This window comes from Kribbella sp. VKM Ac-2568, assembly GCF_004345365.1.
GTDB classification, from domain to species: Bacteria; Actinomycetota; Actinomycetes; order Propionibacteriales; family Kribbellaceae; genus Kribbella; species Kribbella orskensis.
Window position 1 is genome coordinate 1 of sequence record NZ_SLVF01000021.1, and the last position, 55371, is coordinate 55371.

Annotated in this window: 64 protein-coding genes, 1 tRNA gene and 1 pseudogene (1 of these 66 only partly in view); 34 read left to right on the top strand and 32 right to left on the bottom strand. The window is 65.5% G+C overall.

Annotated elements, in window-relative coordinates; translation table 11 throughout:
- Window positions 1–443: 443 nt before the first annotated feature.
- The gene (locus EV648_RS44555) at window positions 444–749 is read left to right on the top strand and encodes a hypothetical protein (protein WP_241996069.1); all 306 of its coding nucleotides are present in this window, start codon (window positions 444–446) and stop codon (window positions 747–749) included.
- On the opposite strand, the gene EV648_RS39760 is transcribed toward EV648_RS44555, so the two are convergent.
- Entirely contained in the window at window positions 714–2459 is a 1746-nt protein-coding gene (locus tag EV648_RS39760) for an aminotransferase class V-fold PLP-dependent enzyme (RefSeq protein ID WP_132301221.1), read from the bottom strand. The two genes, EV648_RS44555 and EV648_RS39760, sit on opposite strands and share 36 nt — an antisense overlap.
- Window positions 2460–2551: 92 nt before the next feature.
- Here EV648_RS39760 and tenA point away from each other — a divergent pair, with 92 nt between their 5' ends.
- The 5 genes from tenA to EV648_RS39785 all read left to right on the top strand — a co-directional run bounded on the left by tenA (window position 2552) and on the right by EV648_RS39785 (window position 7617).
- Window positions 2552–3217: a thiaminase II gene (gene tenA, locus EV648_RS39765; protein WP_132301223.1), complete on the top strand. Its 666-nt coding sequence runs from the start codon at window positions 2552–2554 to the stop codon at window positions 3215–3217.
- 1 nt (window position 3218) lies between these two features.
- Window positions 3219–4784 (top strand): NAD(P)/FAD-dependent oxidoreductase, encoded by a 1566-nt coding sequence (locus tag EV648_RS39770; protein WP_132301224.1) that lies wholly within the window; start codon window positions 3219–3221, stop codon window positions 4782–4784.
- 110 nt (window positions 4785–4894) lie between these two features.
- Window positions 4895–4970 (top strand) — tRNA-Lys (locus EV648_RS39775).
- Window positions 4971–5262: 292 nt separating this feature from the next.
- Entirely contained in the window at window positions 5263–6462 is a 1200-nt protein-coding gene (locus EV648_RS39780; RefSeq protein WP_158294202.1) for a site-specific integrase, read from the top strand.
- A 930-nt stretch (window positions 6463–7392) separates the two neighbouring features.
- Window positions 7393–7617, top strand: a complete 225-nt coding sequence (locus tag EV648_RS39785; protein ID WP_132301228.1) for a hypothetical protein — start codon at window positions 7393–7395, stop codon at window positions 7615–7617.
- Window positions 7618–7816: 199 nt separating this feature from the next.
- Here the strand turns inward: EV648_RS39785 and EV648_RS44875 are convergent, their stop codons facing one another.
- Entirely contained in the window at window positions 7817–7951 is a 135-nt protein-coding gene (locus EV648_RS44875; protein ID WP_255512896.1) for a hypothetical protein, read from the bottom strand.
- A 38-nt stretch (window positions 7952–7989) separates the two neighbouring features.
- On the opposite strand from EV648_RS44875, the gene EV648_RS39790 reads away from it, so the two are divergent.
- On the top strand, window positions 7990–8670 hold the full coding sequence (locus EV648_RS39790) for a hypothetical protein (RefSeq protein WP_132301229.1): 681 nt from the start codon (window positions 7990–7992) through the stop codon (window positions 8668–8670).
- A 210-nt stretch (window positions 8671–8880) separates the two neighbouring features.
- Here EV648_RS39790 and EV648_RS39795 read toward each other — a convergent pair whose 3' ends face one another.
- The 3 genes from EV648_RS39795 to EV648_RS39805 all read right to left on the bottom strand — a co-directional run bounded on the left by EV648_RS39795 (window position 8881) and on the right by EV648_RS39805 (window position 12745).
- A complete protein-coding gene (locus EV648_RS39795; RefSeq protein ID WP_199235091.1) occupies window positions 8881–9420 on the bottom strand; it encodes an RNA polymerase sigma factor in 540 nt (179 codons plus the stop codon).
- Between the two features lie 148 nt (window positions 9421–9568).
- Entirely contained in the window at window positions 9569–10408 is an 840-nt protein-coding gene (locus EV648_RS43555) for a hypothetical protein (protein ID WP_199235092.1), read from the bottom strand.
- A 564-nt stretch (window positions 10409–10972) separates the two neighbouring features.
- The gene (locus EV648_RS39805) at window positions 10973–12745 is read right to left on the bottom strand and encodes a sigma-54-dependent Fis family transcriptional regulator (RefSeq protein ID WP_132301231.1); all 1773 of its coding nucleotides are present in this window, start codon (window positions 12743–12745) and stop codon (window positions 10973–10975) included.
- A gap of 110 nt (window positions 12746–12855) precedes the next feature.
- On the opposite strand from EV648_RS39805, the gene EV648_RS39810 reads away from it, so the two are divergent.
- Window positions 12856–13341 carry a hypothetical protein gene (locus tag EV648_RS39810; RefSeq protein WP_132301233.1) on the top strand — a complete coding sequence of 162 codons (486 nt, stop codon included), beginning with the start codon at window positions 12856–12858 and terminating at the stop codon, window positions 13339–13341.
- Window positions 13342–13602: 261 nt separating this feature from the next.
- Here EV648_RS39810 and EV648_RS39815 read toward each other — a convergent pair whose 3' ends face one another.
- Entirely contained in the window at window positions 13603–14514 is a 912-nt protein-coding gene (locus EV648_RS39815) for a ferritin-like domain-containing protein (RefSeq protein ID WP_241996071.1), read from the bottom strand.
- 666 nt (window positions 14515–15180) lie between these two features.
- Between EV648_RS39815 and EV648_RS39820 the strand changes: the two genes are divergently transcribed.
- From EV648_RS39820 to tal, 3 genes are all read left to right on the top strand, one after another.
- The gene (locus EV648_RS39820) at window positions 15181–15432 is read left to right on the top strand and encodes a GNAT family N-acetyltransferase (protein ID WP_132301237.1); all 252 of its coding nucleotides are present in this window, start codon (window positions 15181–15183) and stop codon (window positions 15430–15432) included.
- 262 nt (window positions 15433–15694) lie between these two features.
- A complete protein-coding gene (locus EV648_RS39825; RefSeq protein WP_199235093.1) occupies window positions 15695–16321 on the top strand; it encodes a TetR/AcrR family transcriptional regulator in 627 nt (208 codons plus the stop codon).
- Between the two features lie 257 nt (window positions 16322–16578).
- Window positions 16579–17706 (top strand): transaldolase, encoded by a 1128-nt coding sequence (tal, locus tag EV648_RS39830; protein ID WP_132301239.1) that lies wholly within the window; start codon window positions 16579–16581, stop codon window positions 17704–17706.
- On the opposite strand, the gene EV648_RS44560 is transcribed toward tal, so the two are convergent.
- The 3 genes from EV648_RS44560 to EV648_RS39840 all read right to left on the bottom strand — a co-directional run bounded on the left by EV648_RS44560 (window position 17707) and on the right by EV648_RS39840 (window position 19088).
- Complete coding sequence (locus tag EV648_RS44560; RefSeq protein ID WP_241996087.1) at window positions 17707–17901, bottom strand: DUF5709 domain-containing protein; 195 nt, start codon at window positions 17899–17901, stop codon at window positions 17707–17709.
- A gap of 130 nt (window positions 17902–18031) precedes the next feature.
- Window positions 18032–18331, bottom strand: coding sequence for a hypothetical protein (locus tag EV648_RS39835; RefSeq protein ID WP_132301241.1), 300 nt, complete (start codon window positions 18329–18331; stop codon window positions 18032–18034).
- A gap of 121 nt (window positions 18332–18452) precedes the next feature.
- A complete protein-coding gene (locus EV648_RS39840; RefSeq protein WP_132301243.1) occupies window positions 18453–19088 on the bottom strand; it encodes a TetR/AcrR family transcriptional regulator in 636 nt (211 codons plus the stop codon).
- A gap of 222 nt (window positions 19089–19310) precedes the next feature.
- Here EV648_RS39840 and EV648_RS43560 point away from each other — a divergent pair, with 222 nt between their 5' ends.
- From EV648_RS43560 to EV648_RS39860, 4 genes are all read left to right on the top strand, one after another.
- Entirely contained in the window at window positions 19311–19562 is a 252-nt protein-coding gene (locus tag EV648_RS43560) for a hypothetical protein (RefSeq protein WP_199235094.1), read from the top strand.
- 201 nt (window positions 19563–19763) lie between these two features.
- Window positions 19764–20048, top strand: coding sequence for an IclR family transcriptional regulator C-terminal domain-containing protein (locus EV648_RS43565; protein WP_199235095.1), 285 nt, complete (start codon window positions 19764–19766; stop codon window positions 20046–20048).
- 291 nt (window positions 20049–20339) lie between these two features.
- Window positions 20340–21602 carry an MFS transporter gene (locus EV648_RS39855; protein ID WP_132301247.1) on the top strand — a complete coding sequence of 421 codons (1263 nt, stop codon included), beginning with the start codon at window positions 20340–20342 and terminating at the stop codon, window positions 21600–21602.
- 826 nt (window positions 21603–22428) lie between these two features.
- On the top strand, window positions 22429–23223 hold the full coding sequence (locus tag EV648_RS39860; protein ID WP_132301249.1) for a GNAT family N-acetyltransferase: 795 nt from the start codon (window positions 22429–22431) through the stop codon (window positions 23221–23223).
- A gap of 67 nt (window positions 23224–23290) precedes the next feature.
- On the opposite strand, the gene EV648_RS39865 is transcribed toward EV648_RS39860, so the two are convergent.
- On the bottom strand, window positions 23291–23659 hold the full coding sequence (locus EV648_RS39865) for a TetR family transcriptional regulator C-terminal domain-containing protein (protein ID WP_199235096.1): 369 nt from the start codon (window positions 23657–23659) through the stop codon (window positions 23291–23293).
- 28 nt (window positions 23660–23687) lie between these two features.
- A complete protein-coding gene (locus EV648_RS45435; RefSeq protein ID WP_370452777.1) occupies window positions 23688–23864 on the bottom strand; it encodes a helix-turn-helix domain-containing protein in 177 nt (58 codons plus the stop codon).
- A 344-nt stretch (window positions 23865–24208) separates the two neighbouring features.
- Between EV648_RS45435 and EV648_RS39870 the strand changes: the two genes are divergently transcribed.
- The 5 genes from EV648_RS39870 (at window position 24209) to EV648_RS39890 (ending at window position 28178) form a co-directional block, all read left to right on the top strand.
- Complete coding sequence (locus EV648_RS39870; protein WP_132301251.1) at window positions 24209–24649, top strand: DUF5709 domain-containing protein; 441 nt, start codon at window positions 24209–24211, stop codon at window positions 24647–24649.
- Between the two features lie 170 nt (window positions 24650–24819).
- The gene (locus tag EV648_RS45440) at window positions 24820–25269 is read left to right on the top strand and encodes a GNAT family N-acetyltransferase (protein ID WP_370452778.1); all 450 of its coding nucleotides are present in this window, start codon (window positions 24820–24822) and stop codon (window positions 25267–25269) included.
- Between the two features lie 599 nt (window positions 25270–25868).
- Window positions 25869–26642, top strand: a complete 774-nt coding sequence (locus tag EV648_RS39880) for an SDR family NAD(P)-dependent oxidoreductase (protein WP_132301253.1) — start codon at window positions 25869–25871, stop codon at window positions 26640–26642.
- Window positions 26643–26898: 256 nt separating this feature from the next.
- The gene (locus tag EV648_RS39885; protein WP_132301255.1) at window positions 26899–27762 is read left to right on the top strand and encodes an alpha/beta fold hydrolase; all 864 of its coding nucleotides are present in this window, start codon (window positions 26899–26901) and stop codon (window positions 27760–27762) included.
- A gap of 113 nt (window positions 27763–27875) precedes the next feature.
- Complete coding sequence (locus EV648_RS39890; RefSeq protein WP_132301257.1) at window positions 27876–28178, top strand: DUF427 domain-containing protein; 303 nt, start codon at window positions 27876–27878, stop codon at window positions 28176–28178.
- A gap of 32 nt (window positions 28179–28210) precedes the next feature.
- On the opposite strand, the gene EV648_RS39895 is transcribed toward EV648_RS39890, so the two are convergent.
- Window positions 28211–28810: a molybdopterin-dependent oxidoreductase gene (locus tag EV648_RS39895; RefSeq protein WP_132301259.1), complete on the bottom strand. Its 600-nt coding sequence runs from the start codon at window positions 28808–28810 to the stop codon at window positions 28211–28213.
- Window positions 28811–28861: 51 nt separating this feature from the next.
- Window positions 28862–29401, bottom strand: coding sequence for a sigma-70 family RNA polymerase sigma factor (locus EV648_RS39900; RefSeq protein WP_199235098.1), 540 nt, complete (start codon window positions 29399–29401; stop codon window positions 28862–28864).
- Between the two features lie 626 nt (window positions 29402–30027).
- Here EV648_RS39900 and EV648_RS39905 point away from each other — a divergent pair.
- Window positions 30028–30657 (top strand): uracil-DNA glycosylase family protein, encoded by a 630-nt coding sequence (locus tag EV648_RS39905; RefSeq protein WP_132301263.1) that lies wholly within the window; start codon window positions 30028–30030, stop codon window positions 30655–30657.
- On the opposite strand, the gene EV648_RS39910 is transcribed toward EV648_RS39905, so the two are convergent.
- From EV648_RS39910 to EV648_RS39925, 4 genes are all read right to left on the bottom strand, one after another.
- The gene (locus EV648_RS39910) at window positions 30648–30986 is read right to left on the bottom strand and encodes a hypothetical protein (protein ID WP_206751962.1); all 339 of its coding nucleotides are present in this window, start codon (window positions 30984–30986) and stop codon (window positions 30648–30650) included. The genes EV648_RS39905 and EV648_RS39910 overlap by 10 nt on opposite strands.
- Before the next feature lie 197 nt (window positions 30987–31183).
- The gene (gene msrA / locus EV648_RS39915) at window positions 31184–31651 is read right to left on the bottom strand and encodes a peptide-methionine (S)-S-oxide reductase MsrA (protein ID WP_199235113.1); all 468 of its coding nucleotides are present in this window, start codon (window positions 31649–31651) and stop codon (window positions 31184–31186) included.
- An 83-nt stretch (window positions 31652–31734) separates the two neighbouring features.
- Window positions 31735–32214 (bottom strand): peptide-methionine (R)-S-oxide reductase MsrB, encoded by a 480-nt coding sequence (gene msrB, locus EV648_RS39920; RefSeq protein WP_132301267.1) that lies wholly within the window; start codon window positions 32212–32214, stop codon window positions 31735–31737.
- A gap of 149 nt (window positions 32215–32363) precedes the next feature.
- Complete coding sequence (locus EV648_RS39925; protein WP_132301269.1) at window positions 32364–32624, bottom strand: hypothetical protein; 261 nt, start codon at window positions 32622–32624, stop codon at window positions 32364–32366.
- Window positions 32625–32892: 268 nt separating this feature from the next.
- On the opposite strand from EV648_RS39925, the gene EV648_RS39930 reads away from it, so the two are divergent.
- Window positions 32893–33810, top strand: a complete 918-nt coding sequence (locus tag EV648_RS39930; RefSeq protein WP_132301271.1) for an NADP-dependent oxidoreductase — start codon at window positions 32893–32895, stop codon at window positions 33808–33810.
- A 136-nt stretch (window positions 33811–33946) separates the two neighbouring features.
- Here the strand turns inward: EV648_RS39930 and EV648_RS39935 are convergent, their stop codons facing one another.
- From EV648_RS39935 to EV648_RS39950, 6 genes are read right to left on the bottom strand one after another with little or no spacing between them, the layout of a single operon-like run.
- Window positions 33947–34327 (bottom strand): nuclear transport factor 2 family protein, encoded by a 381-nt coding sequence (locus EV648_RS39935; RefSeq protein WP_132301273.1) that lies wholly within the window; start codon window positions 34325–34327, stop codon window positions 33947–33949.
- 51 nt (window positions 34328–34378) lie between these two features.
- Window positions 34379–34636 carry a DUF6510 family protein gene (locus tag EV648_RS45445; RefSeq protein WP_370452768.1) on the bottom strand — a complete coding sequence of 86 codons (258 nt, stop codon included), beginning with the start codon at window positions 34634–34636 and terminating at the stop codon, window positions 34379–34381.
- Window positions 34637–34641: 5 nt separating this feature from the next.
- Entirely contained in the window at window positions 34642–34992 is a 351-nt protein-coding gene (locus EV648_RS45450) for a hypothetical protein (RefSeq protein ID WP_199235099.1), read from the bottom strand.
- Complete coding sequence (locus EV648_RS43580) at window positions 34914–35390, bottom strand: FAD-binding oxidoreductase (RefSeq protein WP_241996077.1); 477 nt, start codon at window positions 35388–35390, stop codon at window positions 34914–34916. The genes EV648_RS45450 and EV648_RS43580 overlap by 79 nt, the downstream gene beginning before the upstream one ends.
- On the bottom strand, window positions 35360–35956 hold the full coding sequence (locus EV648_RS39945; protein ID WP_241996078.1) for a sulfite oxidase-like oxidoreductase: 597 nt from the start codon (window positions 35954–35956) through the stop codon (window positions 35360–35362). The genes EV648_RS43580 and EV648_RS39945 overlap by 31 nt, the downstream gene beginning before the upstream one ends.
- Window positions 35956–36432 carry a Dps family protein gene (locus EV648_RS39950; RefSeq protein WP_158294204.1) on the bottom strand — a complete coding sequence of 159 codons (477 nt, stop codon included), beginning with the start codon at window positions 36430–36432 and terminating at the stop codon, window positions 35956–35958. Before EV648_RS39950 ends, EV648_RS39945 begins: the two co-directional genes overlap by 1 nt.
- Before the next feature lie 544 nt (window positions 36433–36976).
- On the opposite strand from EV648_RS39950, the gene EV648_RS45455 reads away from it, so the two are divergent.
- Both EV648_RS45455 and EV648_RS42920 read left to right on the top strand, forming a co-directional pair.
- Entirely contained in the window at window positions 36977–37552 is a 576-nt protein-coding gene (locus tag EV648_RS45455) for an integrase core domain-containing protein (protein ID WP_206751963.1), read from the top strand.
- Between the two features lie 504 nt (window positions 37553–38056).
- On the top strand, window positions 38057–38317 hold the full coding sequence (locus tag EV648_RS42920; RefSeq protein WP_158294205.1) for a hypothetical protein: 261 nt from the start codon (window positions 38057–38059) through the stop codon (window positions 38315–38317).
- A 282-nt stretch (window positions 38318–38599) separates the two neighbouring features.
- On the opposite strand, the gene EV648_RS39965 is transcribed toward EV648_RS42920, so the two are convergent.
- From EV648_RS39965 to EV648_RS39985, 5 genes are read right to left on the bottom strand one after another with little or no spacing between them, the layout of a single operon-like run.
- Window positions 38600–39565, bottom strand: coding sequence for a sigma-70 family RNA polymerase sigma factor (locus EV648_RS39965; RefSeq protein WP_370452769.1), 966 nt, complete (start codon window positions 39563–39565; stop codon window positions 38600–38602).
- The gene (locus EV648_RS39970; RefSeq protein ID WP_132301283.1) at window positions 39549–40280 is read right to left on the bottom strand and encodes a DUF899 domain-containing protein; all 732 of its coding nucleotides are present in this window, start codon (window positions 40278–40280) and stop codon (window positions 39549–39551) included. Before EV648_RS39970 ends, EV648_RS39965 begins: the two co-directional genes overlap by 17 nt.
- 30 nt (window positions 40281–40310) lie before the next feature.
- On the bottom strand, window positions 40311–41102 hold the full coding sequence (locus EV648_RS39975; RefSeq protein WP_199235101.1) for a hypothetical protein: 792 nt from the start codon (window positions 41100–41102) through the stop codon (window positions 40311–40313).
- Window positions 41089–41904 carry an SDR family NAD(P)-dependent oxidoreductase gene (locus EV648_RS39980; protein ID WP_132301285.1) on the bottom strand — a complete coding sequence of 272 codons (816 nt, stop codon included), beginning with the start codon at window positions 41902–41904 and terminating at the stop codon, window positions 41089–41091. The genes EV648_RS39975 and EV648_RS39980 overlap by 14 nt, the downstream gene beginning before the upstream one ends.
- Window positions 41901–42659: an SDR family oxidoreductase gene (locus EV648_RS39985; protein WP_132301287.1), complete on the bottom strand. Its 759-nt coding sequence runs from the start codon at window positions 42657–42659 to the stop codon at window positions 41901–41903. Before EV648_RS39985 ends, EV648_RS39980 begins: the two co-directional genes overlap by 4 nt.
- A gap of 100 nt (window positions 42660–42759) precedes the next feature.
- Between EV648_RS39985 and EV648_RS45460 the strand changes: the two genes are divergently transcribed.
- Together EV648_RS45460 and EV648_RS39995 are read left to right on the top strand one after the other, a co-directional pair.
- Window positions 42760–43125: a tetratricopeptide repeat protein gene (locus EV648_RS45460; RefSeq protein WP_199235102.1), complete on the top strand. Its 366-nt coding sequence runs from the start codon at window positions 42760–42762 to the stop codon at window positions 43123–43125.
- Between the two features lie 1223 nt (window positions 43126–44348).
- Window positions 44349–46202: a heparinase II/III family protein gene (locus tag EV648_RS39995; RefSeq protein WP_241996079.1), complete on the top strand. Its 1854-nt coding sequence runs from the start codon at window positions 44349–44351 to the stop codon at window positions 46200–46202.
- 104 nt (window positions 46203–46306) lie between these two features.
- On the opposite strand, the pseudogene EV648_RS40000 reads toward EV648_RS39995, so the two are convergent.
- Window positions 46307–46621 (bottom strand): annotated as a pseudogene (locus tag EV648_RS40000) (malate dehydrogenase); the annotation flags it as partial.
- 891 nt (window positions 46622–47512) lie between these two features.
- Between EV648_RS40000 and EV648_RS40005 the strand changes: the two are divergent.
- Both EV648_RS40005 and EV648_RS40010 read left to right on the top strand, forming a co-directional pair.
- Window positions 47513–48157, top strand: a complete 645-nt coding sequence (locus EV648_RS40005) for an RNA polymerase sigma factor (RefSeq protein ID WP_241996080.1) — start codon at window positions 47513–47515, stop codon at window positions 48155–48157.
- Window positions 48154–49002, top strand: coding sequence for a hypothetical protein (locus EV648_RS40010; protein ID WP_132301289.1), 849 nt, complete (start codon window positions 48154–48156; stop codon window positions 49000–49002). The genes EV648_RS40005 and EV648_RS40010 overlap by 4 nt, the downstream gene beginning before the upstream one ends.
- On the opposite strand, the gene EV648_RS45465 is transcribed toward EV648_RS40010, so the two are convergent.
- Complete coding sequence (locus EV648_RS45465) at window positions 48966–49088, bottom strand: LuxR C-terminal-related transcriptional regulator (RefSeq protein WP_370452770.1); 123 nt, start codon at window positions 49086–49088, stop codon at window positions 48966–48968. The genes EV648_RS40010 and EV648_RS45465 overlap by 37 nt on opposite strands.
- An 88-nt stretch (window positions 49089–49176) precedes the next feature.
- On the opposite strand from EV648_RS45465, the gene EV648_RS43585 reads away from it, so the two are divergent.
- The 5 genes from EV648_RS43585 (at window position 49177) to EV648_RS45475 (ending at window position 53239) form a co-directional block, all read left to right on the top strand.
- Window positions 49177–49686 (top strand): transposase, encoded by a 510-nt coding sequence (locus tag EV648_RS43585; protein WP_199235103.1) that lies wholly within the window; start codon window positions 49177–49179, stop codon window positions 49684–49686.
- A 71-nt stretch (window positions 49687–49757) separates the two neighbouring features.
- Window positions 49758–50066, top strand: a complete 309-nt coding sequence (locus tag EV648_RS43590) for a transposase (protein WP_199235104.1) — start codon at window positions 49758–49760, stop codon at window positions 50064–50066.
- 442 nt (window positions 50067–50508) lie between these two features.
- Complete coding sequence (locus EV648_RS45470) at window positions 50509–50820, top strand: hypothetical protein (protein ID WP_370452771.1); 312 nt, start codon at window positions 50509–50511, stop codon at window positions 50818–50820.
- A gap of 89 nt (window positions 50821–50909) precedes the next feature.
- On the top strand, window positions 50910–52109 hold the full coding sequence (locus EV648_RS40040; RefSeq protein WP_132301401.1) for an IS30 family transposase: 1200 nt from the start codon (window positions 50910–50912) through the stop codon (window positions 52107–52109).
- A gap of 779 nt (window positions 52110–52888) precedes the next feature.
- Complete coding sequence (locus EV648_RS45475) at window positions 52889–53239, top strand: hypothetical protein (RefSeq protein ID WP_370452772.1); 351 nt, start codon at window positions 52889–52891, stop codon at window positions 53237–53239.
- A gap of 295 nt (window positions 53240–53534) precedes the next feature.
- Here EV648_RS45475 and EV648_RS40055 read toward each other — a convergent pair whose 3' ends face one another.
- Window positions 53535–53852 carry a putative quinol monooxygenase gene (locus tag EV648_RS40055; protein WP_132301293.1) on the bottom strand — a complete coding sequence of 106 codons (318 nt, stop codon included), beginning with the start codon at window positions 53850–53852 and terminating at the stop codon, window positions 53535–53537.
- Window positions 53853–54694: 842 nt separating this feature from the next.
- Window positions 54695–55087, bottom strand: coding sequence for a helix-turn-helix domain-containing protein (locus EV648_RS40060; RefSeq protein ID WP_132301295.1), 393 nt, complete (start codon window positions 55085–55087; stop codon window positions 54695–54697).
- A 151-nt stretch (window positions 55088–55238) separates the two neighbouring features.
- On the opposite strand from EV648_RS40060, the gene EV648_RS40065 reads away from it, so the two are divergent.
- Window positions 55239–55371, top strand: the 5' end (the start) of a protein-coding gene (locus EV648_RS40065; RefSeq protein ID WP_132301297.1) for an NAD(P)H-binding protein. The gene runs 713 nt beyond the window's last position; only the first 133 of its 846 coding nucleotides appear in the window; its start codon is at window positions 55239–55241; the stop codon falls past the right edge of the window.

Below are 55371 nucleotides of genomic sequence, written 5' to 3' on the forward strand. Positions count from 1 at the left end.
GAGGCGCACACCGACACCGACCTGAAGGCGCTCAGCGCCTAACCAACCCAAGGATCACGCGACACGACCGCTACACCACTCCGCTGGACTTGACCCCGCCCGGCTCTCTGCTGTGGCTGAGGTAGTCGTCTGGGCCTCTGCTGGGCTGAGGTAGTCGTCCGGTCTTTGGTGGGGGTGACCGCGTTTTCCTGCGGGGGTGGGGGTGGTTGGGCTGGGAGGATCGGAGGGTGAAGTCGGGCGGCAGTGTTTGGTTTGTGTACGGGGTTGCTGTTTTGGTGACCTTTGTTGTCGGGGTGGTTGCGTTCAGTGTTTTTGTGCTGGCGAAGGTTTTCGGGGGATCTTCGCCTGAGGAGCCGAAGCAGCGGCCCGTGGTGGAGGCTCGGCAGACTGCTGCGCCGCGGGTGATTCGGACGACGGTGGCGAAGGTCCTGGAGGTGCGGGCGGTGGCGGCTAATCCTGAGCAGATCGTGCTGATTGTGGCTACGCCGGCAGGGTGTGCGCAGAAGCTTCAGGCGGCTGCTTACGCGGAGGGGCCGGGCGCGGTCGCAGTACGGGTGACCCAGCGGACCTATCGCACGGGTTGTCGGTGGGTGCAGCAGCCGGTGCTGGCGACAGCCAAGGCGCCCATCGCCGACCGGACCTTGATCGTCAACGGGTCGCCGTGGACGCTCAGCGCGACTGACGGGACCTACCAGCCGGCGCTGACGCCCGAGTCAGGGGACGACAGGCGACAGGCAGCTGGACGGTAGGTCGAACCACCTGAGGTGGTCGAACTCCTGGTTCACACTGGCCTCACTGTCGGTATCCGCGTTGTGGCAGGCCGACAGTAGCTCTCGCGCCTCGGCCAGGTAGCCCTCGAGCGCGGATTCCGGCGCTTTGTCGTCGTGGTGCGGGTAGCGGAGCTTGCCGTCGGCGTCGTAACCGACCTGGGACAGCCGCATCGGTGGTTCCACCGGGCCGCGGTGGTGCCGCCAGAGCCCGTTGGACGGGTTGAAGCGGTAGTCCCCGAGCAGCCGCCAGCCCTGCTGGGCGACCAGCCGGACCGCCTCCACGACGTACGAGAAGACCGCCTCGGAGATGAAGTAGTTGAAGTTCACCCGGACCCAGCCCGGCTTGATCCCCTCGCAACCGTGCTCGACCTCCTCGGCGTACTCGTGCGACTTGACCAGGTCGATCCCGAGCAGGGCGTGACCGTACGGCCCCGCACACGAGCAGCCGCCGCGGGACTGGATCCCGAACAGGTCGTTCAGCACCGCGACGACGAAATTGTGGTGCAGGTAGCGCCCGGACGGCGCCTTCACCACGAACGACACGATCGACAGCCGCTCGGAGTCCAGGTTGCCGAGGATCTGGATGCCCGGCTCGTGCCGCCAGGCCTCGACCGCCCGGCGCAGGTACGCGTCCTCGTGCGCCCGGATCACCTCGATCCCGACGGCCTCCTTGAGCTGGAACACCAGGCCCGCGCGGATCGACCCGATGATGTTCGGCGTGCCGCCCTCCTCGCGGTGCACCGGGTCGTCGAGGTACCGGTGCTCCGTCGGGTTCACATAGGCGACCGTGCCACCACCCGGTACGTCGGGGACGCGGTTGTGCAACAGCTCGCGGCGGGCCACCAGTACTCCGGGGGTGCCCGGGCCGCCGATGAACTTGTGCGGGCTGAGGAAGATCGCGTCCTTGTAGGAGAGCGGGTCGGCATCGCGACCGCCGTACATGTCGATCTCGACGTACGGCGCGGCGGCGGCGCAGTCCCAGAAGGAGAGCGCGCCGTACCGGTGCAGCAACGCGGAGACCCGACGGGTGTTGCTGACGATCCCCGTGACGTTGCTCGCTGCGGAGAACGAGCCGATCTTCACCGGACGATCGGCGTACTTCGCGAGCTCCTCCTCCAGCCGCGGGATGTCGATGTGGCCGTCGGCGTCCTGGCCGATCACCACCACGTCGGCGATCGACTCGCGCCAGGGCAGCTCGTTCGAGTGGTGCTCGTACGGCCCGATGAAGACGACCGGGCGCTGCTCCGGCGGGATCTCGTCGGTCAGGTGGTACTCGTCGTCGAGCTGGGCCGGGATCCGCAGGCCGAGCACCCCGATCAGCTTGTCGATCGCGCCGGTCGCTCCGGAGCCGCAGAAGATCACCGCGGTCTCGTCGTCACCGCCGACGCTGTCGTGGATGATCTTGCGGGCGTCCTCGCGGAGCCGGGTGGTCTGCAGGCCGGTGCCGCTGGACTCGGTGTGCGTGTTCGCGTACCGCGGCAGCACCTCCTCGCGGATGAAGTCCTCCAGGAAGGTCAGGGCCCGGCCGGACGCGGTGTAGTCGGCGTACGTGACCCGGCGCGGCCCGTACGGCCCCGGCATCACCTGGTCGTCCCCGATCACCGACGCGCGGATCCGGCGCAGCAGCGGCGTGTCCGACGGCATCGGAACCGCCTCGTCACGCGCGGCGAGTTCCCCCTGGATGGTCATGGCGTCAGAGTAAGGCCGATCGTGACTTTCGTCTCGTAGTCTTCGGGTGCCGGCTGGTTAGGGTCGTCGCAGTCGAGGCTGAGGAGCTGAGGATGACGTTTTCCGCCGAGCTGTGGGACTCCGGCGCCGCCGCGGTGTACGCCCGGATCGTCGAGCACCCGTTCATCACCGGGCTGACCGACGGGACGCTCGACCACGAGGCGTTCAAGTACTTCATCGTGCAGGACAGCCACTACCTGCGGGCGTACTCCCGCGCGCTGGCGCTGGTCGCCGCCCGGGCCGTCGACGAGGACGCCGTCAGCATGTTCGCCCGGCACGCCGCGGACGCGATCGAGGTCGAGCGCGAGCTCCACACCGACCTGCTCGGCTCCCTCGGGCTCACCCCGGCCGACGTCGATGCGATCGGATCGGGGCCGACGACCACGGCGTACATGTCCTATCTGACCGCCGTCTGCTCCACCGGCACGTACGCCGAGGCCGTGGCGGCGGTGCTGCCCTGCTACTGGATCTACCGCGAGGTCGGGCGGGAGCTGCTCAAGCGGTCCTCGCCGGACCCGGTGTACGCGAAATGGATCGAGGCGTACGGGTCCGAGGAGTTCGACGCGGTCGTAGAGTCGGTCCTGGCGGTGACGGACCGGCTCGGCGACGAGGTCGGCCCGGGCGAACGCGACCGGTGCCACCGGCACTTCGCCGCCACCTCGCGCTACGAGTGGATGTTCTGGGACGCCGCGTACCACCGACTCGATTGGCCGGTCTGACATGGTTGCTGAGAGCAAGAACTTCTACGACGTCGTGATCGTCGGCGGCGGCCACAACGGGCTGGTCGCCGCGGCGTACCTGGCCGGCGCAGGGCTGAGCACCCTCGTGCTGGAGCAGCAGAGCCACACCGGCGGTGCCGCGGTCAGCCAGCAGGTGTTTCCCGGCGTAGACGCCCGCCTGTCGCGGTACTCGTACCTGGTCAGCCTGCTGCCTGACAAGGTCGTGGCCGACCTCGGCCTGTCCCTGGAGCTCCGCTCGCGCTCCGTCGCGTCGTACACGCCGGTACGCCGGGGCGGCCGGGACCTCGGCCTGATGGTGGAGAGGCCTGAGGGCGCGGTCACCCGGGAATCGTTCGCGGCGCTGACCGGCGCCGACTCGGAGTACGACGCGTGGTCGGCCTTCTACGGGTCGGTCGGGGAGCTTGCGGGCGTGGTCGCGCCGACGCTGCTCGAGCCGCTCGTATCGGGGGCTTCGCTGCGCAACCGGGTCGATCCCGCCCTCTGGTCCGCACTGGTGGAGCGGCCGTTCGGCGAGGTCGTGGAGCAGCGGTTCGCGGACGACACGGTGCGTGGCGTCGTCGCGACGGACTCCGTCATCGGCACCTTCGCGGGATTGCACGACGAGTCGCTGATCCAGAACCGGTGCTTCCTCTATCACCTGATCGGCAACGGGACAGGCGAGTGGCGCGTGCCTGTCGGCGGGATGGGCGCGGTCACGGATGCCTTGGCTGCGGCCGCTCGCCGAGCCGGTGCCGCGTTGGTCGTCAACGCGTCGGTGACCTCTGTCGAGGCCGACGGCACGCGCGCGTCGGTCACCTGGATGGGTGGCGACGGGGAGCGCTCTGTCGACTGCTCGTACGTCCTCGCCAACGTCGCGCCGACGACTCTCGCCGCCCTGCGCGGGCAAACTGCGGGCGTCCGGCCCGAGGGTTCGCAACTGAAGATCAACCTGCTGCTGTCACGCCTCCCCCGGCTGCGATCCGGCGACGACCCGCGGCGGGCGTTCGCCGGCACCTTCCACATCGACGAGGACTACAGCCAGCTGGAAACCGCCTACCGCCAGGCCGCCGCAGGCGCAGTACCGTCGGTCGCTCCGTCGGAGGTGTACTGCCACTCCCTCACCGACCCGTCCATCCTCAGCCCGTCCCTGGTTGCCTCGGGCCACCAGACGCTGACCGTCTTCGGCGTCCACTTCCCCACCCGTTTGTTTGCCTCTGACAACGATGCCGCCCGGGACGAGTCGGTACGCCGGGTCCTGGCCGGGCTGGAGTCGTACCTCGACGAGCCGCTCGAACCATGCATCGCCCGCGACGCCGACGGCAACCTCTGCCTGGAGGCGAAGACCCCGCTCGACATCGAGGAATCCGTCGGCATGCCCGGCGGCCACATCTTCCACGGCGACCTCCAGTGGCCGTGGGTCGACGACGAGGCCGAGGTCGGCCGCTGGGGCGTCGAGACCGATGTGGCGAACCTCATGATCTGCGGCTCCGGAGCCCGCCGAGGAGGCGCCGTCAGCGGCATAGCCGGCCACAACGCCGCCATGGCCGTCCTCGAACTCCGCCCCTGATTTCCCTGCCGCGGCAACCTCCCCGCAGCGGCGGGATAACCGATTTCGTATCTACCAAGAAGCCCTGCTACGATCCTCTTCGTTCGCAGGCAACACCAAGCGAACAGAACGCGCCGCTAGCTCAATTGGCAGAGCAGCTGACTCTTAATCAGCGGGTTCGGGGTTCGAGTCCCTGGCGGCGCACCAGCATCGAGGCCCAGGCAGACATCGCAATCTGCTCCTGGGCCTTTGTGCTTCCAGCGCATCCTTTACGCACTCCTTTCCCGTCCGCCGTCGTCGAACGGCCGATGCGGCACTCTGTTCTCCCGCGTCCTCGGTGCTGTCAGGCGCCCTCATGGAGATCGAGGAGCCTCACCGGGGCGATCCACTTCTCGTGACTGTGCGTCACCTCACGCTGTGCTGCTCTGTGTTGCCACCTCTGTCCCGCCTGTCGCCGAAACGTTGAGCGATGGCCGTCAGCAGAAGTTGGAGGCTTGAGATGCCGAGGCCACCGCTACCGATCGGAACCTGGGGACGCATCCGCACCCAGGTCGTCAAGACCGACGAGAACGGCAAAGCTCTCAGCCATCGGGCGCAGGCGAAGTACCGCGACCATGACGGCCAGACCCGCCTGGTCTCTGCCTTCGGTAAGACCAAGACCGCGGCCGAGAACAACCTGCTGAACAAACTCAAGGACCGCGCCGAGACCAGCCGAGCGGGCGAGCTCACCGCCATGCATCGGATCCGACAAGCGGTCGAGCTGTGGGAGGCGAAGTTCGCGGAACTCGTCGCCGAGGGCCGCCGATCCCCCAGCTCTCTCGACACCTACCGACGGAGTATCAGGAATCACGTGCTCCCTGCCCTAGGTGAGCTCCGAATCGGCGAGGCGAGCACACCACGCATCGACAGCGTGATCTCGGAGATCCAGAAACGCGCCGGCGCCCCGACCGCCAGAACCTGCCGCAGCATAATCTCCGGCGTGATGGGCCTCGCCGTCCGCTATGGCGCCATCACCATCAACCCGGTCCGGGAAGTTGACCGCATCGAACACAACGCCAGGAAGCTCCCCCGAGCTCTGCCCGCCGACGAGGTTCAGCTGCTGAGGAAGCACCTCAGAACCAACGAGCGAGCGGCACGTGCCGACTTACCCGACCTGGTCACCTTCATGCTCGGAACCGGCGTACGGATCGGCGAGGCCCTGGCGGTTCTCTGGTCTGAGGCCAACCTCGATACCAGCAAAGTCAAGATCTCCCACACGATCGTGCGCGTCAAACGCGAGGGCCTGCTCCGCAAAGTCACCAAGTCAAGAGCAGGTCAACGCGAACTCGGCCTGCCCGACTGGGTACTCACCATGCTCCGTGTCCGATTCGCCGCCGGCATCCGCCTCGACGAAGCCGCAACTCTCCTCGCCCAGGTCGACAAGGCCGCCGAACCGGCACCCTCAGACACCCTCGCCTGGATCACCTCCCACGCCTTCCGCAAAACCACAGCCACCGTCCTCGACAACAACGGCCAATCCGCCCGCCAAATCGCCGACCACCTCGGCCACGCCCGCGTCTCCATGACCCAAGACACCTACCTAGTCCGCAAATCCCCCAACCCCTCCTGGCACCGAAGCCCTCCAACGAGCCTTCGAAGACCCCGACCTCCCCTGAAGGCTGCCCTACCCTTCAGCAGCTGCCAGCGCCCGGACCGATGAACTCGCACCGGGCAGCCGAGTCGGCGAAGGGCACCAGAGTGCCCAACGTTAGGGCAGCAGCGCCCATAAGCTGCCTCTGACCTCGGTCTATGCCTCAGCAGGCATGTCACCGTACTCGACAATTGTCGTTGTCCGCCGCTGAATCACATGAGCTAAGACGTGACCAGTGGAGATGATGTCGGAGTGAACGGCGAGCCGGCGACCGCGTTCGTCGGCGCCACCGGGTACTTCCAGGTAGCAGACAACGCCGTACTCAGCCCGGCGACCAAAGGTATCCTCACTCTGGAAGCGTGGATGCGGCCGAACACACCGCAGTTCCCGCACTCGCAGAGCAGCGGCTACGTGCACTGGATGGGGAAGGGCGAGACCAACCAGCACGAGTACGTCGCCCGGATGTACTCCCAGGTCAACACCGAGAACCGTCCCAACCGGATCTCCGGCTACCTGTTCAACTCCTCCGGCGGTCTCGGCGCCAGCTCGTACTTCCACGACCCCGGTCCTGGCCGGGAACTGGATCCATTACGTGCTCGTGATCAACGCGAACGCCAAGAGCGCCACCTACCCGAACGGCTACACCAAGATCTACCGCGACGACGGCGTCCTGCGCGACCAGGACGACCTGAGCATCTCCGGCCAGATCATCGTCCCGTCCGACGGCTCAGCCCCGTTCCGGGTCGGCACCCGCGACTTCGGCTCCTGGTTCCAGGTCGCCGTCGCCGTCTACGGCAAGGAACTGACCCCGCACCCACCACGAGGCAATGACCACCGCGCGCCTGCCCAGGTGGCGACCTCGCGGCTGACTTCGTGCAAGATTAGGCCGCCCGCATCAGCCACAGCAAAGAGGGTGCGTGGGACGAAGCCCCGCCCGCGACGCGACACACAAACAGCAGGCGACTTAGTTGACGCTCTTCGTGAACATAAGCCGCCTAGGTGGACCTGCAGGCATCGCAATACAACGACATGCAGATCAGCGACCTGGAGCGGTTGGTCAAGGAACTGCCGGGGCCAAGCTCGCACGCACCTCGAACGCCACCTGAGCGAAGACGATCGCGGACGGCGAAGCAACTCAACGCAGACGAGTCGGCGCAATTGATCGCACGCTACGAGGCGGGCGCGAAGCTTCGCGAACTCGGGACACAGGTTCGGCATACGTAGGTCAGTGGTTCGGGGATCGGCCGAGGCGCGAGCTTCGGCGGTCGCTACCGGGAATGACCGCTGGCCAGGGCAGACCCGCGCTACACGAGGTAGGCCCTGGGAACAGTTGAACGGTCAGCGGCGAGCCGGACGCACATCCTCGAGGAATGAGTCGTGGACTGGTTCCAGATCAGCGCGTTCTTCGCCGCCGCAGGCCCTGCTAGTCGAACGCCGCCGTACCGAGCTCGCTCCACTGTCCGCCTTCCAACCCACCGACGGCGATCCGGCTGATGCACACTCGAAGCATGCGATGGTCGACCAGACCGTCGCCACCGAAGGTTCTGGCCGCGTGCATGGCTGTCGCGAGAGGGCGGTACGAGCATGGGAGATCGGATGAGACAACAGCCGCCGGTCAAGACACCGCCGTCCCTGGACGGTTTCGATGCTGTCGGAAAGCCCCACGCGCAGTTCCTCGCGACCGAGCACTGGAGCCTGCTCGCCACCCGCAGCATGACCTGGACCGAGATCTTCAGCCGGACCAACACGTATCTGACCGTTCTGTCGGCCACCGTCATCGCTCTCTCGCTGGTGGCCAACGCGAGCGGCTTCGGGCAAGACTTCCTGACATTCGCGCTGCTGGTGCTCCCCGTGGCACTGCTCATCGGCGTGGGAACGTACTTCCGCCTGATCGAGGCGGACCTCGAGGACGCCTGGCTGGTGATCGGGATGAACCGGCTACGGCACGCCTACCTCGAACTCGCACCGGAACTGGAGCCGTACCTCGTCGCAAGCCATCACGACGACCCGGCAGGGATTCTGACGACGTACAGCTTTCGCAGCCGGGTCGGCCTGACCCATTGGATGTCGGGGTCGCCTGTCGTGGTGGGCATCATCGACGCCGTCGTCGTAGGCGTCCTGGCCGCCGTGATCTGCGAGGCAGCCGGCGCCGGCGTCATTCTTCGCACCATCACGGGCGTCCTGGCCGCTGCCGCGACCGCGGCTCTTCTCGCCTACGTGGGTTACCGAAAGATCCGCGAAGTGACCCGCAACTACCACGCCCGCTTCCCAAGCTGACCACCCCACCACAGTCACGGGTGTTACCGAAGTACAGGGCAGGTGAACGGTCAGGTCCTTGCTCCCGGTCACGGAGGACCGGTCCGAGAACACGAACCCGTGGACCATCGCAGATCTTTCATTCTGCCCCGTCTGCTGCTCGGCCGACCTAAGGCCCCCCATCGATCGGGTCGGTCCGCAGAAATCGATCCAGTGCCGTCGAGACGTTGCTCATGCGATCTGCTGCTCCGGCAAGTAGCCGGCGTCGACCAACGCGGTCCGCAGCTTACGGCGGGCGTCGAACATCATCTTGTAGATCGCGTTGTGTGTCGCGCCGAGCTGATCAGCGAGGACATCGGTGGGCATCCCCTTCAGCACCATCGCGACAAAGACCATCCGTTGCTTTGCCGTCAGCTTCTCGTCGACGGCGCGATGCACGGCATCCATCAGATCCCGGCTTTCGGCATGCGACTCCGGCTCGATCCCCACTCGTGCGGGAAGGCGCTCCCAGTCCTCGTCGTCGAACGCAACGCCGGCCCGCTGCCAGAAGTGCCGGTTGACCTTGGCCGCCACATCGAAGATCACGAACTTGTACGCCCAAGTGGTGAACTTGCAGTCACCGCGGAACGTCTCGACCTTGCCGCAGATCGCCAGTAGGGCATCCGCAGCTGCTTGGTGCGCGATGTCGTCCAGCTCCGGACCGACGAGTCGCAGCCTCGCCGCCCGCCGCCCGGCCTCCGCCCTCGCGGCTCGCAGGAGAACCTCGTACAAGCGTCGGCTCGCAAGCTCACGCCGATCCCCACCGCTGCTCAAGTCGCGAACCCAGGCACGGTTCTCCCGGGCCACCTCTGGAGAGACGACCCGCACCTGCGACAACGACTCGGAACATTCGCTCTTCACTGGATCTCCGCCGATCAACTCAACGTAGTGACCACAGGTCCGACACATCTGTGTCGACCGGTGAAATAGCAACATGGATGACATCGTCCATTCGGGACTCCGTCCAACCAGCACGCAAGCGGCAACGTGTCAGGCGCGGACTCGTCGCCTCCTTCCGCGAAGATGCGTGATTCATCGCACAGGAGCTGAAGGAGTTAGGCACCGTCGCGCTCAAGTCGGCCTGACTGCTAACACAGCATCGCTCCCCCGCGACCTCCAGAGACATCTCGACAGGTGGCCTATATCGTCCTGTTCCATCGTCGGAGGTAAGGTCCGGCATCCGATGCGAGATCGCCTCGAGTTCGCCTGCTGCGGTGTCATGGTCGCGGTGGCATGGCGGTCGGTCGGTTCGGCTCACCAGGTCGTCACGATCATCAGCCCCGGCAACGGCCGAGCCGACGCCCTCGGCATAAGCCCAGCCGACACAGGAAGCAGCGCGCAGCGATCGGCACAGATCCTCACAATGCTGACGGACAGCGACACCACGGGCACCACTCGACAACCTCAAGCAGAGGTCAGCCGCGGAGATCTCCGGGAACGGAATGATGCTGAGGAACAGCTTCTGCCACTCCAGCCAGCGCTGCTGGACCTGCCGGAACATGTTGCCCCGGATCGCGCCGTCCATGGCGCCGTGCACCCGGTTGCCCTTCTCCTCCTCCATCGGGAAGCACGACCGCATGATCTGCCTCAGCGGATCCTTCTTCCGCACCGTCTCGAACGTGTAGTCGGTGCCGAACCGGGCCGCCGCGGTGGCGAAGGTCGGCTCCCACCACAGTTCGGTCATCTTGGCATGCGCCTTGATGAGACTCTGCCTGCTCATGGACTGCCTCCAGGGTCGGGAGCCGGCCGGGGGTGGACCGGCTCCGAAGGTGGGCGTTGGAGCGATGAAAGCAGCACCGACGACGGACTTGCGTCTCAACGTGAGATACGGGTCACACCCTTGCGGACCTACCTTGGGTCATGTTCCGTTGACTCCAGGTCCCAGCGTTCAGAACAGCAGCGTTGGGGACCGCGCCCCCCTTGCCACAGGGACCATCACCGAGCGGCGTAACGCCGCCTGGACCTTCCAGCCGATGTAGCTGATATCAAGCGGGAAGACAGCTTGTCCTGGAGGGGAGACGCGCTGTCTTCCCTCTACCTGTTACCGTCTCCGGCGCTTAGGCCGCGACCGCAAAGAACTAGGTCGCTGTTAGCGGTGGACGCAGGCGACGCCGGGCCGCCTTCTCGATGTCATTGGTACCTGCCGTCACCCTCGTGTCCTGCTCCGCTGCGGTCACGGCTGGCCGACGCCCGCCGGCAGGTCCAGGCGATGGTAGGTGACTAGGTGCGCATTTCCGTCGGCCAGCCGGTAGGACAGGCGGCTCCAGCACGAGTACCGCCCGGATCAGATGTATTCGTCCGGGGTGATCTCGAAGAGCCTGATCTTACGGTAGATCGACGCCCGCGAGATCCCGAGCGACGTGGCCGCCACGTCCTTGCGGCCCTCGCTGGCGCGCAGCGACCGCACGATGGCCCCGCGCTCGAGCCATTCCATCGGGGTAAGCCGGCGGCGCAGCCCGCGGCCGAACCGAGCCGGCAGGTCGGAAATGTCGAGCTTGTGGAGATCGGTGGCACGCAGCATCTCCGCTAGCAGGTCGTTGATCTCGGCCACGTTCCCCGGCCAGCGTTCGCGCTGGAGCCTGGTCATCAGCTGCTCGGTGACCGCCACGGAACGCGTTCCGGGCTGCCGGGCGAGCAGGACCGCGACGATGGCCGGGAGATCCTCGATCCGCTCCCTCAGCGGCGGAACTAGCACGGTCGGAATGCCGGTGGTGCCCAGTTCGGGCGTGATCGGGTCGCCCTCAGCGACACGGACGGTCAGCGCCAGCCAGCCGGCGTCGGTGACCGCTCGCACCTCACCGCACAGCCGGTCGAGCGCGTTGGCCGTCAGGCGCTCGCCATGCTTGACCATGACCGGCGACCCCGCGCGGAGCGCTGCGCCGACGTCGGTGATCAGCCGGTCGAGATCGTCTGGGCCAGCATTCCGGACCGCGTCACGAACGACGACCATCTTGCCCGCGGCTTGCAGTTGCAGCGCCGCCTCCACCAAGGCTGCCTTGCCGACCCCGGGCTCGCCGATCACCGCGAGCGGATCGCGTTGCGCGCAATGCCGGCTCACTCTCCGGGCCGCATCCAGCACCGCCGGAGTGCTGGCTGCGAATCGGGGGAGCATGCCTGCCACCGGTCGCCTTATGGCGGGCGGCCGGGGCGTCGTACCGGACGGGAAGGCCAGCGCGCCGACAAGCTCGTTGCCGCGGCGCACCGCGCGGAGCCGAAGCATCGTCTCCCTGCCGTCGGACATGGTCAGCGGTGTCTCCGCGGCGTCCGACCGCCCGAGGGCGTCCCGCACCATGGTCCACGTGTCACCGTGCTTGACCGCGCCGATCACCCGCGCCACCTCCGGCGTCGACATCCAGACGCTGTCGCTGATCGCGAGCACGGCGGATCCGGACCGCCGTGACGCACCGAGGTACTCGTCCAGCAGCATCCGCTCGCCCTGTCCGCCGAGTTCGACCAGCCGCGCCTCGACCACGGCCACCGCCTGTCGCACCAGCGCCGCGAGGGCCGGGTTGGCGCACGCGGCCCAGGTGGTGATATCCAGCACGCCGACGAATCGGTGGCTGAACGGGTCACGGACCGGGACGCCGAAACAGGCGAAGTCCTGCAGTGGCTCGGAGAAGTGCTCGTGTCCGCGAACCGCATACGCCCCCCGGTCCTCGAGGGCGCTGCCGATGCCGTTGGTCCCGACATGGTGCTCCGCGTAGCTGAACCCTGGCGCAAGCAGGACCGAGTCGAGCCGGCGCTCGAGCTCACCGTCCCCAGAACCGCGGAGCAGCACCCGCCCGCGGCTGTCGGCCAGGATCGCCGAGACGGGGCTGCCGGCCACATCCTCGGCGACCCCGTAGACGACGGAGCTTGCCGCCCTGGCCAGACGTGAGGCGAGGTTGACGTTCTCGACGTACGAAGTGGTGAGCTCGTCGGCGTCGACGCCGTCGTCGGACGAGCGACGCCACGAGGCGAGGATCTCCGCGCTCGGCCCCTCGATCTCCTCGATCCGCCCACCGGTCAGCAGCCGCTCCCTGGCCCGGAGCAGCGTCGCGCCCCAATCGTCGGTCATCGCCGAGAACCTCACCGCCTCTCAAGGTGAGACGCGGATCACACCGCATGGCCATTTTACTCCCATGAAGACGCGATCTCGGCAGCTGCCGGCCGACAGAGAGGGCAACGATGACCGTCGATCTCACCCCCGCGACCTCGCTGTCCACCGTGGCCGGTTACGGGTTGGCGCCGAGCCGCGGGATCCTGAACAGCACCGCCCACATCATGCCAGCCGGACCTGCGTCGCACTCGACCGAGGCGCGCGACCAGTTCAGCGGTCGCGCAGAGATCGGGGGTGACGTCCACGACGAGGAGCTCCGCACTGGGGTCGGCGCGCTCAGGGAACCGGCCGTCATCAACGGCGGCCACTGCAGCGAGCATTGTGTCGAGGTCCAGTGCACCGGCGACGAGGCAGTCACGACCGTGGCCTCCCCGTTGGGCGAACGCAATCTGGTGAACGACCACACCCACGACCACGGCTACTACCGCCGCCTGGACGGGACCTGCAGTTACTGTGCGGACACACACCCGGCCGAGCCCGACATCCCAATGCAGGTCTTCGACCGCGCGACCGGCTCCTGGATCGTCGAGTCCGTCCTGAGCGAGACGGCGTGATGCGCCATCCTCTACTCCACCGCGCGAGTCCTCGATCACCTCGCCGCCGAAACCGTCTACGCCCTGTGCGACCTGCGCGCCAAGCCAACCACGACCACGACACGACACGCCGGGCAGTGAGTGCCCGCAATCAGCCGCCGCGTCGCCGAATACCCGCAGCGCTGATCGTTGGCCAGCGCGGCGGGCAGGGCCGACGCCGCCGTCCAGTGCGTGCCGGTGGCGATGATCACGCTGCGCATGCTCGCAGCAGGTGTGAGCTGGTCAGCTGCTCGTGTGGATCTGCCCGTTGACGCCGTCCGGGTAGAACCCGCCGCGAGACGCCTTGTTTGGAGTCAGGTAGACGACGTTGAGCACGCGGCCGGGGATACGGCCAAAGGCAACACTGTTGCTGTCGGCGGGCACGATATTGGCCCTGCCGTTGATGGTGATGCCCTGGTCATCATCGCTCGGCCCGTCCAGGCTGTCCCGCGCCGCCGAGATCGCATTAGCCTGCCGGGCCAGGTGGCGGTCAAACAGCACGCTGCGGATGGTCGCCGCGTGGTATGCCTCGACCGCCAGCATGCCGGCGGCCGCGGACAGGAAGGTTTTGTTGCTGATCAGCGGCGCGGCGCCCTTGAACGCAGTGACCCCGACATCTTCGAAGATGAACGCGCCCTGCAAGAAGTTGTTCTCATTGGCGTAGACGTCGAACGTCTGCCCAGGCTTGATCAGCCCCGCAGCTATCGCGACGGCGGTGAAGCTCTGCTGGATGTTGATGGTCGGCCGGGCCACCGCCGCGCTGCCCAGCGCAGCGTGAAGGAACCGGACGTGGTCGAACTCGTCGTGGGCGATCTCGGCGGCGAACTGGCGGATCGACCTGCTCTTAAAGGGGACCGCGCGGCCGCCTATCACGGGCCCGCGCTGGCCCGTCCCGTGGGTCAGGTTGCCGGGCAGTCCATGCCCGTGCACCGCGAAGGAGTAGAACTCCCCCTCCAGGTACTCCAGGTTCAGCGCGAAATTCAAGATCGCGCTATCCGAAATCGAGTTAGCGTCTTGCGCTGAGGCAGACGCAGCTGTGGCCGCCGATCCGGCCACGCTCACACCGATCATTCCCAGGCCTGCTGCGGTCGCGCTCTTGAGGAACCGCCGCCGGTCCGCCGGGTTCTCCGCGCTCCGGTCGATCAGGTCATGCACATACCTCTTCCCGAACATCCTGTTTCTCCTCGGCCTCGTTTGATCCAACCGGGACACAGGCCGGACCGCCCGACCGACCTTCACATCCCCAAACCTGCTAGGTGAGGCGGTGCCAGTGGCGGGACTCCTGGGTACAAGGCCCAGTGACGACCTCGCCCGGCAAGGCACTCTTGCCCGTACTCGTATAACCCACACGACCGGACGATCAAGCGATAGTCAAGACCTCTGGATCACGATCTTTAGGCGGCTTCGGGCTGGCCCTCTCCAGCCGCTCGACGAGCGGCACTCGGCCAGCCAGCTCTCCGCGCACAGCAGCGGATAGAGCACCGTCAGTGAGCCGCATCGATAACCCGTGAGGTCATCGAGGCCACCTCTCCTGAGCGCCTCGGTCAGGTCGGTGATCAGCCGCCAGGGGCTGCGGGTGGGGCGGCATCGGGTGGCGACCGACCCTATTGTCCTGCTGCGACCGGCCGAACACGCTCGCAAGGCCTGACGATCTGGAATGGATCTCTTGCTGAGAGTGGCGGTTGGCCGTTCGTTCGGCGAGATGCGTACCGTTCTTACCTGATGGCGACTTGGGCGGTAAGACGCTGCCGCAGCAAGGGCACGAATATCGCGAGGGATCGGGAGCTGCCTGGATTCCGACCGAAGGGTGCGTGAACCGCGATGCGAATCGTCACCGAGACCGACCGATTGCTGATCCGCGAGTGGTCGATCGAGGACGCCGAGACCATGCGGGCTGTGCTTCGCGCGTGGATAGATTCGCAGCCGAGTTTGGTGAAGCCCGCCGGCCGCTGGGCCATCGTGGAGAAGCGCACCGACGATGTCGTGGGAGGGTTGTCGATCCGGCTATTGCCTCCGTACGAGGAAGACCTCGAGCTCGGCTGTCAACTGGCCCCGGCTGCCTGGAGACAGTGATACGCGACTGAGGCGAGCCAACGCGCTGATGCACTGGGCGTTTCGCGTTGGCGCTGTGGACGAGCTCTACGCAGTGGCCCGGCCAGGAAACCAGCGAGCTGTCGCCGCCGCCAAGTCGGCCGGCCATGCCCATCAGGATGGAACCTCGAGCGACCAGAGCTCTGACTGATGCCCACAACTGATCTCCGCCCGTAGACGGCTAGACCCCGATATTGAGCGTCACGAGAGGTTGGCAGGTGGACGCTCACGATACGCTCTAGCTGTGCCGCAGCAGTCAAACCATCAGCCAGCCCGCCGGCTGACCGCGCGCGGGATTGCGACTCGCGCCCGGATTGTCTCAGCGGCCGACGAACTTGTCCGAGTCCGCGGTGTGAACGGCATGACGCTCGACGAGGTAACGGCGGCCAGTGGCAGCAGTAAGTCACAGCTCTATCACCACTTCGCCGATAAGGAGTCTCTGGTTCACGCGGTCATCGCTTCGCGTGGAGCGGCACTTCTCGAGCGTGAGGAGCAGTACCTGCGCCGGACAGATTCGCTCCAAGGACTCGAGCGTTGGCGACGTGCGGTTATGCAGCGTGTCACTCTGCGTAACGGGGCTTTCGGCTGCATGTTGGGCTCGTTGTCCAGCGAGCTGGCCGACCAGGATGAGATCGCACGGCTCGCGCTTGCACAGCACTTCGCCACTTGGGAAGCCATCATCAGGTCGGCCCTGGAGCGAATCCAGGACAAGGGAGCGCTGAAGCCGGACGCGGACCCTGCGGTACTGGCCACAGCCTTGATGGCTGCTCTGCAGGGCGGCTACTTGCTGGCCCAGACGGCTCACGATCCTGAGCCGATGCGCGTCGCCCTCGACATGGCCTTCGCGCATATCTGGAGCTACGCTAGCTGATCGGCCGCAACTGACTCCAGGCGCCATGCCTGCGCAGGCAACGGGGCAAGCCCACGCCCTCGGGGCGTGCATGAGTGATGACTTGCAATTCTCCCATCGGGGATCTGATCTCCAAACGACTCATCTGCTCTTGGCCCTCGAACGGCTCCGTCTTATAGCCGGACTCACTCTCATGGCCGGGTAAGGAGACCAGACCGGATCGGCACCAGGTTGAGTATCGCGTCCAGTCTTGGGCGCGGCTTAAGGAGGCTTCGGACATGACCGATCGTTTGAAAGACCTCGCCGACGCCGGCGTTTCCATCTGGCTCGACGACCTGTCCCGGCAGCGGCTGACCAGCGGCAGCCTGGAGAGCCTGATCCACGACCAGTACGTGAGCGGGGTGACCACCAACCCGACGATCTTCGCGAAGGCGATCTCCGATGCCGACGCGTACGCCGACCAGGTGAACCGCCTCGCCACCGAGGGCGTATCGACCGACCAGGCGATCCGGGTGATCACCACCGACGACGTCCGGTCCGCCGCGGACCTGTTCAAGCCCGTGTACGACGATACCGACGGTGTCGACGGCCGGGTCTCGATCGAGGTCGAGCCCGGCCTGGCCCGGGACACCGACAAGACGATCGCCCAAGCCAAGGAGCTGTGGGAGACCGTCGGCCGGGAGAACGTGTTCGTCAAGATCCCGGCCACCGAGGAAGGCATCCCGGCGATCGCCGAGACGCTGGCCGCGGGCATCAGTGTGAACGTGACGCTGATCTTCTCGCTGGTCCGCTACAAGGCCGTCGCGGACGCGTTCCTGACCGGTCTGGAGAAGGCCCTGGACAACGGTCACGACGTGACCAAGCTGGCCAGCGTGGCGTCATTCTTCGTCAGCCGGGTCGACACCGAGGTCGACAAGCGACTCGATGCCATCGGCACCGATGAGGCGAAGGCACTGAAGGGCAAGGCCGGGATCGCCAACGCGCGGCTCGCCTTCGAGGCGTACGAGGAGATCTTCGGCTCCGACCGCTGGCACGAGATCGAGACCGCAGGCGCCAAGCCGCAGCGCCCGCTGTGGGCCTCCACGGGGGTGAAGGACCCGGCATACAAGAGCACCATGTACGTCGAGGAGCTGATCACCGCCGGCGTCGTCAACACGATGCCGGAGGCAACGATGAACGCGTTCGCCGAGGACGGCGAGGTGCGCGGTGACACCGTCCGCGCCGACTACGACGCCGACCGCAAGGTGATCGCCGACCTGGAGAAACTGGGCATCTCCTACGACGAGGTCGTCCAGGTGCTCGAGGACGCGGGCGTCAGCAAGTTCGACGCCTCCTGGACCGAACTCCAGGAGGCAGTCGCCGCGGCGATAGGATCCGGGGATCCGGCACAGCGCCAGCAGATGTGATCAGTAGATGTCGTCGAGATCGAGCGGCTCGTCGTCGACGATGTGCACTGCGGCTTCCCCGGCGCTCGCGGAGCCGCCATCGATTCCGAAGTCAGTAGCTATCATCTCCTCCTCACGATCGAAGTGGGAGCCCTCGTCCGGCGCTACGAGTCGACCGGAGCGTACTCGTCCGACCTCCGCGCCGTATAGGCGTATGGGCCGGTCGGGTGCGGCTCAGCCTCTCGACAGGCTGAGGGGGTACGTCTGGTGCCGACACTACGTCCGTGTCGGCGGACCGCTCGCCTCTGACGCCCGTGCCTTCAGAGTCATCACCGGCCTCGGCATCCTATGAGTGCTCATCCGTCTGGGCGTCGTCGATCGGGGTTCCGAGCAGATAGTGAGAAAGGGCGGAGTCGTGCTTCGGATGCCGGCGGTACTGCGCCGGAACCACACGGCCTTCGAGGTCGTCCGCGGTACTGTCCGCGACCCGCCCCAGTCGCCGCGTGAGGCGACCCGCGACGCTGGTGTGTGGTGAGTTCGGGTGTGCACGCGTCGGCGAGCTGTCTTGTGTGATCAGCAGATCCTCGGCGAGGACGGCGACGGCGTCCGGATCGGACTCCGCTGGGTCGTCCAGGAGAATCTTCACTGCGCAGAGCCCCTTCGTGGGTTTGCGATTTCGGCAGATCAATCCAACTGTGTCACCGCGGAGCGGAAGTCTTACCTGGATCCAGTGCGTTCACGCCGGGACTAGATCCGGCTGCCGATCGTCAACTCGTCGAGGTGGCGAAGGTTCGGAGATGGGCGAAGGCCATATCCAGAGCGATGCGCATCGGCTCCGGGCTGTGACTTGTCTGCGCGAGGAGGTAACCGCCCTGCAGCGCGGCCATCAGCCCGGTCGCAAGCTCGTCGGGTTCCGCGTCTGCTGCGAGTGCCCCGCTCTCCCGCATGCGGAGAAAGGTACCGGCCAGCAGGGACTCCCAGGTCCCGAAGTGCCAATCCAGATCTGCCCGCGCCTGCTCGTCCTGATCGGCCAACTCGCCAGACAGCGAGCCGAGCTCACAACCGAGGGCCCCGTTGCGTAGGGACACGCGCTGCAGGACAGCGCGGCGCCAACGCTCGAGTCCACGGAACGAGTCAGCTCTGCGGAGGTGCTGCTCTTCGCGGTCGAGGACCTGAACGGCTCGTAGAGCGATGACCTCTCGCACCAATGCTTCCTTGTCGCTGAAGTGCCGATAGAGCTGAGACTTACTGCTACCGCTGGCTGCGGTGACCTCGTCCAGAGTGGTCCCGTTGACGCCCTGGATTCGCATGAGTTCATCCGCCGCCGCCACGATCCGAGCACGCGTCGCCGCACCACGAGCGGTCAGTCGATGCACGGACTGGTCGACGGGCTCTTCTGACATGAGAAGAGCGTATCGCCTGGGTACAGTATCTATCAGAACCACCCTGGACGATAAAGTCCAGTTGAGAGGTCCAACGTGCCTAGGTGGTGTGGCTGGCTTCTACAGGCTCGATACGCAACTTGGATAGAATGGACGATCTCGTCCCTATTTTGCGACTCTTCCGTTTCCGTTCCTATGAAGTCATGCCGGTATGCCGTAGCTCCTATCGGATATTGAATCGCGATGTCCAAGATCTGCTCCGAGGTCCGCACGACAACGGGTACCGGGGCCGAATCCAAGCAGGCCGCCGACGAGACCCAAGGGGGTGACCCGATGACCACAGCAACTGCGCCGGTCCAGGAGACCCGGCGCGACCGGATCGTGAGGATCTGCAACTACACCGTGCTCGCACTGGCCGCGCTCTATCCGTTGATCTACCCGTTCGTGCAAAAACACCTCGCAGAGAGGGCCATGGCCGGTTCCCCGAAGGGCTGACCCTCATGGCTGGGAACACCCTCGTACGACGGGCTGTGGGCGATCGCCGACGAGCCGCGCCACAGCAGCACAGGGTCTGGAGTTGCGCGCGACGTCGGAGGTGATCGACACCTACGTCGACAATCTCGGCTTGCCTCCAGGTCTCGCAGTTCAGCTACGCCGCCGCGATCGGGTTGTCCGCTTGCCTGGTCGGACTACCCCGTGCGGCTTCGCGATTCGCTGCACGAGGTGCGGCAACGCGGGTACGCCGTGGTCGAGTCAGAGCTCGAAGAAGGATTGCTCTCCGCGGCAGTGCCGGTGCGGGATCCCGACGGAACTGTCGTCGCCGCCCTCGCCTACTCGACCTCGGTCGGCCGGCGCACGCTGGCCCAGGTGACCGGCGAAGTCGTCCCGCTCATGCTCGAAGCAGCCGACGGGATCTCGGCGGACCTGGCCGAGCATCGTGTTGCGGGCACCCGATCCGTACCGCGCGACGGCTTCTTCTGACCGCGATCGGTCGTTATAGGTGTGCACAGCGATCAGTCTCGTCGTGGCAACTGATCAGTGTCGGCCCGTCGGGGCGTCTTACCGAGAATCGCGATCTCGTTCGTGTCTCACCACGCTGACCGGCGCGGGTCGCGGCCGGAGCGACGTCGAGGAGCGGATTTGCGCGTTGCTGGTAAGACGGCGTGACGGATCGACGCACATCACATGTACGAGGACGCCGTTCGTTCGTCCCTTGCTCACCGGTACGGCGGGATGCGCCCTTTGGCACGGACTGGAGAGAGGTACGGCTCGATGCAGAATGTGGCACCGGTGATCAATCTGCGCCCGCGGGACAGAATGCTTCCACTGGCGTTCGTCTCCGCAGTGGTCTCCCTGATGGCCACGTTTGCCGCAGTGGGATCGACGATCCCGCTTTTCAACATCTACCGGGCCGAGGACGGGTTCACCACTGCCGACGTCTCGCTGACGGTCGTCGCCTACTCCGCCGCTACTCTCAGCACGCTGTTGGTGCTTGGCCGAGTGTCCAATCATGTGGGCCGACGGCCCATCGCGATCGCCAGCCTCGGACTGTTTGTACTGGCTTGTCTGCTGCTCTTGAACGTGCACGACATCGGCATCCTGATCGCGGGTCGGCTCCTGATGGGCCTCGGTGCCGGGCTGGCCAGTAGCACCCTCACCGCCTACATCGTTGACGCCGCGCCGGCGAGGCCGACCTGGCTGGCCTCCGTTGCTTCGAGCCAGACGGTCATGCTCGGTCTCGCCGTGGGTGCCATCGCATCCGGTGCCTTGGTCCAGTTCGGCCCATGGCCGCGCGGCCTGATCTACCTGGTTGTCATCGGCCTGCTCCTGCTGTCTGCCGCACTCGTCGCCATCAGCCCGGAAACCGTGACGCCGACGCCGGGCGGCTGGCGGTCACTGCACCCTGGCGTCCGCGTACCGGTCCGTGTCAGACATCTGCTCCCCGTTGCGGCCGCGGTGCTCCTGGCCACTTGGGCGACCGGGGCGTTCTACCAGGCCTTCGTGCCCGCACTGGTCGAGGATCAACTGCACACCAACAGTTCACTCGTCCTCGGACTGGTGTTCGCCGCTTACATGGGCCCCAGCGCTCTGGGTGCTCCCCTTGGCGGCCGGTTCTCACCGGCGACAGCTCAGCGCATCGGGATGATCGCCTTCTTGGCCGGGTGGATCGGCCTGATCACAGCGATCGCCACCGGCGCATTGCCGTTGTTCATCGCGGCAACCATCATTGCGGGAGCCGCTCAGGGCATCGCCATCAGCGCCGCTACCCGTGGCCTGCTGTTCGGCAGTACGCTGCCCGAAAGGGCGCCGACCTTCGCCGTGGTCTATCTCCTCAGCTACAGCGGCGCGACCATTCCCAGCCTCATCTCCGCCCGGCTCTCCAACATCTTCGCCGTCCCGGAGATTGCCCGCGGATACGCCGGGCTTGCGATGGTCGCCACGCTGGTCACTGCCTTCGCTGCACGCAACCCGCACACCGGCACGACCAAGAACAGCCAGAATTGTGAGCAACCTGCTCGATGGCGACGAACCTGAGGCCCGAGCGGTACGCCGTCCGGCACTCGAAGTCGAGCCGAGTCATCAGCACCGCGGAGCGGCGAGCGCGACGGTGCGGCGAATACTCGTCGAGATCCGCACCCGCGAGGGACCGAACTCTGCAGCGTCTGGTCAGTGGCGCCGGGGCGGGGCGCGCACGCGCGAAGGTTCTGCGGCCGGGCGACCGCAGACAGCTCGTCGATCGTGCCGGTTGCGAATGCCCATCGCATCATGGCGCGACTCGCCTCGGTCGCGAACCCCGGCCCCACGCCGCTGGCAGGAGTCGCCAGCCGATCTCGAAGCCTTCCTCGCACAACGGTAACAAGCGGAGCATCAGGCCACCGACGACCTCAGCGTCGCATGCTGACAATCGCCCACCTCCCGGCAGGGCGTACGGAAGTCTTACCGGCCTCGATCCATGGCGCAGCAGCAGGCGCATGGTCGCCTTGTTCGGCACCAGGTCCATCGCGGGCGACAGCCAGCGTGCCATTTCGCCATCCTGCCGATCGAGAGATTCCACTCGCTATTCGTGTCAGGTGCCCGTCCGGCAAAGCAAAGAGGCCTTGTCAGTCCACTTTATGGCCACAGGTCACCCATGACCGCCCGGCGACCCGACAACTTGCAGGCTGCAGCTACGTGCCAAGATCGCCCTGAATCATACAATTTTAGATCATGTCACCGCATCGCGACGCATCGACAGCCTGGAATGGGTGACCGCGCTGCGAGGAGTCTTCGGAGGACGATATAGTCCACTGACAGACCCGAGCCAGTCCTACGGCTATCGGGCGTCGCGGTCAGGTCAGAGGGCAACACAAAGGAAGTAGAGATGACTGATCAGGTTCTTCGGCCCGATGGAACGGGCTTCTACCTCGCCGGCGGCGAGCTGCTGGTCGCCAGCGCGGCCGAGCAGACCGTCACCGGCGGTCGGCAGGTCGACTTCAGCGTCACCGCAGGTCTGTTCGGCAATGCCCATATGGATTTGATGCTAGCCAGCTGGAGCAATGCGCAGACGGACAATCTGGGTAGCGTGCGCTCGGAAGACGGGCGCTTGGTCCTGCCGTTGCGGACACAGCCGGTGATGCTCAACTCGCTTCCGAGCGAGGGTCGCGTGCAACTGCGTACAGCCGGAGGACTCCACAACATAGAAGGCGACTGGCAGCTCGTCCTTCAGTTCCGCAATCACGCCGGATCGAGCCTGACCTGGCACGCCAGTCTTCCCGCAGAAGCGTTCGGTACAGGCTGGCTGGCTCCTTTGGCCGACCTGCTGACCATCGACGGCGCGGACAGCGCAGCGGCCGGGGATGCCGCCACCAGCACGCCGGCATCCCCGGCGGTTACCGTGGTCCACCACGCAGACGACGGGTACTACGAACTCCTCGTCGACGGCCAACAGGCCGGACTCCTCGTCTACCACGTGGTCGGCTCGCACCTGTCGATCACGCACACCGTCATCGAACAGACCTACCGCGGGCGAGGACTGTCGTGGGCGCTGGTCGGCCGCGCTCTCGACGACATCCGCACAAGGTCTGTCACGGTGTCGAACTACTGCCCGGTCGTCAGCCGATTCGTCGAGAAGAACCCTGACTACCGCGATCTCCTCAGCATGCCGCGGCCGGCCTGATCCTCCCTGGACAATGACCTGGCCCCTCGGCGACTCACCACTTCCGAGCCGCGGTTCCGCCGCTGTTCTACTTGTCGTTGGCCGACTTTGCGTGCGCTCGGACCGAGTCCATCGCCAGGTCGGGTGCGATGTGCATCGGTCCGGGATCGCGGGTCGCTTGGGCGAGAACATACCCACCCTGGAGTGCGGCCATGATGCCCGTCGCCAGCGTCTGTGGATCAGCGTCCCCGGACAGTGTGCCGTTGAACTTCATCCGCTCGAGCGCCGCGGTCAGCAGCGAGATCCAGGATGTCAGGTGCGCGTCGAGATCGACGCGCGTTGTCTCGTCCTGATCGGAGAGCTCGGTCGACAGTGACCCCAGTTCGCAGCCCAGCGCTCCACGGCGTGCTGTGACTCGCTGGAGTATGGCTCTGCACCACCGATCCTGGCCACTCAACGAGTCAACCCTGCGGAGATACCGCTCCTCACGTTCGAGCACGCGCCCGCCCCGCAGTGCGATGACCGCCTGGGACTAAGGCGCTCTTGTCGCTGAAATGCCGGTAGATCTGTGACTTGCTCGTCCCACTCGCAGCCGTCACCTCGTCGAGCGTGGTCGCTGCGGCACCCTTCAGAGACATCAGCTCGTCGGCAGCGGCAACGATCCGGGCTCTCGTAGCCGCGCCGCGGCGGTCAGGCGGCGATCGAGCTCATTCACTGTCTCGGGCACGAAAAGAACTTATCGGGGCCGAGCAACGATTGCTGCCGCTTGTGGAGATGCCCGATGTAGGACGGCGTGCCGGCCACCGCCATCAGGGCAGGATGGCCAGCGGTCGCGACGGTGGTCGACGCTGTCCGACCGATGAGTCCCAAGCTCGGTGGAACCAGGTTTCAGCCGCGGGTGGGCAGGCTTGGCGTGATCTCGATCGACGGGTAAGTACCCCTGCTGGGCCCGACACCAACCTTCGTGAGGAGCCGGCACGCCGCCGGCCGGTCGGCAGGAGGACGTATGAGCGAGGTCAGTCGGGAGTATTACGGCAGTTACAGCGTGGACGACGAGGACCAGCTCCAGTTCTCCGACACGCTCGAAGGGCGCGGGGTCTCCGACCTTCTTGACGAAGGCTACTCAGCCCCGGAGAAGTGGTCGGCCGGTGAGGGCTTCGGTACGACCGCGGCGGAGGCATTGCGGGGTGAGACCTTCGAGCAACGGCTTGCTCAAGAGGAACCGGAGATCGACCCGTATGCCGCGAAGTCGGAGTATGTCGACGGCCCGGAAGTCGGCCGGGACCGCGCCGGTCGTCTCGTGGCTCCTGACGAGGGATCGCACTTCGATCTCGAGGAGGAGCTCGTCGCGGCCGACGTCGGTATCGACGGAGGCGCGGCGAGCGCCGAAGAAGCTGCGATCCACGTTGTGGACGACGAGCCGCTGGAGCTTGATGAGGTCAACTGATCGACGCAGCACCGACACGATGGCGCTGACCTGTCACCGGCGCGTGCAGTGCCTGCTTCGGGAAAGGACCGCAGAGCGATAGAACCCTGGTGAACGACTCCGAGCGCAACCTGATCGTGGTCGAGAACGACGAGTTGCGAAGGTACGAACTACTCGTCGCAGGAACGACGGTGGGGACCCTCGACTTCCGTGTCCTCGGGCCACGGCGTGTCCTCGGGCCACGGCGTGTCCTCGGTCATACCGAGATCACTGAGGATCAGCGGGGCCGTGGACTCGCCACAGCCCTGATCAAGGCAGTTCTCGACGACCTCATCGCCGAGGGAGTCCGGATTACGAACTACTGCCCTGCTGTCGAGCGATTCCTTCAGCGCCATCCCGAGTACGTCGTGGTACTCGATCCGTTGCACCCGCCGATCCAGCCCCGCTCCCGGCCCTCGGGCAGGCGGGAGACAGCAGGTGGATCGCTCCGCCCCACTGCAGCAGGTCGTGCATGCCCAGTACTCCAGGCTCAGAGAGCTGGCCGCACGTTCTCAGGATCCGAGCATCGGCGGATTCGAGAGGCGTCGCATCACGGACCAGTTCGCGGCCGTTGCCGCACAGCATGCCGCGGCCGTCGCTGACGTCTTGCTGACCGCGGCCAGGACGTCGTCCGGTGAGGACGCCGCGGTCCTGCTCGAGAATCTCAGACAGTTCGAGCAGGCGCTGCGGGTACTCAAAGGTAGGGCGTACGGCGACGCGCGCTTCCTGGACCTCAGCGCAACCGAGACCTGGCGAGAGGCCGAACGCCTACTGGCCGAGCACGAATCATGGGAGACGAGGGTCGTGTCCGGCCTGGAGCGGGTTCATGGTGCCGGGCACCACAGAGCTGGCCCGGGCCTTGGCGAAACGGCAACGGAGTTCGCCGACGCGACCGCACCCCAACTCGCCGCATATCGGAGTCTCCGGACGAATAGCACGTTAGCGGTGGCGCATCGCCGACTCGACCTGGGACGAGCTGGAGTGACGCGGGCTTCCGACCGAGCCGATGGAGCACCCGAATCAGCATTCGGCCTTCTCTCATTACCTGTTCGGAACCGCCGGCGACGCCGACCCCCGCGGCCGGGCCCGATACACCTCACACTCATCAAGATCCCGGGAACCGGTAAGGCCGCACCCCCGATCGGCACACAGATAGGGAAATCCGGGTCACTCCGACCCGGCACGGATCGAGGGGAAGCTCATGAGTGGATACTTCGAAGGCCGCAAACTCATCGTGGTCGGTGGGAGCAGCGGCATGGGGCGACAGACCGCGGCGGATATTGTCGGGCAAGGGGGCAAGGCCGTCCTCGTCGGGCGGCAGCAGGCCAAGGTCGACCAGACGGTCGCCGAGCTCGGTGAGAAGGGCGAGGCCTGGGGGATCACTGCCGACCTCGCGGATCGCAAGCAGGTAGAAGACGTCCAGGAGCAACTCGCCGCTGAGCATGCCGATGCGACACTGCTGGTCAACGCGGCCGGATTCTTCATCCCCAGGGAATTCCTCGACTACAGCCAGGAGAACTACGACGCGTATCTGGAGCTGAGTCGGGCTACGTTCTTCCTGACCCAGACGGTGGTGCGAGGTATGAAGGCTGCAGGCTCCGGTGGTGCGATCGTCAACATCGGCAGCATGTGGGCCCATCAGGCGGTGGCGGCGACGCCGGCGACCGGGTACTCCATGGCGAAAGCCGGCCTCCACGCCCTGACCCACAACCTGGCCATGGAACTGGCGGCCGACGGCATTCGCGTCAACGCGGTGGCGCCCGCAGTGGTGGCCACGCCGTTGTACGAGGGCTTCATCCCCGCCGACCAGCTCGAGGAGGCCGTGAAGGGATTCGACGGCTTCCACCCCTTGGGGCGGGTCGGAACAGCCCAGGACATCGCCTCGTCGATCGTCTTCCTCCTCTCGCCGGAGGCCAGCTGGATCACCGGGGCGATTCTGAACGTCGACGGCGGCGTGATGGCCGGGCGCAACTGACGGCCGAGTACGCGAACCTGGCCGGTGGTGCTACTGAGGTATGCAGGAGCACCCGCGGGGCCGGCCAGGAACGATCGACGGCCAACGGCTTGCCCACCGAGCAGGGCTCCTCGCCGAAATCTCAGGTAAGAAGCCCATCTGTCGCCGCGGCCAATTCGTACGAGCGCGGATGGCCGCACCGATCAGGTGATCCCGAACGATGCCGCTGACGAGCGAGCGCTCGATCACGTCCCTGTGGAATGAGTGTGGAGTGCGCATGACGAGTTTTCAGACCGTATCTGCCTGCGGGTTGGAGGTCTTCTACCGCGAAGCGGGTAAGCCGGGAGCACCGAAACTCCTGCTGCTGGCCGGATTCCCCTCCTCGTCTCACCAGTTCCGGAACCTAATGCCGGCACTCGCCGACAGGTTCCACCTGGTCTCGATCGACTACCCCGGGTTCGGGAACACCGAAATGCCGGATCCGGCCGACTGGGACTACACCTTCGACCACCTCGCAGAGATCGTCGACGAGGCATTGCTCGCCATCGACTTCACCGGCCCGATGGGGCTGTACATGCAGGACTACGGTGGCCCGATCGGGAACCGGCTGATCTCGCTTCATCCGGACTGGCTCCAGTGGCAGGTCATCCAGAATGCCAACGTTTACGAGGAGGGGTTCACCGAGATCTGGGACGGGATGCGTCACGGCCTCTGGGCCAACCGCAATGCCGAGACCGAGGCGCCACTCGAGGCATTGCTCGAACCGGAAGCAGTGAAAGCGATCTACCTGACCGGCCACCCCGATCCGACGACGATCAGCCCGGACAACTGGAACCTGGATCTGCACTTCCTGGCCCGGCCGAACGCGCGCAGAGTGCAATTGGATCTCCTCTACGACTACCGGACGAACGCCGCCCAGTACGCCACCTGGCAGCGACGACTGCGTCGCGACCAGCCGAGAACGCTGATCTTCTGGGGCCAGGGAGACATCTTCTTCACCCCGGCCGGTGGAGAGGCGTACCTGCGTGATCTCCCCGACGCGAAGCTGGTTCGCCTGAATTCCGGACACTTTGCAGCAGAGGACTGCCTGCAAGAGATCGTGGACGGGATCAACAGTTTCTACGACGACGCCGTCGGATAGCCCGGACTCTCCGACCTCCCCCGAGCATCCGTCCGCTGCGGGTGCCGCAGTCTGTAAGCCCAGTGCTCGGACAGGACACAGAGTCTGCGAGGACCTCTACCGAAAGGACGACAGTGCGAGCGACGATCGACGGCGTTCTACTCGCCGACACAGACCGGGAACACATCATCTTGATCGAGGGGAGTCGCTACTTTCCTGCGGACTCGCTGACAATCGGCACCTTGAAGGTGAGCCCGACGCCGTATGTCTGCCCCTGGAAGGGCCAAGCCCTCTACTACAGTGTGGAAACTCCGCACCAGGAGTACATCGACGCTGCGTGGTGTTACCCGCATCCCAAGCGGTCGGCGATCGAAACCGTCGGACACAACTTCACCGGATATGTTGCGTTCGACACCACGCGAGTAGTCATCGAGTAGACGGGCGCGCGGCCCCGGCGCGCCTGTACCAGTCAGTCGAACTCGTAGCGTTGCTCGCGCCAGGGATCGCCGTGATTGTGGTATCCAGCTCGCTCCCAGAAGCCTGGCTCGTCCTGCAACAGCAGTTGCAGTCCGTTCAGCCACTTGGCTGACTTCCAGAAGTACAGGTGCGGGACGAGGAGCCGGGCAGGACCGCCGTGCAGCGCCCCGAGCTCCTCTCCATCGTAACGATAGGCGATCCAAGCCTTCCCACCGCGGAGCTCGGTCAACGGCAGGTTGGTCGTGTAACCGCCGTACGAGGTTGCCGTGGCATGGGTCGCCTCAGTGGTCACGTCGGCGAGGACGGCATCGACGGAGACCCCTTCCCAACGTGTGCCGAATTTGGACCACCTTGTGACGCAGTGGATGTCGGCGACCACCGATTCGGATGGCAGGGCGAGCAGGTCGTGCCATCGCCAGCTTCGCTGCACGCCGGTCTCGGAGGTGACCGTGAACTCCCATTTGTCCTTGGGGATCAGCGGAGTCACGCTCGCTGACAGCACCGGGAAGTCGTCGGTGAGGTGCTGGCCAGGTGGAAGTCTGCGCTGATCGGCTCCCCCTCTGCCTTGGAATCCCTGGTTGACGACTGCCATCTGGCCCTCCTTGCCGGCAGATCTCTCATCCTGCCCGTCGGCCGACGTTGCTCATGCGATCTGCTGCTCCGGCAAGTAGCCGGCGTCGACCAACGCGGTCCGCAGCTTACGGCGGGCGTCGAACATCATCTTGTAGATCGCGTTGTGTGTCGCGCCGAGCTGATCAGCGAGGACATCGGTGGGCATCCCCTTCAGCACCATCGCGACAAAGACCATCCGTTGCTTTGCCGTCAGCTTCTCGTCGACGGCGCGATGCACGGCATCCATCAGATCCCGGCTTTCGGCATGCGACTCCGGCTCGATCCCCACTCGTGCGGGAAGGCGCTCCCAGTCCTCGTCGTCGAACGCAACATCAGCCCGCTGCCAGAAGTGCCGGTTGACCTTGGCGGCCACGTCGAAGATCACGAACTTGTACGCCCAGGTGGTGAACTTGCAATCACCGCGGAACGTCTCGACCTTGCCGCAGATCGCCAGCAGGGCGTCCGCGGCGGCCTGGTGCGCGATGTCGTCCAGCTCCGGCCCGACGAGTCGCAGCCTCGCCGCCCGCCGCCCGACCTCCGCCCTCGCGGCTCGCTGGAGAAACTCGTACAAGCGTCGGCTCGCAAGCTCACGCCGATCCCCACCGCTGCTCAAGTCGCGAACCCAGGCACGGTTCTCCCGGGCCACCTCTGGAGAGACGACCCGCACCTGCGACAACGACTCGGAACATTCGCTCTTCATGGATCTCCGACGATCAACGGAACGTAGTGGTCACAGGTCCGGCACCTCGGTGTCGACCGGTGAAATAGCAACATGGACGATACCGTCCATTCAAGATTCCGTCCACTCGGCGTCCACGACCCTACGCACAGTGCGAGTCCACCAGCCCTTTCACGATGAGATGCGACTCGATCACCAAAATATAGGGTGATCATGAACACATCACACCAAGCACGACTTGACCGCAAGCAAGGCACGATTCGCGCTCAGAGTCGCATGACCATGTGACTAACTGGTCGGTCTCGTCCTGTTTGTCGCGACAACAGCTGCAGGCAAGGCACCGAAGGCCCTGGCCCGCCCAACCTCGAGTACCTCGGAAGGTCGACCAGGTCATCTGACACGAATATGCATCGCAGGGTGAGACCTCGATCGCGAGAACGGAAACTCCATGCCGGAGAGCGAACAGCAGGGTCGGTCGGTGCAGAGCCATCAGATTTCAGGGACGGATTGAGAGACGCATGGACGAACTCACAGCATTACGTGACGAGATCAGGAACGACGCCTCGAACGCGTGGGCCACAGAGCGTGGGTACGAACCGATCTACTCGGCATCATCGCGTTCGAAGATCGTCGTCATTGGCCAGGCCCCCGGCCGGCAGGCTCAGGACAGCCAGATCCCGTGGAACGACGCCAGCGGCATCAAACTGCGGCAGTGGCTGGGCGTCACCGACGCACAGTTCTATGACCCGGACACGATCGCCCTGCTACCGATGGATTTCTACTACCCGGGTAAGGACGCCCACGGCGACCTCCCTCCACGCCCGGCCTTCGCGTCACGGTGGCACCAACGAATCCTCGAGACGATGCCTGGACTTCGCCTCACAGTTCTCATCGGCCGCTACGCCCAGAAGCACTATCTGGGAACCAGCGCCAAGAGGAACCTGACCGAAACCGTCCGCGCCTATCGGGACTACCTTCCAGACCGGATCCCACTCGTCCACCCCTCACCCTTGAACTTCAGGTGGCAAGCAAAGAACCCGTGGTTCGAGACAGAGGTGATTCCCACTCTGCAGACGCTCGTCGTGGATGCTGTCTCCAACGCTCCCCAGAACACTGCCGACGACCGGCCGCCCAGGAGCTACTCGTAGCGGCCGTCGAATGTCACGCCATCACGAACGCCGGTGAACCTCAGCCCGACGATCCGCTCGTCCTCGACCATCCAGCGAAGCGCGTAGCAGGCTCGATACGACGGCGGCCAGAACGAACAGAACCGCCCGCTGTCATCGATGTACCACTCACCCACGCTGTCGCTGCCTCGCTCGGAGTAGGTGGTCCGCCCGTCAGTCGCGAAGACCTGAGTCGCGCCGTCGGCGTACACCAGCCGGCCGGCAGTCACCGCCTTCGGGATGTCGGCAGCAGCAACCGCCGCGCCGTCCTCAGCTCGGAATCCCCGCAGCAGATCACTCATCGCGTCCACGACCTCTCATCCTCGACTCGTCTCCGACTCGTTGGTGGCCTCCGAGCCACCGTGGCTTACGGCTTATGGCGACAATCTGCTCGCAGAGTGCCAGCAGATCGTCGCCATCGGTCTGATCGTGAGAAGCCCGCATCCCGGTCGCGCCAGCGACCGGCCCCCACCACCTCGGTGATGGGCACACGCTCGGAGTCGACAAGTCAGGCGGTGGTGGTGCGGCGCCGAGGGAGCACCCAGTCCGGACGTACAAAGTGGCAGGTGTAACCGGCCGGGTACCTGACCAGGTAGTCCTGGTGCTCGGGCTCAGCCTCCCAGAACGGACCAGCGGGCTCGATCGTCGTCACGGCCTTGTCAGGCCAAAGACCTGACGCGTCGACGTCGGCGATCGTGTCGCGAGCGACCTTGTCCTGTTCGGGGGTGAGCGGAAAGATCGCCGAGCGGTAGCTCGTGCCGACGTCGTTGCCCTGACGGTTCACGGTCGACGGGTCGTGGATCTGGAAGAAGAACGCCAGGATGTCACGGTAGGTCGTCTGCGCCGGGTCGAAGACGATCTCGACCGCCTCTGCGTGCCCGGGATGATTGCGGTACGTCGCGTGGTCGTTTTGCCCGCCGGTGTATCCAACGCGCGTGTCGAGCACACCGGGCTGCCGGCGAATGAGGTCCTCCATACCCCAGAAACACCCGCCGGCGAGGACGGCTGTCTCAGTCCCCGGCTTGCGGGTGACCTGCCCGGTGTCGTGAATTCCGCTGGTCACGATGCATGCTCCTCTGTGCTGGTGGTGTCGGCTGTCTCGAACAGCGACCGGTACTCGCCGTAGCCCTGCGTCTCCAGCTCGGAGACCGGGATGAAGCGGAGTGCGGCGGAGTTCATGCAGTACCGCCGGCCCCCGGCGTCGGCGGGCCCGTCATCGAAAATGTGGCCGAGGTGGCTGTCGGCCCCGGTGGACCGCGCCTCTGTGCGGGTCATCCAGAGCGACCTGTCCGTCTCCGTGCGAACAGCGTCCGCCGCGATCGGTCTGGTGAAGCTCGGCCATCCGGTGCCGCTGTCGTACTTGTCGGTCGACGAGAACAGCGGCTGACCGGAAACCACATCCACGTAGATCCCAGGCTCGTGGTTGTTCCAGTACTCGTTGTGGAATGCGGGCTCGGTCCCGTCTCTCTGAGTGACGCGGAACTGGCTGTCGGTGAGGCGGCTGAGCGCCTCCGAAGTCTTCCTGTAGTCGTGCGACACGGTTTCTCCTCCTCTGACGCCGCTGGCTGCGCCGTCACTGGCAACAACACTCCAGCGAATCGTTTTGGTCCCGGATCCCGGAGAACTCGCTGTGACCGCGATCTCAGCTCGACTGGGGCCATCCGGAAAATGCGCGATCGAGCAGTAGCTCAGATGTCATCCCGGCCGTCACTGTGCAGATGACGGTGCAGATCATCGTCCTGCACAGCGGCCAACAGTCCGTCGGCATCTTCTGCGCATGCTCCGCAGGCAGCAAGGTGCGACGCCAATCCGGGATAGTGCCCGGCAGCGTCGACTCCGGCCGCGAGTAGCTCGGCATAGATGTGCAGAACAGCCATCGCCTCATCACACCCGACGTCACGCGGGTCGGTGGCCAGAAACCGCTCCAGCCCCTCCCGCCACCCGGTCATGACCTTTCACCCCTACCCGTGATCAGTGGCTTTGGCAGCCGTCGGCTCCCCTCCGGACATCCGTTAGTTGTCGGATGGGCGCGGATCTTACGCCACGGATCGACGGCTGCCTGTTGATCGCGCCCTTCTTCAACGGGCCGTTCCCACGGTGACGACCTCGCGCCGACATTCCTCTCGGCCTGCGGTAAGACGTCGAAGGTGTCGTGCCGCCAATGCTTGTGAACCGAGAATGCCTTGAAGGCGGATGCTGGATATTGGGAGGTGCCTGATGAGGGCGATTGTGGTGACGGACCAGGCAGCAGGAACGTCCGGAATGACGCTGGCGGAGCGACCCGAGCCACCGGCGGCGATCAACGACGTCGTCGTCGAGGTTCATGCGTCGGGCTATGTCCCGACCGAGCTGGAGTGGCCCTCGACCTGGACCGATCGCGCCGACCGCGACCGGTCGCCGTCGATCCCGGGGCACGAGTTGGCCGGGGTGGTCACCGCCCTCGGCTATGGCACGACGGGGCTGTCGGTGGGACAGCGTGTGTTCGGCCTCACCGACTGGCATCGCGACGGCACCCTGGCGGAGTATGTGGCGATCGAGGCACGCAACCTCGCCCCGCTCCCCGGCGACGTCGACTTCACTGTGGGCGCGAGCCTGCCGATTTCAGGGCTGACCGCGTGGCAAGGACTGTTCCAGCACGGCCGCCTTCAGGCAGGCCAGAGCGTCCTCGCCCACGGCGCGGCCGGCGCAGTCGGCACGATGGTGACCCAGCTCGCACGCGAGGCCGGCGCCTACGTCATCGGCACCGGACGTGCCGCCGACCGTGAGAAGGCGCTCGACTACGGCGCACAGGAGTTCGTCGACCTCGCCAACGACTCGCTGGAAGACATCGGCCGAGTCGACCTAGTGTTCGACGTCATCGGCGGCGACGTCCAGAAGAGCTCCGCGGCGCTGATCAAGACCGGAGGGACCCTGGTGACCATCGTGGGCCCACCCGAGGCGCGGCCCGCGGACGGCCTGGCGATCGACTTCGTCGTCGAGGCCGATCGCGCGCAACTGAGTGAGATCGTCCAGCGGGTGCGAGACGGGCGGCTGCAGACGAACATCGGCACCATCGCGACCCTCGACGATGCTGTCGCCGCTTTCAATCCCACTGAGCGGCTCAGGGGAAAGACGATCATCCGCGTTCGTCCGTAGCGCACGGACAGGCAAGCTGTCCCGTCTCCTCTCAGTACCGCTATGACGTGAGGCAACGATGCTGAAGAACGGCCCGGCGAAGGCCGTTCTTCAGCACCCAGGAACGATGTCGGTGCCTCACGACGAAGTTAAGGAGTCACGGCGCGATCTCGAGCTTGGTGATGAGGTCGTTGGCGAGCGTGAAACGGTAGATGATGTCGACGACGCCGCCGGGGAAGTTGCCCTCCAGGTGGGTGGTGACGACATATTGGGTGTCGTCGAACTTCTCGACGTGGCTGACCTCGACCGTGTAGATGTACTCGCTGGCCTCGGTCTCCCGCCACCGGTGGATCTCGTCGTGACCGGTGTAGGTGTTGCCGTCGTCGATGACGGTGGCGTCGGTCGCGAACGCCGACAGCAAGTCGTGAGCATTCGCCTTGTGCTGGGGATCAGCCTCGCGCAGGTACCTCGTGATCGAGGCCGGCAAGTGCTTCGCCGTCTCGGCGGCGGTCGGGTCGGGCGGGGTCTGGATCGTCATCAGTTGCCTTTCGAGGTGAGGGTGAAGGTAATGCGGTACCGCAAAGCCGGGTTAGGCCGGAGGAAGAACTGTCTGGGGCATTCCAGGCGCGTCGATGCAGTACATCCCGTGGCGTTCCGCGTGCATCAGGAGGACCGCGTCGCAGTCCCTGCAACGCGCCACCGTGCCGGGTCCTGACATGTACACCACCATTTCCGCTACGACCCCGGTACGGCCACAACTCGTGCACTTGTAGCCCATGGTCGTCATGTCGCGCCCAAAGAGATCATGCATGACTCCCGCCATGGCATTGCCGTCGAGAGGTCTCATCGTCGTCACACCCCTGTCCCGCGGAAGCGGTCGGTCCGGATCCGTCGTGCGTCGTGACCCAAGGCCACCAAGCCGGCCGCTGCCGTCTCGACAAATGCGGTCGACCCGCAGATGAAGGTGAGTGGCTCTTCTTTGGTTGCCCATCCAGTCGTGGACAAGAGCGCCGGGCCGATCCGCCCGCGATAACCACGCCAACTGCTCGGGGCCTCACGGGTCAATGTGATCGAGACATCGATGAGGTCGCGGGCCGCCATCTCCATCAGTTCGTCACGATAGATCAGCAACTCGAGCGAGCGCGCCGAGCAGAGCACGCGAACAGGCAGCCGGCTACCGATGGCACGGTGATGCCGAAGCATCGACCGCGGGGGACCAATCCAGATCCGCCCGCCACCAAGAACAACGGGCCACCGAAGTCGTTGTCCCACACGAAATGTCCGCCGATCGGACCACGAAACTCGAGCTCGTCGCCTTCTCGCAACTCGTCCACCAGATAAGGAGAAACCTCACCATCGTCGAGTCGCTCGACGGTGACCGACAGGCAGTCGTCCTCCGGCGCCGATGCGATCGAAGAGCTCCGCTCCGTCTGATATCCGTCGAGTGCTGTCAATCGCACATCCGAGTGCTGACCAGCACGGTGCCCAGGCCAATCAGGTACGGCGAGCGCGATGGTCTTCACCCGCGGAGTCTCGAAGATCGTCGACATCACGGTGCCGGTCTGCCACGTCAGTCGCCGTAGTAACGCTGCTCTTTCCACGGGTCTCCATAGTTGTGATAGCCGAACATCTCCCAGAAGCCGGGCTGATCCGTGGGCCGCAGGTCCAATCCACGAATCCACTTCGCGCTCTTCCAGAAGTACAGGTGCGGCACCAGCAGTCGCGCCGGCCCGCCATGCTCCGGATCAAGCGGCCGCCCGTCGTACTCGTCGACGACCCAGGCTCTTCCGTTGCGCAAGTCCGCTAGCGGAATGTTTGTGGTGTAGCCGCCGTCGGAGAACGCCACGGCATAACCTGCCTGCGTCGGCGCGGCATCGAGGAAGGTGTCGAGAGGCACACCCGACCAGGTCATATCCAGCTTCGTCCACTTCGTCACGCAGTGGATATCGACGGTGAACTTCTCGCGCGGCAATGCCTGGAATTCAGCCCACGACCACGAGACCGGGTGGTCCACAGCTCCACGGATCGTGAAGTCCCACGCGTCCAGCCGCGTGTACGGGGTCGGCCCGGCCGACAACACAGGGAAATCCTGCGTAACGTACTGGCCGGGTGGTACCCGCGAAGAGTCTGCGGCGCGCCGGCCAAGGAACCCTCTGGTGACAGCCATCAGGCCTTCTCACCAAGCTGCACACGCAACAGCCATTGCTGCTTCTCCAACATCCCGACCACCCTGATCAGTACGTCCTGCGTCACCAGATCCGCAGCACCGATCGAGCCCAGCCGTGCACGGATCCGCTCAGCCACCGCCGCCACCCGCCGACCCAGGTCCCAAACCACCACATGATCAGCCAACGACCGCACCACGACAGGCTCGACACGTGACCCGGCCGCCACCGCCGAGCTCTGTCCATCCGGGACAAGCCCCAACGTCACCGCACGCTCAGCGACGACATCCGCGAGCTCGCGCCACTCCTCGACCAACTCATCGAGGAACAGATGCACCCCACGGGCGGCCGCCCCGACTACGCTCCAATGCAACTGCTTCCCGATCAGCGACAGATCGATCAGATCCTGCAGCACGAGCTGCAGCTCCGCACCAACCGCCACCCGCTCGTTCGGATTGTCCAGCGGCGGCAACTGCACCGAGTTCGCAACAGATTCCATAGACATACCTCCCCAGTGTCACGACCACCGCCCGACCTTTCCTCACCACCCGGACCAATCGCATACTCGCCGAGGTCAAGAACCTCCTTGAACGCCCCCGGTCCATGACTCAAGCCAAGTGGGTGGCGGCTCGCACCTGGTGGATCGAGCGCGGCATCGGCTTCTTGGTCACCAAGAGCCGCAAACCCTCCACGCGACCGAGCAACACCGCCCCGACCCAGAACACGTCCAGATCCTCACCGACTGCCTCAACGCCGGCCCCATGACCTGGCTCGACCAGCTGGACCGGGTCGCCGGCCAATGAACGAACTCATCATCGATGCCTCCCGACAACCGCTTGTCGTCCTAGTCTTCCGAGGCCATGACGAGGAGCTCCTGGGCACCTCTTTACGCACCCAAATGAGCGCGAAAGGGTGATCAGCGATGAGAGCCTAAGAGTCAAGAGCAATCGCCAGATCCCTTACCAGCAAGCGATTCTGGGCGCTGATGGCAACCCGTGAAAGGCCGGTTCAACCGCCCACCGGTGGAGGTGCTGTTCGACCGGATCTGCCGCGAGAACGGCGTCACCCACCGGCTCACCCCAACCTCGTTCACCCACCACGACGGGCAAGGTCGAGCGGTTCCACCGGGCGCTGCGCACCGAGTTCCGCACCGACCGGACCTTCCCCGACCTCGAGACGCGCAGGCCGAGCTCGACGCCTGGGTCGCCGAGTACAACCACCGCCGACCGCACCAGGCGCTCGCCATGGCCACTCCGGCCGACCGGTTCCTGCACACCGCGCCCGCACCGGTCACCGACCTCCGGCCGACCACCCCGACCGCCGGGTCCACCACCCCACCCGATCCCGGCCGCGGGGACGGCTACTGGGTCGTACGACGCGCCAGCCGGACCGGAGTCGTCTGCGTGAGCTGGCAACAGGTCTGCCTCGGCATCGCCGCGGCCGGCCGCAACATCGACGTCTGGGTCACCGACACCGTCCTGCAACTCTTCGACGGCAACCAACTCCTCCGCACCCAGACCCGCGACCAGCCAGGCGCGGTACGCAAGAAGAAGTCGTCGGTTCCGGACGGCCAACACCACCCTAAACTTCAAATCTGAGTGTCAAGGACCTACCGAAACAGATCCGTCACCCATCAACCGAAGGTGCTCAGGCGCACCAAAGCCCAGGTCACGTAGGTTCACTTCGCGTTCGACGCCCGAGACAAATGTGCCGGCAGTCGGAGTGAAGTGGACTCCTGCGACCGTGGCGGAGATAGCGGCGATGGTTGATCGACAAGAGCAGAATCTGCCATCGAGATCACCTGCCCAGGCTGGAGTTGGCCTCCTGTGGTGATCGGTGCCTCCATCATCGATCGCGGGTCGTCCACGTCGTTCATGACCCTGACCCTGGCCTGCTCCGGCAGTTGGATCGTGTACCAGTGCACGCGTTCCGAAGGTAGGGGTCGGGCAGGATCTCGATGTTTCCACAAACGGTGATGTGTTTGGCAATGATCGGAATGGTCTGGCCGTGGGGGCCACGTTCCCCACGGACCGCAGGTCGCGGTGCGGAGGTCAGGCGTGGTCTGGTTCGCGGTCCTGGCGCGGTAAGCGCACGCCGGGGGCGTGCCCGCGATCAAGGACGCGCACTCACGATGTGGTGCTGGATCTGGGCTGTGGCGGCGGGCGGACCGGGACGCGGCCAAGAAGCTCGTGGAATCCGCCGGCGGGGTGTGGCGGCTGATCTTTTTCAAGGTGGTCCGGGAGGAATTGCTGCGCCATCTGCGTGACGCGGCGTGGTTCGGGCAGGCCGAGTGCGGCGATGGTCTTCTTGACAGCCGGGGTCAGCTCGGTGCGCTGGCGGAAGGACCCGGCGGGGGCCCGTGAAGGTGCCCAGATGCAGGCGTTGGAGTTCGTCGCGTAGCTTCGTGCGATGAACGACCGCGGGCCCCGCAGAGGTCGGCGGCGATACTGAATAGTCGGACGCGTTCTGATTGCCGATGCTGTTGATCGTCTTGGTGATCGAGTGCGCGATGGTAGATCTGCCGCATGACGCGGTCGGCGGCGTCGGCCGAACCGAGCATGAGGTGGCAGAACAGTCGCAGCTGTGCGTGAAGTTCCTCGTTGTGCTGGGTGATGGTTTCTGGTTCGGACATGCCGTTGCCCGTGTCAGAGCCCGAACAGTGGAAACAGCCCTGAGCCGTGGAACGCGACGATCCGGCAGACTCCCTCGGTTGTGAGTGTCAGTACGTGCAGCGCATGTGGGTGGTGTGCGCCGTCGCGGCCGCGGGCGTACACCGCGAAGGCGGGTTGTCCGTTGGCGGAGGTGGGGACCAGTGCGGCCGGTCCGATCACTGGCATCTGTTTGGCCAGGAAGGCGAGGATGGTGTCGCGGCCTTCGAACCAGGTCGCGATCGGCGGCATTTCCCATCTGGCGTCCTCGGTCAATACCGCGACGAGTTGATCGACGTCGGCGGTTTCGAAGGCGGTGACGTATCGGTCGAGCAGTGCCCGCTGTCGTGGCTCGGCGGGTTCGGTCAGGTCGTCTTGGCTGAGCGGAACCTGGGCTCGGGCGCGCTGGAGCGCGCTGTTGACGGCCGCTGTCGTCATCTCCAGCAGTTGCGCCACCTCGGCGGTACGCCATTGCAGCACGTCGCGAAGAATCAGCACGGCTCGCTGTCGCGGCGGCAACTGCTGGAGTGCTCCCACCAGCGCGAGCCGCATAGTCTGTCGTTCCACCACGACCGTCGCCGGATCGGCCGGTGCGGTGGTGAACAGGAAGTCGGGTATCGGCTGGAGCCACGGCACCTCCCGAGCTTGTGCGCCGAGCGCCGCATCCAGGTCAGTCTGGGGGGCGCCGAGATCCGCGGGCAGAGGCCTGCGTCTACTTTTTTCCAGCGCCTTGAAACACGCCCGGGTCGCGATACGGTACAGCCAGGTACGCAGCGACGACCGTCCCTCGAACGCGTCGTAGGCACGCCAGGCTTCGAGGTAGACGTCTTGCACCACCTCTTCGGCCTCGTCGACCGAGCCGAGCATGCGGTAGCAGTAGGCGAGCAGCTCGCGCCGGAACGGTTCGCTCAGCCTTCCGAAATCCTTGTCGCCGGCGGCCTTGGCTTCAGTCATGGTGTGCATGATCCGCCGATTCTGTGGTGGCGGGGTGCGCGGCTCGCCCGGTCGAGCCGTATTCGTCGTGTCGCTTCAGCCACGAATATCGCGGCACCTGGGGGTATCCGTCGGGGGAGTCCTCCCAGTCCTCTTGGCGTCCGAGTGCGGTGAAGTCGAGGGAGCCCAACGTCCCTCCCATCGGCTCGTGCTCGCGATCGTTGATGAAGTACGTGCGGTAGACGTTGTCGCCGTCACGGGAGAATGCGTTGGTGCCGTACCAATCGGCCACGCCGAAGTCGGCGTCGAAGCTGTCGGTGATCGTGTACCAGGGCATGGCCCAGCCCATGAGCGCTTTCATCCGTTCGATGTCGGGTTGGGGTGAGCGTGAGGCGAACGCCAGGGTGGTGTCGCGGGCGTTGAGATGCGCCAGATGGGCGACCTGGTCGGCCATCAGCGAGCAGCCGACGCACGCGTGGTCGGGCCAGCCGTCCACGCCGGGCTCGAAGAAGGCGCGGTAGAGCAGCAGCTGGCGGCGGCCCTCGAACAGGTCGGGCAGGCGGGCTGTTCCGTTGGGCCCGTCGAAGAGGTATTCCTGGTCGACCTTCAGCCACGGCATCCGCCTGCGGTCAGCGGCTAGGGCGTCGCGAGTGCGAGTCAGGTCTTTTTCCTTCGCCAACAGCCGCAAGCGCACCGCCTCCCATTCCGCCGGCGTGACGACCGGGGCTTGGTGGGTGTTGTTCATCGTGATGTCCTTGTGTGGGGAGAGTTCGGATCAAGAGATGGTGATGTCGGCCATATCGATGGCGACCAGGACGATCTGGTCGTCGCCCACCGGGGCGTAGGCCCGTCGGGTGGCGGGGATGATGATGCCGTCGACATCGCGGTAGTCGGCGGCGTAGAGCTGTGACTCGGTAGTCGGGTCTACGATGTCGATTGTGAAGTCGTGGCGGCGCAGCAAACCGTCCGAGCCGAAGCAGAACACCTGCGTACGAGTGTGGCTCTTGATGTGATCGGGGAACGTCACGCTCAACCGCCGCCAAGTTTCACCGTCGGCCTCAATCGAGGCGATCTCCTCGCAGACGAACCCCGGCCACGTGAGCAGGAACGGCGTATTCACATACGTCCACAATGCTTCCCCAGTGAAGTACGCCAGATGGAGGTCGTCCCAGGGGGTCTGGAACTCGTGGCCGGCGAACGAGCGCTCCGGGTCCTCGCGTGTGTCGACGACCGTGCCATCGGGTTGCTGAAGGACGACCTGTTCGGGCTGGAACAGTGAGCGTCTGTCCTGAGCGAGGTAGTCCATGGTCAGCCGTTGGTGTGTGGTGTCCACCTCGAAGCGGACGTCGCTCATCGCGTTCGCCTTTCCCTTCATTTCCCAGAAGGCCCCGCTGATGGCGGCATCGACGCGGATCGTCTTGATCCGGTTCCACCGGTCCAAACCGCCGTGCGCGGCGACCGCGGTCGCGAGTAGATCGTTCATTGGTTTGCTCCTCTGATTCTGATAAGGGTTTGCCCGACCGCCGATGTCGTGGCGGTCGGGCGTGTTGTGATCAGTCGACGACAATTCCGCCGGTCAGGTTGGCGACGGTTCCAGTCATCGCCGCAGCTTGGTCGGAGGCGAGGAATACCGCGAAGGAAGTAAGTTCGGCCAGTGTGGTGGGGCGTTTGCGGTGCGTCATCGAGGTGACCATGGCGGTGAACTGGTCTTTTGGGATGCCCATCGCGTCGGCGTGTAGTCCGTAGACGACGTCGATGGTCGGTGTGTCGACCATGCCTGTGGTGCGCAGGCAGATCGAGCGGACGCCATGCTGGGCCCATTCGGCCGACAACGCGCGGTTGAGCGCTTCCATCGCCGCCCAGCCCACGCTCATGCCCCCGACCAGCGGCAGACTCACACGAGCGGGTTCGGGCGTGTGCATCATGATCACTCCCGATCCTTGGGGGATCATGTGTCGTGCGGCGGATTTCGCGGTGACGAAGTGGGCCTGGGCGTATGTCGTGATCGGTTGCATGAAGTTGTCGACCGGTAGGTCGGTGAACGGGATGCCCTGCAGTCCCTGCGGGGAGATTCCGATCGCGTTGAACGACACGTCGATGCCGCCAGCGTCGGCCACGACCGCGTCGAGGTGTTCGGTGACGGATTTCTCATTCAGGGCGTCGACCACGGCGGTCTCGACCGCTCCACCCGCAGCGGAGATTTCCTTTGCGACGGTGTTGACGCCGTCAGCATTTCGCCCGGTCAGGAAGACCCGGGCACCTTCGTGGGCGAATCCGCGGGCGACCGCGCTGCCGACCGCTCCGCCCGCGCCATAGACGACCACGTTCTTGTTTTCCAGCAACATATCCTTCTCTTTCTTGTTGTTCACGCGAGCGCGTGAAGTCCGTGACCGGTGAGCTGGTATTCCCCCAGCTCGTCCCGGTTGCCGCTGTCCCCGCACAATCGCGCGATCTCGGCGCCGACCATGGCGGGCGTGAGCAGCGGCTCAAGTGCTGCCGTGAACGTGGCGGTGTCGATTCCCTGGCGCTCGGCGTAGGCGGCGACACCGGCAGCTCCGAGATCGGTGGCAGGTGTGAGTTGCGGCAGCACGGTGGCGAAGCGGATGCCGAGGCCGGCACGGCGGGATTCGTCCGCGGCGTAGGAGGCCAGGAATCGGATCATCGCTTTCGCGCCCGCGTATCCGCCGCTCAGAGGTGAGCCGCGCAGGGCAGCCCCGCTGGATATCGCCACCACCTGGCTGCCGGGCGTCAGCGGGTGGCGCAGTGCCGCGCGGATCCAATGGAAAGCGTGTTGGGTGTCGACCTGCCAGTTGCGGCTGAACGATTCCCAGGACTGTTCGTGTACCGGGCCGATGGCGGGTGTCGCGCCCGCGTTGAGCACGAGCAACGTCGGTTGGTGTTGCTCGATCAGGGTGCGGGCGGTCTCCGCGTCGGTCGCGTCGGCGACAACCGGGACGAACGCCGCACCCAATCGTCGGTGCACGTCCGCCAATGCGTCGGCGGTGCGCGCAACGCCGACGACCCGGTGACCTTGGTCGATCAGCGCGGCGGCGATCGCCGATCCGAAGCCGCGGCCCGCTCCGGTGACTACCGCCGTGGTCTGTGACTGGCGCGATGAGTTCATACCTATACAGAGGCGAGCTCACCGCGAAAGTCATCGCTGCGGCTCGGTTCGGGTTGCCGACACGGATTCGTCGAACAACCTCAGCGCCATCACACCATGCGTGGCGGTACCGCCCGCACACCGCCGCGGCGACCATCGCGACACGCTGTCGTCGCGGAACAACCTCGCCGGCGCCTACCAGTCGGCGGGGGACCTGGGCCGCGCGATCCCGCTGTATGAGCAGACGCTGGCGGATCGGCAGCGGGTGCTCGCCGAGCAGGCCGAATCCACGAACTTCGGCTGGTGTTGGGAGGCTACGAGCCGCCGCCGAACTTCCGGGCCGAAGGTGGCTATGTCGCGTTCACGGAACCGATCGGAGTCAACAAGCTCAGCGTGCATGAGGAGCGATTCACCGCCGAGCAGCCACCCGGCTATCCGGTCCAGTTGTCCACTACCTTCCAGCTCGGCTCTCAACTGGATGGTCTGAACCATGTGGGCTCGGCGAGACAGCCGCAACCTCAACTGCCGGGACCTCGGGGGTGCCTGGACGAGACAGCAACTGGGCGAGGCGTTCTACGATGACTGGTGGGGAATTCAGATCGCCGCCGTCGCGTTAGGTGCATGGCTACTCGGCGTCGCGCTCACAGCTGGTGGAAACCTTGGTGGCCGAGCAGGGACGCCGCTTATGTTTCGGGATATTCGGAACCTCGGCACGACATACCACCGGGGGCGGCACAAGGTGCAGACGGAAAGGGGACAACTCGCGAGCCCGGAACCAGCGGGTCGTCGGATGAGTAGCCCGGCGTGGACGCGATGCCGGGCCAGTTGGTCCGCCCTGCGAGGCAATAGGTGCAGTGGGCAGCAGTGGCGCGCCCGCCCCGCTCGTCCGTCGTACCGCCAGGCTGGCTTGCCGTTACACGGCGACGCTATTTGTGGACCGGGGCCTCGTGTGGTGCGCGAAGCTTGCCGATCCGGAGTACGTCGCGAGCCGGCAGCCGCGACGGGGTCAGCATAAGGGCTGACGCCGTTCTGGGTGGCTGCCTGCGGCTGCGGATTCTGGGTCGGCCGTACCCACCGCACGTTCGACACCTTGCTCCTGCTGGGCGTCGGCGCCGCCATCGGCCTGATCGTCACCAACTGACCCCGGCCGCTCGACGTCGCGGGCCGGATGCAGGCGGGTAGACCATTCCCGCCGCCCATTCGCGGCGCTGAGAGCCCTATGTCGTGATCGCCGGGAACCCAATAGGGCGATCGCGACATAAGACAGGTATGCGGTGACAATTCCTGCCGCACTGTCGACGTCGTGTTGAGTAGGTGGCTTTGTGAATTCGTCGTCCGGCAAGAAGGTGAATCGTTGGACGCGGTGCTCGCGGTTGGCGGAACTGAACGCCGCCATGAACCTGTTTGAGAGATTGTAGATCTGGATTTGGGTGCGGTGGATGACTCGTGAACTTATAGGAAGCCCAGGGATTATTATGAGTGACGAGACGAGTTTGTCATCCACCGCAGCGGTGATTTGCCGTCGCCCGGCTGAGTGAAACTCCTCGGCATTTCGATACCTGTGGAGACATCCGGCCGCTGACGGGCCGGATCTGGTAGCCGTCGATTGTTCGGTCGACGGCTGCTCACGCACGTTTTGTGCGCCAAAACGACCTGAGGTGCTTCAGCCTGCCCATTTTCAGCTGAGTCGCGCCCGTCTGGGGTGGAATTGTGAGGAAGCGGAAGACGGCTTGGCGACATGGCCGGTTGATCTGCGGGGTAGTGGTGTTCGCCGTCGTCACCGTGTTCGCGGCGACCGGGATGGCGGACCGCGGCATCCGGGACCTGTTGCAGGCGCGGGCGCACGTGACCGGTACCTACACCTGCCCGGGCTACAGCGGCATCGACAGCGCCAACCCGGTCACGGACCTGAGGAGGGACACCTTCACGTGGGGCGACTTCGGGCCAGCCAAGGTGGGCGACGGCAAGGGCGACATCGACTGGCGGCTCAACCCGTACAAGAACCCGAGCTGGTACATGTGGTTGCACTCGCTGCGGTGGCTCGGGCTCGGCATCAGCGCCGCCAGCAAGGGTGACAGGGCGGCGCTGGCCCACGTGACCGCGATCGTGGAGGACTGGGTGCATGACAACCCGTACTCCTGGAAGAACGACGTCGGCGCCTACGAGTCGACCATGCACCGCACGAACGTGCTGATCTGCACCCGGCAGGCGATCCTGTCCGGGCTGAGGGTGCCTACCCTGCCGGCCGGCTACTCCTGGCTCGACAAGGCGCTGGTCGAACACGCGAAGTTCCTGATCAAGAACTACAGCGGAGACGGGAACCACGGCACCGACGAGGCCCTGGCGCTGTTCGGTGTCGGGTGCACGCTGAACCGACCGTCCTACCTGCACACCGCGGAGAGCCGGCTGACGAACGCGATCAAGACGGCGATCGACAGCGCGGGCTCCACCAACGAGCAGTCCACCGCCTACGCGCAGTTCAACTACACGCTCTGGGGCCGGGCCGAAGCGGTCCTGAAGCAGTGTGGCGCCGATCCCGGTACGACGATCAGCAAACGCCGGGCCCTGATGGCGAACTGGCTCGCGCTCGCCACCAACTCACTCGGCCGGCTGCACCAGATCGGCGACTCCGAGGCCGTCAAGACGATGTCGGACCCCGGCACCCCGCTCGAGTACGCCGCCTCGCTCGGGACCAAGGGAGTCGCGCCGACCCAGCGGATCGGCATCTTCGACGCCGGCTACGTGTTCGGCCGGACCGGCTGGGGACAGACCCGCCCCTTCTCGCAGGAGTCGACTTACAGCATCCGCTTCGGGCCTGCCCGCGAGAAGCACGGGCACAACGACCACATGGCGATCACATACACCTCGCGGGGACGCGAGATCCTCGTTGACGGCGGTCACGCGGGCTACCAGACCGACAAGTGGCGGGCCTGGGCCAGGAGCCAGGCCGCGCACAACTCACTGACCACGCCGATGACGCCGGACCGGAACTTCGCCACCACGCTGAAACGGTCGCGGATCGAGCCGGACTCCGAGTTCTACGAGTTCACCGACCAGCCGGGCACCGGGATCGACCGGACCCGCGGCGTACTGGTGCTCAAGGATCCCGACCTGCTGGTCGTGCTTGACCAGGCCACTTCGACGACACCCCAGCAGTTCCAGACCCTGTGGCACCTGCCGGACGACCAGAACGTCACGGTCCGCTCGCCGACCACCGCGGTGGCGAAGAAGCCGGGTGGCGGAACCCAGACGTTCCTGTTCCAGATCCCGTACCGCCAGCAGTTGCCGACCGACGCGATCCAGGTCGAGAAGGGCGAGTCCGACCCGGTCCAGGGCTGGCACTACCCGGACATCTTCACCCGCAAACCGGCCCCGACGGTGATGTTCAACCGCTCCGGCCAGTCCGCGACGATCCTGTCCGTCATCGCGCCGGTCAAGACCTCGCAGCCGGCGAGGTACACCGCACGCCGGGCCGGCTCGACGCTGATCGTGGACCTGAACATCGACGGCCACCACACGTCGATCGGCGTCACCCCGGGAGGCACGCTGCACCGCCTCACGTGAGTCGGAGAAAGCCCCGGCTCGATGCCTGCCGGATCCGCTGATCCCCCTCAGAACAAAGAGAAACCCGGGGCCACATCCCGTCCTTGGTGGTCACCGGGAACGAGGAGACTCAGCTTCTTGAGGTCGGTCACGTGGGTGCCGGTCTTCTTCGCGAGCTGGGCCAGCGCGCGGTTGTGGTCCAGCCGGGTCAGCGCCGAGAACCGCTCGGCCGGGATGTCCGGGGCGTTGCTGCGGGCGATCAGCGCGTTGGTGTTGGCCGGGTTGCCGGTCGCGGTGATCCGGATGTCGTCCGCCGCGTGCTCGTTCAGCGCCTTGCCCTGGACGGTGAAGATCGCGCCGTTCGCCTCCAGCAGGTCGCCGCGCTCCATCCCCCTGGTCCGGGGGCGGGCGCCGACCAGCAGGGCCACGTTCGCGCCGTCGCGAGCCGTCCAGCCTGCTGGTCGAGACGATCCACCTTGCGATCCGACGTCGGAGTGGTGAACCGGCCTTGTTCTGCGGGAATTCAACTCGACGCTTTGCCGGGCGCAAGCCCGGGGTGGATCAGATCGAGCACCTGCAGAAACTGTGAGACAGCACAGCCGTCCCGTCGAAGACTCGACAGGACGGCTGTGACCCTATTACGGGGTCCAGGCTGAATCCGACTTGCAGCTGGCGCACATCGTGGCTCCAAGGCTCACCGTGTTGCGCGGAGATACGGAGTAGGTGACTCGCTTCCACATCGTTACGTTGAAAGTCCCCCACGGCTGGCAAGTGACACGCCCGTCACCGTGGTAACGGGGGATTCGGTACGCCTGAACGAGGCCTCCCGGTGACAGTCCGTAACGCTTTCCCGGCTCGGTAGGTACCGTCCGCCCGCTCATCACCGTGTTGGTGGTGGCCGACGTGTGGCCGTTCGACCCATCCAATGACGTCCGAAACAGAGATCTGCACGCTAGCCACGAACGGAACCTTGATTTCCGTCGCCGTCGTCGCCGATGCACTGTGCTTGTTTCCGTTGCTGAATGATTGGTCGCCGACTCCATCTGACTGGTCGAGTACGACCATGTCATCGTTCCGGCACGGTCCTCCTCGTACCAGTAGTCGGAGCCCGTGTCGCGGTCGGTGAAATCGCGCGGAATGCCGACTGGTGCCGTCATGCTGCAGTAGACGTCAGGCCACCGTCCGGCGGTGTGACAAGAAGCGCGGAGGCGGTAACGGCCGCGGCGGCTCTTCTCGCACCGGGACCTCGGTCTGGCGCTCACGACATAGGGAAGGGTGAGGCCCTCGAGCGGGGCAGAATCGGGTGCGCTTCAGGAGGATGGATGAGAGTGATGACAAGGCCAGCGCCGGACCAGGGGGAGTTCGAGGGGATGGCGGGTTCGCTGGCGACGATGAGTGACCGGGAGTTGTGGCGCCGGGCGAGCGACGGGGGGACGGAGTCGTTCGCCCGGTTGTTCGACCGGCACGCCAAGGCGGTCTACAACTTCCTGTTCCGCCGTACGGCGTCCTGGAGCGACGCGGAGGACCTCACTTCCTCGGTGTTCCTGCACGCCTGGCGCCGTCGAGAACAAGTTGTTCTCGTGCACGAGTCAGCCCTTCCCTGGCTCCTGCGTACCGCGGACTACGTGTATCGCAACGAGCGGCGCAAACAGCACTTCCGCTGGGCGACCGTGCTGAAGCATGTCCCGATGACCGATGAGCCGGATCTTGCCGATGGCGTCGCGTCGCGAGTCGACGACGAACGCGAGGCCGGTCGGTTGCGCCGGCTGCTGCACAAGTTGCCCCGGCAGGAACGCGAGATCGTCGAGCTCTGCTTCTGGGCGGGCCTCGACCAGCAGGCCGCCGCCGTCGCGCTCGACATTCCACTCGGCACGGTGAAGTCGCGGCTGGCGCGGGCCCGCAAACGCCTCCGCGGCCTCACTGTCGCTGATACTCCCACCCGTGGCACGGACGATTCCCTGGAGAGCCTGTCATGAACGAACTACTCACCCGTCGTCCTGAACGCCCCATGCCGGCCGGACACCACGAGAAGCGCCGCTCCGAACTGCTCGAAGCGATCGGAGGAGAGGCTGAGACTCCCCGGCGTCGCTCAGCCACCCCCCTGCTGGCAGCCGCGGCAGTTCTCGCGGTGGTCGGCGGCCTCGCGTTCGGAGTACCGGCGCTTCGTGACAACGCACAGCCTCCCGTGGGCGCCACGTCGGAGGGATCCAGCACCGAGGACGGCGTCGGTGAGAAGCCGGCCGTCCGGACCTTGTCCGCGGCCGAGCAGGCCCGCTTCCTTGCGGACTGCATCAAGGCGGTCGACAAGGCCACGACCGGTCAGCCGCTCCGAATCAAGTACTTGCAGGCGGTCGACGGGTTCGAGTTCACCAAAGTGTCCGATCCAGGTCAGGTCAGGTCGTGGCTGATCATCAGGGCAACCTTCGGTTCCACGCGCCTACGCCAGTCCAAGGTCGGCGCCGTGCTCTGTGGACGCAACGGAGCGGGGGTGATCAGCGATGCCGTGAAGGTGATCAGCGATGCCGTGAATGCCCCTCACGCAGCAAGCGGCTCGCTCATGTCCACCCCGGTCACAGCGCTGGCTCTCAACGCTGGGCTCGCGCTCAACACCGTCACCCGGGTCACGTCGCAGAAGGGCAGCGGTCCACAGGTCGAGGCCGCCCTGCGAGGCGGCTATTGGTTCACGCCGACGCCGGGCCACGACAAGCTCTTCGGAGGCCGCTCGGACGACCACGGCCTCTTCGGAGAGACGATTCGCGCCTATGACGTCAACAACAAGCTGGTCTACACCACCGGGATCACGGTCCGTTGGGACAGGTGAAGCTGCTCGCCGATCCCCCGATTCGTCAGACCGTCGGCGGCCAACCGTGCGATCTGCCCGAAGGTGCGCAAGCCGGTGGCCGCCAAGGCTCTCGATGACGCGCTCCGGTCGATCTACGACGACGGGAAGCAACTGCCGAACGCTCCCGCTAACTAGTGCGGCGCCGTCTATGTGATGGACAACTACGCCACGCACAAACGCGTCGAGGTCCGCGACTGGCTCGCCGCGAACCCGCGGATCAAGGTCCACTTCACTCCCAGCTCGGGATCCTGGCTGAACATGATCGAGGTCTGGTTCGGCATCATCGAACGCCAAGCCATCCACCGCGGCACCTTCAGACCCGTCCACGACGTCAACACCAAGATCCGCGCCTTCATCACCGGCTGTAACGACCGCTGCCGCCCCTTCGTCTGGACCAAAACCGCCGACCAAGATCCTCACCAGAGCCAACCGTCAAACAACTTCAGACTCGGTACCTCGCGCTCGATCGACGGGCCGCTGATCCTTGGGTCGGACATCGCTCATGAGGGCAGCCTGGTCGCGACAACTTCGTCGCGCGGGCTCGCTACTGGGCCGAAGATGCATGCCTCATGTAGGCCCGTCGAGCAGCAGAGTTGTAGCAACAGGCCGTTGTCCAGGCGACTCCCTGAAACTGGAAAGAGAAGCTACGCGGCGGCGTTGTAGATAGGGTCTGGTGCACGGAGAAGTGTCATCTGAGTTGGGGTGTCGCGAGGCTGGCCTGGAAGGATGTTGCTGTGCCCAGGCCTTATCCGCGTGAGTTCCGTGACGACGTGGTTCGTGTTGCCCGTGACCGAGGGCCTGGTGTGACGGTCGAGCAGATCGCCAGGGACTTCGGGGTACACCCGATGACGCGGTTCAAGCGGCTGCGTCAGGCCGAGGTGGACGAGGGCGCGAGGCCAGGTGTGTCCCGGGGTGAGTCGGCCGAGCTGCGGGAGGCCCGCCGGCGGATCAAGCTGCTGGAGCATGAGAACGAGGTGCTGCGCCGCGCGGCGGCGTACCTGTCGCAGGCCAGCCTTGCGGGAAAAGGCTCTACCCGCTCGTGAGCGAGCTGGCTGCTGCCGCGGTTCCGGTGGCGGTGACGTGCCGGGTACTGAAGATTGCTCGCGAGCCGTACTACCGCTGGCTGGTTCGGCCGGTCACTCCTGCCGAGCTCGAGCAGGCCTACCGGGCCAACGCGTTGGTCGACGCGCGACCCGGCGTTCGGGTACCGGTTCCTGGTCGACGAGGCCCGCGATGCTGGTGAGCCGATGGCGGATCGGACCGCGTGGCGAATCTGTTCTGGCATGGGCTGGTGGAGCGTGTTCGGCAAGAGGAGGCGTGGCAAGAACGGCAAGAAGCCCGGGCCACCGGTCCATGGCGACCTCGTCCGCGTGACTTCACCGCCACCGCACCGAACCGGCTGTGGCTCGCCGACATCACCGGACACCACACCAGCGAAGGCAAGCTCTACTGTGCGCGATCAAGGACGTCTACTCGAACAGGATCGTGGGCTACTCCATCAACTCGCGGATGAAATCCCGGATCGCGGTGGCCGCGCTCGGCAACGCGGTCGCCCGCCGCAACGAGGTCACCGGCTGTGTCCTGCACACCGACCGCGGATCGCAGGGCGGATTCAATCGGTTGTCGCAACACCTCGGACACGGAGGTTTGCGATGGGGCGGGGAAAGAACCGGTTGCCGGAGGTGTCGGCGGGTGCGCGGCGGCAGTGGGCGGCGGATCGAGCACTGCGACCGCCGATGCGTTCACCGGGCCGGCCTGAGCCCTCGCGTGCGGTGCAGCGTGAGTTCTGGCGGCTGATCGCGTCGGGCGTGACGACGGTCGAGGCCGCTGAGTCCGTTGGTGTGTCGTGGCCGGTCGGGGCCCGCTGGTTCCGTCACGCTGGCGGCATGCCGCCGATCAGCCTGGACGAGCCCACGGGGCGGTACTTGTCGTTCGCGGAGCGGGAGGAGATCGCGCTGCTGCGCGCCAAGGAGGTCGGCGTGCGCGAGATCGCCCGCCGGATCGGACGTGACCCCGGGACGGTCTCTCGCGAGCTTCGTCGCAACGCGGCGACCAGGAGCGGCAAGCAGGTCTACCGGGCCTTGGTGGCGCAGTGGAAAGCGCAGCAGGCCGCGAAGCGCCCGAAGACAGCCAAGCTGGTGAACAACGACAGGTTGCGTGAGTACGTGCAGGAGCGGCTGGATGGGAGCGTCCACCGACCCGACGGCACGATCGTCGCGGGCCCCGAGACCCCCGTATGGAAAGGGCTGAACAAACCGCACCGGCAGGACCGGCGATGGGCGACGGCGTGGAGTCCGGAACAGATCTCCCAGCGGCTCCGGGTCGACTTCCCCGATGATGAGTCCATGCGCATCAGTCATGAGGCGATCTACCAGTCGCTGTTCATCCAGCGGCGTGGCGCGCTCAAGCGAGAGCTGGTCGCGTGTCTGCGCACGGGCCGGGCGCTGCGGGAACCGCGAGCCCGATCACGCAACAAGCCACGGGGGCATGTCACCGCGGATGTCGTCCTCAGCGAACGCCCCGCCGAAGCCGCCGATCGCGCCGTTCCAGGGCACTGGGAGGGGGATCTGATCATCGGGACGGGCCGATCCGCGATCGGCACGCTCGTCGAGCGCAGCAGCCGATCCACGCTCCTGGTGCATCTGCCCCGGCTGGAGGGCTGGGGCGAGAAACCACCCGTGAAGAACGGTCCGTCGCTTGGCGGCTACGGCGCCGTCGCGATGAACGCCGCGTTAGCTGCCTCGATCACACGGCTACCAGAACAGCTGCGTCAGACGCTCACCTGGGACCGCGGGAAGGAACTGTCCGGGCATGCGCAGCTCACCCTCGATACCGGGACAAAGGTGTTCTTCGCCGACCCGCACTCGCCATGGCAGCGACCGACGAACGAGAACACGAATGGCCTGCTGCGCCAGTACTTCCCGAAGGGCACCGATCTATCCAGGTGGTCCGCCGAGGACCTCGAAGCCGTCGCCCTCGCGATCAACAACCGGCCCCGCAAGATCCTCGACTGGCGAACCCCGGCCGAGGTCTTCGAGGAGCAGCTACGCTCACTACAACAGCCCGGTGTTGCATCGACCGGTTGAACTCGCCCAGTTCCGGTCCAGGAAGTTCGTGCGCGCACTCGGTCGCCACGACTTCGTCATGCGGGAGTCTTCGCCTTCGCGGACGATCACGGAGGTCGTCTATAACCTTGATCATACTGAAGGTGCATTATTCGGATCTCATATAAGATGGTTCTAAGGGGCTCCTGCAGTTGGGGGCCGCTGTCCACGTCAGATCACCACTGGAGATCCTCTTGTCCGAGTAAATGGTCTACGCCATCCAGTTCCTTTGCCAGGAGCGGACGACGCTGCGTGTTCAGCCGCACTGGAGAGTCGGATCAGTCCCGTTCCGCTGATCCACGGCGTGACAGCTCCGGCCGCAGTACGGCTGGTGCTCCATATCTCCCACAGAATCTCCAACTGCCGACAGTGACCAGGCTCTGGCAGATCCAGGCTGCGCTCCTACTTGCGTTCACCGGTGACCGCAACGCCCGAAGCGACCGCTTACGCCGAAGCGCGCAGGGCGACCCCACCTCTCGATGAGGTCATTGCACGTCCAGTCGAACACGGCGATGAACACGTACTGAAGTTCACCGAGGCATGCCTTCGCGAGCATGGCTTGGCGCCCGACGCCGGTACGCTGCCGCGGCTGTGGCAGCCATCCAGCGGATCCGCGCCGGTGATGGCCTCCGAGGCAGAGCGCCATTATGAATGCAGGCGACCGATGAACGTCAGCTGCCTGGGCGACAGCATCTACCAAGGGGCAGGTCAGCGCGAACTACGTAGGGTTCCTCCAGGAGCGCCTGGCCGGGCGCGGCATCATGGTCACCAACTACGGCGTCAACGGTGATCTGGCGTACAACGCGCTGCAGCGCGTACACCAGATCATCGATAACCGTCCGGATGTCGTCACCGTGCATGTCGGCGCCAACGATGCCAACGCGAGTCTCAGCAACAAGAACCTCCGGATAGATGACCCGGACGAAGCGGCTACCTACCCGCCCGACGATCGAGTGGTACCGCGACAACCTTGTCGAAATCGCCCGCCGGCTGAGCCAGGAGAGATCAGCGCGGATCGCGCTCCTCTCGCTCCCGGTCATCAGGGAAGACCTCGACTCGGAACCGGTACGCCGGTCAGCCCGATACAGCGCGATGGTAGGCGAAGTAGCTGACGAAACGGATCTACCTACCGACCTTTGCACGAGCGCCAGGTCGACAACCTCCGCCACCACAACTGTGACTCCGACCGCCAGCGCCGGCGGCTCGCCGGGCGGTACCGCGGACGCATCAATGAACAGGTCACCCGCCAGACCGCAGCATCAAACGGCACCAGCCGCCGCAACCGTGCGGACGCTTGCACGAACATCCCGAGCGCGTCGGGTCTTCCGTCGCATTCAACGACAACAGTCGATGCTCGCCGTCCAACCGACTCATCCGTTTCCCCAACTCGGCAGCGCAATCACAACCTCAGGGCGCGGGCTCTTCTCCCTGAAGGGGAAGCTTGGCCGCCACGATGTCGGTAGAGGTGAATGTCGGCGGTTCGGCGATGAGGTCCGACAGGTTGCCAGTGACCCGCACCTTCCCCGCCTCGAGGTGGAATTGCCTGCCCGCATCGTGAGGGAACGCGTCGACCACGGCGAAGCTGGTCGGCCCGAGGCGCAGAGCCAGCCAGACCGTGGTATCAGGTTCTTCGAGTACCGCGGCAAGCGCCGCCTTGAGGTGTTCCTCAAGCTCGCCATCCCGACCGGGCTTTGCCTCGATTCGAACGAACAGCCCCTTCGTCACTCTCACTTCTTCATGCTGGGCAGGCCGAGCGCCTGGCTGGGCTGTTCCGTTCGTGCTCAACGGCTTCTTCCTTCGTTGTCTTGGCCGCGCATCCGGCCGATCAGTTGTGCCAAGCTCCACCGATTGGATTAGTATCAGTATCATAGCATATTGATCTCATATTAAACTTGCCTGTGCGCCACACCTGGCACGGGGCTGGTGAAGTCGGTGGCGCTGCGGCCTGCAATGAATTTGCTTGTCGCCTCTAACTGATCGCCCGTCGCACCACCGCACCGATCAAATATGGATCATATGACTATCATATGATCCCGCCGCGCTGCAAAGATTGGACGCCAAGGCTTTATGTGACTTGATCGAGCCCCCGCGGCCTGTACGACGAACTGCGGGCGGTCCTGCGGGTCGGTGGTCGTCCGCAGGGCACGCTCAGCCTCTTCCGAACCAGCAGGGCATTCAGCCGCGCCGACGTGGAATTCGTGAACTCGCTCGTCACACCGTTGGCCCGGCGGCTCCGCTCCTACGCCACGCCCGGTCAGTACGCCGCAACTGCGGGCCGCCCGGGGTTGCTCCTCTTCGACCCGGCGGGCCGCCTGGTGTCTGCCAACGACGAGGCCCGGCTTTATCTCGAAGAGCTATCGGATGGCGGTCCGTCAGGCGCCAGCCGGCTGGTCTCCAGGTTCCACCACCCTGGCTGCACACGATCGCGTTGACCGCGCAGAGCGGTCCCACCTGGATCCGCCTGCTACGCCAGCTCTCGGCGAGATCTAAATCGGCGTGGCGTGCTTCCCACGAGGGCGTCATCTCCGATCGCCCCAACGGGGGCGGACCCGGACCTCGACGATGCGTTATCTACCCGTATCGCTGTCATAGTCGTGCCGGGCCAGGTCGACCTTGGCAAGGTTGGCGGTGGCCCATTCTGCGAGATTCGCGAACAGTGGGGCGAGGCTGCGGCCGAGCTCGCTGATCTCGTACTCAACCCGGGGTGGGATCTCTGGGTGGTAGGTGCGCACGATCATGCCGTCGCGTTCGAGTTGCCGTAGCCGCTGGGTCAACACCTTCGGTGTGATCGCGGTGATCCGGCGTTCCAGCTCAACAAACCGTTGCCGGCCGTGCATATTGAGGGTCCAAAGGATTGGTGTTGTCCACCGGCTGAACACGATGTCCACGACAGGGGCGATCGGACACGCTTGTGCGGGGTCGGTCGATGAGAGTGCGGCCCAGGTCGCGCTGCGTGCCATACCGGACTCCTTGTGGATAGTCACTTTCCTGTAGGTACCTACTATACCGGTGCTGTTAGCGTCCCTCGGGTAGCAGCGGGGCCATACGGCCCGCGGCGTTCTCGCCCTCCCGGGCGTGCACAACCACACCGAACTAGCACTGGAGTTATTCATGATCGTAGTGACGGGAGCGACCGGCAACGTTGGTCGACCGCTCGTAGAGGCCCTCAAGGCGGCGGACGAGGAGGTGACAGCGGTGTCCCGGCGGATGTCGGACGCGGCCGTGCCGGAGGGTGTTCGAGACC

Bases quoted from the DNA above. Each gene is read 5' to 3' on its own strand.
- EV648_RS39895 (WP_132301259.1), bottom strand. From the start codon at position 28,810: ATGGCAGTCGTCAACCAGGGATTCCAAGGCAGAGGGGGAGCCGATCAG.
- EV648_RS40010 (WP_132301289.1), top strand. From the start codon at position 48,154: ATGAACGAACTACTCACCCGTCGTCCTGAACGCCCCATGCCGGCCGGA.
- EV648_RS43585 (WP_199235103.1), top strand. From the start codon at position 49,177: ATGGACAACTACGCCACGCACAAACGCGTCGAGGTCCGCGACTGGCTC.
- EV648_RS44875 (WP_255512896.1), bottom strand. From the start codon at position 7,951: ATGCACGCGGCCAGAACCTTCGGTGGCGACGGTCTGGTCGACCATCGC.
- EV648_RS39840 (WP_132301243.1), bottom strand. From the start codon at position 19,088: ATGTCAGAAGAGCCCGTCGACCAGTCCGTGCATCGACTGACCGCTCGT.
- EV648_RS39790 (WP_132301229.1), top strand. From the start codon at position 7,990: ATGAGACAACAGCCGCCGGTCAAGACACCGCCGTCCCTGGACGGTTTC.
- msrA (WP_199235113.1), bottom strand. From the start codon at position 31,651: ATGGAGGACCTCATTCGCCGGCAGCCCGGTGTGCTCGACACGCGCGTT.
- EV648_RS45450 (WP_199235099.1), bottom strand. From the start codon at position 34,992: ATGCTTCGGCATCACCGTGCCATCGGTAGCCGGCTGCCTGTTCGCGTG.
- tal (WP_132301239.1), top strand. From the start codon at position 16,579: ATGACCGATCGTTTGAAAGACCTCGCCGACGCCGGCGTTTCCATCTGG.
- EV648_RS40060 (WP_132301295.1), bottom strand. From the start codon at position 55,087: ATGGCACGCAGCGCGACCTGGGCCGCACTCTCATCGACCGACCCCGCA.
- EV648_RS39930 (WP_132301271.1), top strand. From the start codon at position 32,893: ATGAGGGCGATTGTGGTGACGGACCAGGCAGCAGGAACGTCCGGAATG.
- EV648_RS43555 (WP_199235092.1), bottom strand. From the start codon at position 10,408: ATGAGCAGGCAGAGTCTCATCAAGGCGCATGCCAAGATGACCGAACTG.
- EV648_RS45475 (WP_370452772.1), top strand. From the start codon at position 52,889: ATGGTCACCAACTACGGCGTCAACGGTGATCTGGCGTACAACGCGCTG.
- EV648_RS39810 (WP_132301233.1), top strand. From the start codon at position 12,856: ATGACCGTCGATCTCACCCCCGCGACCTCGCTGTCCACCGTGGCCGGT.
- EV648_RS39985 (WP_132301287.1), bottom strand. From the start codon at position 42,659: ATGAACTCATCGCGCCAGTCACAGACCACGGCGGTAGTCACCGGAGCG.
- EV648_RS39880 (WP_132301253.1), top strand. From the start codon at position 25,869: ATGAGTGGATACTTCGAAGGCCGCAAACTCATCGTGGTCGGTGGGAGC.
- EV648_RS39855 (WP_132301247.1), top strand. From the start codon at position 20,340: ATGCAGAATGTGGCACCGGTGATCAATCTGCGCCCGCGGGACAGAATG.
- EV648_RS39965 (WP_370452769.1), bottom strand. From the start codon at position 39,565: ATGCACACCATGACTGAAGCCAAGGCCGCCGGCGACAAGGATTTCGGA.
- EV648_RS39820 (WP_132301237.1), top strand. From the start codon at position 15,181: ATGCGAATCGTCACCGAGACCGACCGATTGCTGATCCGCGAGTGGTCG.
- EV648_RS40040 (WP_132301401.1), top strand. From the start codon at position 50,910: ATGCCGCCGATCAGCCTGGACGAGCCCACGGGGCGGTACTTGTCGTTC.
- EV648_RS39870 (WP_132301251.1), top strand. From the start codon at position 24,209: ATGAGCGAGGTCAGTCGGGAGTATTACGGCAGTTACAGCGTGGACGAC.
- EV648_RS39805 (WP_132301231.1), bottom strand. From the start codon at position 12,745: ATGACCGACGATTGGGGCGCGACGCTGCTCCGGGCCAGGGAGCGGCTG.
- EV648_RS39780 (WP_158294202.1), top strand. From the start codon at position 5,263: ATGCCGAGGCCACCGCTACCGATCGGAACCTGGGGACGCATCCGCACC.
- EV648_RS45445 (WP_370452768.1), bottom strand. From the start codon at position 34,636: ATGAGACCTCTCGACGGCAATGCCATGGCGGGAGTCATGCATGATCTC.
- EV648_RS39925 (WP_132301269.1), bottom strand. From the start codon at position 32,624: ATGACCGGGTGGCGGGAGGGGCTGGAGCGGTTTCTGGCCACCGACCCG.
- tenA (WP_132301223.1), top strand. From the start codon at position 2,552: ATGACGTTTTCCGCCGAGCTGTGGGACTCCGGCGCCGCCGCGGTGTAC.
- EV648_RS39935 (WP_132301273.1), bottom strand. From the start codon at position 34,327: ATGACGATCCAGACCCCGCCCGACCCGACCGCCGCCGAGACGGCGAAG.
- EV648_RS43560 (WP_199235094.1), top strand. From the start codon at position 19,311: ATGTCCAAGATCTGCTCCGAGGTCCGCACGACAACGGGTACCGGGGCC.
- EV648_RS39860 (WP_132301249.1), top strand. From the start codon at position 22,429: ATGACTGATCAGGTTCTTCGGCCCGATGGAACGGGCTTCTACCTCGCC.
- EV648_RS39885 (WP_132301255.1), top strand. From the start codon at position 26,899: ATGACGAGTTTTCAGACCGTATCTGCCTGCGGGTTGGAGGTCTTCTAC.
- EV648_RS40005 (WP_241996080.1), top strand. From the start codon at position 47,513: ATGACAAGGCCAGCGCCGGACCAGGGGGAGTTCGAGGGGATGGCGGGT.
- EV648_RS39945 (WP_241996078.1), bottom strand. From the start codon at position 35,956: ATGGCTGTCACCAGAGGGTTCCTTGGCCGGCGCGCCGCAGACTCTTCG.
- EV648_RS39970 (WP_132301283.1), bottom strand. From the start codon at position 40,280: ATGAACAACACCCACCAAGCCCCGGTCGTCACGCCGGCGGAATGGGAG.
- EV648_RS39905 (WP_132301263.1), top strand. From the start codon at position 30,028: ATGGACGAACTCACAGCATTACGTGACGAGATCAGGAACGACGCCTCG.
- EV648_RS39760 (WP_132301221.1), bottom strand. From the start codon at position 2,459: ATGACCATCCAGGGGGAACTCGCCGCGCGTGACGAGGCGGTTCCGATG.
- EV648_RS39770 (WP_132301224.1), top strand. From the start codon at position 3,219: ATGGTTGCTGAGAGCAAGAACTTCTACGACGTCGTGATCGTCGGCGGC.